We start from the raw sequence: 55,735 nt of genomic DNA, 5'->3' as shown, positions 1-55,735 counted from the left end.
CTGGCCCGGCAATCCGCCGGGCAGGCGCAAGACCCACCATCCCTGCTATCGAACGGGCCCTCGCCGCCGACCTCCGTCCAGCCGCTGAACATGTGCTGGCCGCGCCGCCCAGTGAGGGCCAGCACGTTCAGTCCCTCGACGACTTCGGGAAGACGGATACGTTCCTCTTTGCGGCGACTGACACGCCGCAGTACCGCTCGACCGATGGGTCCGGCGCGCCCGCGGCCACGGTGAGCTTGGTGGTAAACACGGCGGCTGGGGCGAGGATCGCAGCCCGACACGACCTTCCACGAAAGCCGCCTGTGGACACCACCACCTTCGCCGAGGGTTTGCCCGGACAGGCCGTGCCCGTCACCCCTTCATCGCCGTCTTCGATGCGGTCACCTGCACCGCAACGGCACTGCCCAATGGCGTCATGGAAGTCAGCAACAGGTCAGCATCAACTCGACCAGACCCTGTTACAGCCACCCACACATGAGAATCCGGGGATCTCCAATTGAGTCCCGATGCTTCCCCCCGCGCATCACTCGAGTGCCGACACGTATCGCCCTCCAGCAGCCCGCGGCAGGCCGGGGTGCGGCTTGCCTGCGGAGTGCCCATCCGCCCACATCTCCGCTGGTCAGCGCTCTCGACCCCGGACCTTCAGCGGGATGTCGGGGAGCTCCGGGGCCGGCAGTCTGGCCCCGTCAAAGCCGTGCACTTCACCGAAGCGTGAACCCTTCTCCCAGTCGCTTCGTGCCTGTACGATCTCGTCACCGGATCGGCCGATGAAGTTCCACCACATCACCAGGCGTTCCTCGAAGGGCTCGCCACCCAGCAGCAGCACGGCAGCGTCGGTGCGGGCCCGGACGGAGAGTTCGCGGCGCCCGCACCCCAGGTACAGGATCGACCCCGGCTCGACCGGCACGCCGTCGATCTCGGCGCTGCCGGACATCGCGAGGACGGCGTACTCGAAGCCCTCCTCGACGGGCAGGCGGTGGGCGGCGCCCTCGCGCAGCGTCAGGTCGGCGCCGGTGATCGGGGTGTACGTGGTGCCGGGCGAGGTCGCGTCGTCGAGGGTGCCGAGGATCAGGTGGGCCGCGAGGCCGTCCGCGGTGACGACGGGAAGCTCGGGGTGGTGTTCGAACGAGGGGGCGGTGTGCCGGTAGGCGTCCGGCAGGGCCACCCAGAGCTGGGCGCCGTGCAGGAGGCGGGCGTGGTCGCGCGGCGACTCCTCGGAGTGCGCGATGGCCCGTCCGGAGGTCATCAGGCCCAGCTCGCGCGGGCGGACGGTCTGCAGGCTGCCAAGGCTGTCGCGGTGCAGGATGCTCCCCTCGTGCAGCCAACTGACGGTCTGCAGGCCCATGTGCGGGTGCGGAGGCACTTGCATGCCGGGCTCGTCGGCGATGTCGTCGGGGCCGTAGTGGTCGACGAAGCACCAGGCGCCGACCATCCGCCGGCCGAGGTTCGGCAGCAGGCGGCGCACCACGGTGGACTCCCCCAGCGGCACCTGGCGGCCGGTCAGCAACTCCTGGACGGGGCCGGTCACGGCCTGCTGCCCGCACACCGCGGGGGCGGGCTTGAGATCGAGGTTGCTCATGGCGGCCAGTATCGGCCGCCGTCCCCGCCGCCCTCCGCAGCGACTCGTCAGCGAGCCCCGAGCAGCGCCATCGCGTCCGGCATGACGCGTCGCCAGAACCCATCGGTGTGCTCGCCGCGCGGGAAGTGCGCCTGGACGCCCCGCACGCCGGTGAGCTTGCGGGCGGCGGGGCAGAACGGGTCCTCGGTGCCGCACCAGACTCCGGTCCGGTCGACTTCGCCGAGCTCACCGAGGTGCTGCAACGGCTCGTGCTCCCGCCAGTCGGCCTCGTCCCGGTACGCGCCGACGGTCCGGGCGTCGCCCCAACCCCGGAACAGCGCCGGGCCGAGCAGCGCGACCGCCGACAACCCGCCCCGACGGGCGCGCGCGTACTGGAGCGCGCCGGAACCACCCATCGATATACCCAACACCCGTGTGGGCTCAGGTAGTTGACGGCTCGCCAACCAGCCGGGCAACTCCCCGGTGAGCATCGCCATCGGATCGTCGCCGGGACTGCGCGCATGCCAGTAACTGTCGCCACCGTCCACCGCCACCACCCGGAACGGCGGGACACCGGCCGCGACCGCAGCCGCCAGGAACTGCGGCACCCCGAGATCGACGAACGACGCCGCACCGCTCCCGTGCCCGTGCAACGCCAAACAGACCGGCAGATCGGCCTGGTCCGCCCCCGGCGGGTCCATCACGACGATCCGCACCTCGCGGCCCCGGGCCCGCGAAACCTCGCTCTCGCTGCGCACCCGCCCACCCGCGACCCCGGGCACCACCCCGTCCCGCCCGGTCATCCCGAGCGCCCGCCGAACCCGGGCACCCCCGGGCAGCACATCCTCGACCATCCCCCCACCAACCGCACCCGCCCCGACCACCGCAACAGCCAGCGCCCCCAACAACCGCCGCCGCCCCAAACTCGGCACCGCCGTCACCCCATCAACTTCCGCCGCCACCCGCACCCTTGCTCCGCCCCACCATCGACCTGACACCCGCCAATTGACCGGACGCCGCATCACGGGACGCCGGACAACCGCGGTCCGGTTTCACGGGATCGGCCGCAGCGGGGCGAGTGCCGGCAGTGCGCTGCGCCTGCGATGCGCGGACCGGAAAGCTGCGCATGGTGGATGCTGCGTTGACCGCCTCGGCAACCACCGCCGGAACTCGCGTGGCGCAGGCGTCAGTCACGGACGCCTGCGCCGGTCTCCGCGACCGGGTCCGCCGTCTCGGCCCCGGCCCCGGCCCTGGCCACGGCCCACCGGCCCGAACACCGGGCATCGGCAGGCCGACCCACCCACCACCGTCGCCGTCCGACCCCAACGGCCACCGCCGGCAGGGCCGCCCGCCCCTCAGCCCGTGCCATGCCCGTCCGTGCCGTCAGTACCGTCAGTGCCGTCAGTACCGTCCGTGCCGTCAGTGCAGTCAGTGCCGGCAGCCCCACCCGGCCGCCGCCGTCGCCGTCTCGGCCTGGGCCCGCAGGGCGCTGATGGCGGCGGCCGGGTCCGCCGCGCCGTACACCGCCGAGCCCGCGACGAAGACGTCCGCACCCGCCTCCGCGCAGGCCTCGATGGTGGCGGGGGCGACGCCGCCGTCCACCTGGAGCCACAGGTCGAGGCCGTGCTTGTCGATGAGCTGCCGGGTGCGGCGGATCTTGGGCAGCATGATGTCGAGGAAGGCCTGGCCGCCGAAGCCGGGTTCCACCGTCATGATCAGCAGCATGTCGAGTTCGGGGAGCAGGTCCTCGTAGGGCTCGATCGGGGTGGCGGGCTTGAGCGCCATCGAGGCCCGGGCGCCCTTGGCGCGGATCTCGCGGGCGAGGCGGACGGGTGCGGCGGCGGCCTCCACGTGGAAGGTGACGGAGCCGGCGCCGGCCTCCACGTACTGCGGGGCCCAGCGGTCGGGTTGTTCGATCATCAGGTGGCAGTCGAGCGGGATGTCGGTGGCCCGGGCCAGGGATTCGACGATCGGCACGCCCAGCGTGAGGTTGGGGACGAAGTGGTTGTCCATCACGTCGACGTGCAGCCAGTCCGCGCCGCGCACCGCCTCGGCTTCCTCGGCGAGGCGGGCAAAGTCCGCGGACAGGATGCTGGGGCTGATCTGGGCCATGATCGACCACCTTCGTGCGGGGGCTGGAACGCCGCGGGAAACGGGTACTTCGGCCCCATCATCCCGCGCCCCGTCACCCGCAACCGCACACCGCAACCCCCGGGTGACCGTCATCACACCCCGGCCGAGGTTACCGTGGCGGCCACCGCGGCCATCAGCCCCCTGTACCAACCCCCAGCCCCACCCCACCCGTCAATACCCATCAATACCCATCAATCCGACAGAGCCCGAGGAAGGTCTCCCCCATGTCCGCTACCGCCGCCGCCCACCCAGCCCGCGCACTGTGGCGGCTCTACGAGCCGGTGTACGCCGTCACCTTCCTCCAGCCCGAGAGCCGCGCGGCCTTCGAGGCGGTGGGGCTGGACGGCAGCTGGCGCGGCTACTTCGCCGGCCGCGCGGCCCCGTTGGGTGTGGTGGACGCGCCACAGGTGATCGCCGCGTTCTTCAGCTTCTCCCCGACGATGGTCGAGCAGGCCGTACCGGACGTGTGGACGCACGCGAGCCCCGAACAGGCCCTGGCCGCCCGGCTCCAGAGCTCGGAGGCGGTGCTGGCCCGGCTGCTGGAGCCGGTGAAACCGGAACAGATCGACGCGGCGGCGACCGCGCTGGACGAGGCGGTGGCCCAACTCGACTGTGCGGGCCGGGTGTTGGCAGCCGCCAACGCCGCACTCCCCCGGCCGACGAACGTCTACGGGCGACTGTGGCAGGCCGCGACCGTGCTGCGCGAGCACCGCGGCGACAGCCATGTGGCGGCACTGGTCGCGGCGGGGCTGGACGGCTGCGAGGCCCCGGTGCTGCACTGCGCGCTGGACGCCAGCCGCGAGGTGCTCCAGCCGATGCGCGGGTGGACGGACACCGAGTGGGAGGCGGCAGCGGCGCGACTGGTCGAACGGGGCTGGCTGACGGCGCAGGGGACGGTCACCGAGCTCGGCCGCATCCAGCACCGGTCCATCGAGGCCGCCACCGACCTCGCCGCCGGCCGCGTCTGGGAGAGCATGCCGCAGGACGAACTCGACCGCCTGAAAGCCGACTTGAAGCCGATCGCGGCGATCTGTCGCGATCGGATGCCGATCAACCCGCTCGCGATGCCACCGGCGGACCACTGACCCGACCGAACACCGGCACCCCGCCCCGACCGAACACCGGCGGACCACTGCCCCGACCGAACACCGGCGCCCCGGCACCCAGACCACCCGGCCGCGGCACACAGAAGTTCACACGGCGGCAACACATGCCCTTCCCGCCGCCGACCCGCTCTGGCAGGCTCAGGAAGCAGCTGGACCCGCACAGCTCGACCCTCACCGAAAGGCGTCCGATGACTCAGGTCGTCCACCCCGCACGTGCCCTGTGGTGGCTGTTCGAACCCGTTCACGCGCTCACGTACTTCTCGCCGGAGGCCCGCGCCGCGTACGAGGCGGCGGGGCTGCGGGGGTACTGGCGCGGATACTTCGGTGGGCGGTCGGCGCCGCTCGGTGCGGTGGAGGCGGCGCCGGTGGTGGCCGCGTTCTTCAACTTCGCGCCGCAGATGGTGGAGCGGGCACTGCCGGAGATCTGGGGGCGGGCGACGCCCGAGCGGGCGCTGGAGGCCCGGGTGGAGGGTGCGACCGGTGCGCTCGGGCGGGTGCTGGCGGAGGTGAAGCCGGATCTGATCGACCGTTCGGTGGAGCTGCTGGAGCGTGCCGTCGAGGGCCTGGACTGCGCGGGGCGGGTGCTGGCCGCCGCGAACGCCGCGCTCCCGGCGCAGGACGGGCGGCTGGCCCGGCTGTGGCAGGCCACCACGGTGCTGCGCGAGCACCGCGGCGACGGACACGTGGCGGCGCTGGTCGCCGAGGGGCTGGACGGCTGCGAGGCGCTGGTGGTGCGCTGCGCGCTGGACACCCGCCGGGAGACCATGCAGCCGCACCGCGGTTGGACGGACGCCGAGTGGGACGAGGCGACGGAGCGCCTGATCGGACGTCAGTGGCTGGCTGCGGACGGTTCGCTGACCACCGAGGGCCGCCGCCGCCACCTCGCGCTGGAGGCCGCCACCGACCTGGCCGCGTCCCGGGTCTGGGCGCACTTCCACCGCACCGAGCTCGACGAACTCGCCGACGCTCTCCGCCCGATCTCCACCGCGTGTCGCGCCGACCTGCCGCCGACCACCCCGATCGGCCTGCCGAACGCCTCCTGACCACCCGTCTCGGGCCGCCGCCGTGTCAGTACGGCGGCGGCCCGAGCAGAACGCCGCGGCCCGCGTAGAACCGGTCGAAGTCGGCCCAGGGCACCCGGGCGGCGCGCTGGGATTCGTCGGGGAAGCCGGACGGGTTGTGGATGTACAGCGCGTCGTCGTCGGCGCCGACGGCCAGCACCAGGTGGCCGCCGGGGCGGGGGACCTCGGGGGCGAGGGTCCGGATGGCGGGGTGGACGGAGATCATCGGGAGGACGCCCCGGGCGAGTTCCTCCGGCAGCCGGTCGACGGGCAGCGGGCTGATCGCCTGCGCGTCCAGGCCCCAGCGGGTGCGGACGTAGTCGGCGAAGGGCGAGTGGATCAGCCCGTCGAGCCGCCCGTCGGGGTGCCGGATGTACGCGCCGGCCAGTTCGCACTCCTCGGCCAGCCGCACGGACGCGGGGGCGACGCCCCACCAGTGGTCGAGGACCATCCGCAGGCAGGCCATTCCGCACAGCCGCCAGGACCAGTACTCGTACTCGCCCTCGTCGGCCGCACCCGAGCGTTCCCACAGCGGGTCGTCGGCGGCCCGCAGTGTGCCGTCCAGGATGTCGGGCACGAGTTCGGGCGACTCCCACTGGGAGTAGTAGGGCACGGCATGGATGATCGGCTTCACCCGGTCATCCTGACGTACTTTCATCCCGATCCGGCGCACCCTCGCCCGCGACACCTCAGAACCCCTCCACCACCCGAACAGCGGCACCCCGCACCTGCTCACCCGCACCCAGCCGACTCACCGCCCACTCAACTCCCTGCCGTGCGATGATCGTTGCTCCCCACCGGACGGAGCCGGCAGTGAACGAAGCCCCACCGAACCTCGAACTCGGGCCCCCGGCGCCGGTTCGAGAAGGCGCTGTGACCGGGCCCGTCGTCAGCCTGTGGCGGGCGGGGCTCACCGCCGTGCCGGACCACGTGTGGCAGCGCACCGATGCTGAGGTGCTGATCCTCGCCGAGAACGCGCTGACCGAACTCCCGGACACCATCGGCGACTTCACCGCGCTGCGCACGCTCGACCTGGGCCACAACGCGTTCACCGCCGTCCCCGAGCGGCTCGGCGACCTCACCGGCCTGCACGGGTTCCTCTACCTGCACGACAACCGGCTCACCCGGCTGCCGGCCACTCTCGGCCGGCTCCACCGCCTGCGCTACCTGAACGTCGGCGACAACCCGCTCACCGAACTCCCGGACACCATCGGCGACTTGGCCGAGCTCATCGAACTCCGGGCGCAGCGCTGCCAGTTGACCAAGCTCCCGGAGACCCTCGGCGCACTCTCCCGACTCCGCGAGCTGCGCCTGGAGGCCAACTCCCTGACCACGCTCCCGGATTCGCTTGCCTCACTCCTCCAGCTGCGCTGCCTCGAACTGCGCGGCAACGCCCTGACCAGCCTCCCCCGCGCCCTCGCCGCCCTGCCGCTGCTGCGCGAACTCGACCTGCGCGGCAACCCGTTGGGGCCGCTGCCCGACTGGCTGGCCGAGCTGCCCGCCCTGGAGAAGCTCGACCTGCGGTGGACGCCGTCCGCACCGGGCCCGCGACTGGTGGAGCGGCTCGAACGGCGCGGCTGCACGGTCTGGTACTGACCCCCGGGAGCGCAGAACCGCCCCCGGGGGCCCGGGATCACCAGGCGTAGTGCTCGGGGGCGGTGCGGTGGCCGGGGAAGATCTCGTCCAGTCGCTCCAGCGTCTTGGCGTCCAGCTCGACGTCCAACGAGCGTACGGCGGCGGTCAGTTGCTCCTCGGTGCGGGGGCCGATGATCGGCGCGGTGACGGCGGGGCGGCTGTGCAGCCAGGCGAGCGCGACGTCGCCGGGCTGGTGGCCGAGTTCGTCGCACAGGTCCTCGTACGCCTGGATCTGCTCGCGCCGCTCGTTGAGGGTGTCAACGGCCCGGCCCTGGGTGCGGCGCACGCCCTCGCGTTCCTTGCGCAGCACGCCGCCGAGCAGGCCGCCGTGCAGCGGCGACCAGGCGATCAGGCCGAGGCCGTAGTGCTGGGCGGCGGGGACGACCTCCAGTTCGACGCTGCGCTCGATCAGGTTGTACAGCGACTGCTCACTCGTCAGGCCGAGGAAGTGCCGGGCCCGGGCGGCTTCTTGTGCCTGGGCGAGGTGCCAGCCGGCGAAGTTGGAGGAACCGACGTAGATGATCTTGCCCTGGAGGGTGAGCACCTCCATCGCCTGCCAGATCTCGTCCCAGGGGGTGGCCCGGTCGATGTGGTGCATCTGGTACAGGTCGATGTGGTCGGTCTGCAGGCGGCGCAGGCTGGCGTCCACGGCGCGGCGGATGTTGAGCGCGGAGAGCCGGCCTTCGTTGGGCCAGTTGCCCATGTCGCCGTAGAGCTTGGTGGCGATCACGGTCTTCTCGCGCCGGCCGCCGCCCTTGGCGAACCAGTTGCCGATGATCGTCTCGGTGAGGCCCTTGTTCTCGCCCCAGCCGTAGACGTTGGCGGTGTCGAAGAAGTTGATGCCGTGCCCGTGCGCGGCGTCCATGATCCGGTGCGCGTCGGCCTCTTCGGTGTGCACGCCGAAGTTCATGGTGCCGAGGCACAGCGGGGAGACGGACAGGCCGGTGCGGCCGAGGTGGGTGTACTCCATGACCCCAACCCTCTGCCGCCCCGGCCCGGTTGTCCAGTGCGCAACGCCCTTACCAGGATTGACGCATCCTCAGCGCCCGGCGCGGGCGAAGTTCCGCACGGCGAGCGGCACCGCGATCGCCAGCAGCAGCGCGCACCAGCCGAGCGCGGCGGCCACCGGGTGCTGTGCGGGCCAGGCGTCGCCGGGCGCGGACGGGTTGCCGAACAGTTGCCGGCCGGCCTCCACCACGGAGCTGACCGGGTTCCACTCGGCGATCGCGGCCAGCCAGCCGGGCATCCCGCCGGTGGGCACGAACGCGCTGGTCAACATCGACAACGGGATGGCAAGGACGGCGAGTTGACCGGCCGTCTCCTCCTTGCCGACGGCCAGGCCGAGCGCGGTGCCCAGCCAGCCGCAGGCGAACCGGAACAGCAGCAGCAGGCCGAACCCGCCGAGCGCCGGGCCCAGTCCGTGCCGGATCCGCCAGCCGGCGGCCAGGCCGACCAGCGCGGTCGGCACCAGGACGACGGCGGCCACCAGCAGGTCGGCCAGCGCCTGCCCGGTGAGCAGGCCGAGCCGGGACACCGACATCGACCGCAGCCGGTCGGTGACGCCCCGTCCGGCGTCCCGCGCGCCGCCGACCATGGCGGGCATCACGGCGTTCACCGCGACCATCGCGAACAGGCCGGGCATCAGGTACTCGCGGTAACCGCCGCCCGGCACGTTCATCGCACTGCCGAACACGTACCCGAACACCCCGACCATCGCGACCGGCACCATCAGCGAGGACAGCAGCAGACCGGGCGAGTGCCGGTAGATCAGCAGGATCCGCCGGGCGGACGCAGCGGCGTCCACGGGCATCGTCAGCGCACTCATGCGGCCATCTCCGTCTCCGTCACGGCGCCCGCGCCGGTCAGCGCGAGGAACACGTCGTCCAGCGAGGGGGTGCGCAGCGCGACGTCCCGCGCGACCACCCCGGCGGCGTCCAACTCCCTTACCAGGTACGGCAGGACGAGCGGCCGGGCCGGGTCGGAGACGGCACTGACGCGGTACTGCGCCGCGTCCACCTCCGGTGCGCCACCGGTGAGCACGGCCAGCACGGCGCGGGCCCGTTCCAGGTCGGCGCCCTCGGGCAGGGTGAGTTCGACCAGGGTCCCGATCGCGGCCTTGAGCCGCTGCGGGGTGTCGTCGGCGACGGCCCGCCCGCGGTCCAGCACGGTGATCCGGTCGGCCAGCCGGTCCGCCTCGTCCAGGTACTGGGTGGTCAGCAGGACGGTGGAACCCTGTGCGGCCAACTCCCGTACCGCAGACCAGATTTCCCGTCGGCTACGCGGGTCGAGCCCGGTGGTCGGCTCGTCCAGGAACAGCACCCGCGGCCGGGTGATCAGGCTCGCCGCCAGGTCCAGCCGGCGGCGCATCCCGCCCGAATAGCCGCGCACCAGCCGATCGGCGGCCTCCTCCAGCGCAAACTCCGCGAGCAGCTCCGCCGCCCGCGCCCGGGCCTTCGCCGCTCCCAAGTGGTGCAGCCTGCCCAGCAGTTCGAGGTTCTCCCGGCCGGTGATCCCCTCCTCGACCGCCGCATACTGCCCGGCCAGCCCGATCACCCGCCGCACCGCCGCGGCCTCCCGCCGCACCTCGTGCCCGCACACCCGGGCCTCCCCCCGATCCGGCCGCACCAGGGTGGCCAGGATCCGCACCAACGTGGTCTTCCCCGCCCCGTTGGGCCCGAGCAGACCGCACACCGCCCCTTCCGGGACGTCGAGTTCGAGTCCGTCCAGCGCGCGCGTGGCGCCGAAGGTCTTGCCCAGGCCGCGAACGGCAATGACCGGGTCGCTCATGGCAGGCCCTTTCTAGGTACAACGTACGTAGTGTTGCTGCGCAGGAGATTACTGGGTACGACGTACGGAGTAAAGCGTTCGGGTCGGCAGACACACCGGCGGATGCCACGCAGCGACAGCGAGTTGGACCGTGCGGACCTCGGGCGGCGTCCGCACCGACTCGGGTGGGGCGCGCGCGACGATCCCGACTACGGGCGGAGCAACGGCGTCCTCGGCCGGCGCCCCTCACCGAGGCCCCGATGGCGACGGGCCCCGACCCGCTGCGCGCCGCCCCGGTACGTGCCCGGGCGGGCGGCGTCCAGCAGGTCCGCCAGTGCGGTCATGTGCCGGGTGAGAGGGTTGCTGTACCGCTTCCCGCCGAGCCCGGCCCGCTTCCCGCCGAGCCCGCCGAACCCGGCCGGTTCGGACCAGTTCCGCAGCCGCCCCAGCAGCGCGTCCCGGCCGTGGAGCGGGACGATCCGGCGGGTGGCGTCCAGCAGCGCCGCGGGCGAACGCGCCGGCGCGCCGTACCGCTCGGGAAGGGCCGCCTGGTGCGCCAGTTCGTGCAGTTCCGCGGCCTCCAGACCGGCGACCAGGAGGCCGCGGGCGGCCAGCGCGGCCCCGAACGCCGGAACATGGTGCAGCGCCTACGCGGGCGACAGCACCAGCCGACCGTTGCCGGTGTACGCGCGCTCGGCCGTCACCACGCCGGTCAGCAGCGGCCCGCAGAACACCGCGCCGCCCGACATCCCGCCCCACACCGGCACCGGCCGGTCCCAGCCCGGCGCACTCTCACGCACCGTCATCACGTACCGATCGGCGACGTACCCGCTGCCCGGGTTCAGCCACCCGGACGACTGCTCCACCTGCGCCGCCCACCCCTCGCGCTGCGCGTGCTCCGGCAGGCCCCACGCCTGGCAGTCCACCCCGGTCCGGTCGGTGACCAGCCGCCCCCAGCGCACCGGCCGCGGCTCGGCCCAGCCCGGGCCGTCGTCCACCCGCAGCAGCGCCGCGTCGTCCCGGCCGCACCACACCACGACCGCCCCGAACGTCCCCGCCTACCCCAGCCGAAATACCCGCACCCGCACCCCGACGGCCGCCGCGCCCCCACCCGACGGCCCGGCCACCGCGTGCGCCGACGTCAGCACCAGCCGCCCGCCGATCGCACAGCCGGACGCCGGCCCGGCCGGCGCGTCCACCCCCACCACCCGTCACCGATCCACCCGGCCCCTCCCCTCGCCCTCCGTGTGCCGCCGGCCCCGGACGGACCGGCGAACGCAGCCCGACGGCCCGTTACTCCGGGATGCGGTCCGAGGAGTCACCCGGACCCGACGGACGGGTCGGGTCGCCGTGCACCAGCAGGTCACCACCGTTCGCGGCGCGCGGGGTGAGCGTGAACGAAACCCGGTGCGTCCGGCCGCGCGAAGCGCCCGCCTCGACCTCCGCGCCGACCGCGAATATCTTGAACCCGCCCTTCGCCTTGGTGTCGGCCCGCAGTTCGACCTCGAACTCCATCTCCACCGGCCCCACCGCGAACACCAGATCCGGGTGCTCACCCCCGACCCGGGCCGCCGCCAACAACTCGTCCCGCACCGCCGCCACCGCATCCACCAGCGGAATGTCCATGCCCAACCCCTTCTCACGTCCTGCCACTTCGGCGGGCACCACGGTAGGCCGCCGCCGCCCACGCCCGCAGCGGAATACGTCCGTCACTTGCGTAGACTGACCGCCGAGGTGATCCAACAATGTCGTCCGGCGAGGAACCCGAGCTGATCTGGCTGCGCCCGGAACACTCCGGCCGCGGCCCCCGCCCGGCACACAGCCGGACGTCGATCGCCCGGGCAGCGGTCGACCTCGCCGACCGCGAGGGCCTGGACGCGGTGACGATGCGCCGGATCGCCGCCGAACTCGGCGCCGGCACCATGTCGTTGTACAACTACGTGCCGAAAAAGGAGCACCTCTTCGACCTGATGGTCGACGTGCTCGCCGGCGAATACGACCTACCTGAACACCCCACCGGCGACTGGCGAACCGATCTCACCCTGCTCGCCCACCAGTTGCGCACCGTCCTCACCCGGCACACCTGGGCCACCACCCTGATCGCCCACCGCCCCGGCCTCGGCCCGAACGGCCTCCGCGTCACCGAGTACCACCTCGCCGCACTCGCCGGAACCCCCCTCGACGGCACCGCCAAAATGGAAGCCTTCTCCCAACTGACCGGCTACGTCTGCCAATTCACCGACTGGCAACACCGCTCCACCGCCGCCGGTCACCGCTGGCTCACCGACCTGGTCCGCTACCTCCAGACCGCCACCGCCACCGGCCAGTACCCCCACCTCGCCGCCACCCTCGCCGAGAGCGCCACCCCACCCGACACCGACACCACCTTCGAACGCGGCCTCCAACGCCTCCTCACGGCCCTGGTCGAGGGGTAAGGACAGCGCAGGTGGGCGCGAAACCAGGGGCGCTGGGGGTACCCCCAGCGAAGCGAGGGGGCGGAACTGCGCGAAGGGGAACGCACCCCACCGCAAGATCGCGACGCACGACAATCACTTGCACGTGCGCGCGACCTCACGGACCGGTGAGCGCTCGCGCAGCCCCGCCCCTCAGGCAGTCCGCCGCAGCAACGCCAGATACATCGCGTCCGTCCCATGCAGGTGCGGCCACAGCTGAACGTCCGGCCCGTCCCCCAGCTCCGGCACGCCCGGCAGCAGCGGCCGGGCGTCGACCCACTCCACGTCCTCGCGGCCGCGCAGCACGTCGTCCACCACGGCGCGCGTCTCGGCCAGGTGCGGCGAGCACGTCGCGTAGCCGACCACGCCGCCGACCCGCGCCGCGTCCAGCGCGTTCCGCAGCAACTCCCGCTGCAGCGGCCCGAATCCGGCAATGTCCTCCGGCCGACGACGCCACCGCGCCTCCGGCCGACGTCGCAGCGCACCAAGGCCCGAGCACGGCACGTCGACCAGCACCCGGTCGAACGCCCCTTCCTGCCAAGCCCCTTGCGTACCGTCCGCCGTGATGACCGCGTACGGCCCGGGATTCCCGTTCAACGCACGCGCCACCAGCCGGGCGCGGTGCGGCTGCTTCTCGGAGGCGACCAGGGCCGCCCCGCGCGAAGCGGCGATCGCACCGAGCAGCGCGGCCTTGCCGCCGGGGCCGGCGCAGCCGTCCAGCCAGAGCCGGTCGGGGCCGTCCACGGGGGCGTTGGCGAGTGCGAGCGCGACCAGCTGGCTGCCCTCGTCCTGCACGCCGGCCCGGTTCTCGCGGACGGCGTCCAGCCCGGCGGGGTCGCCGCCCTCGGCGAGCCGCAGCGCGTACGGGGACCAGCGGCCGTCCTCGGCCTCCGGCAGCGCCGCGCGCAGTTCTGCGACGTCGGAGCGGCCGGGGCGGGCGACCAGCGTCACCTCGGGGCGGGCGTTGTCGGCCTCCAGCAGGCGCTCCATCGCGGCGCGGCCGGCGTCCTCGGGCTGCCAGCGGCCGAGCGCGTCCCACAGCGAGGAGACCACCCAGCGCGGGTGCGAGTGCACGACGGCGAGGTGGTCCTCGGCGTCGTCCTCGTACGGCGGGGCGACCTGGGCGACCCAGCCTTCCAGGTCCTGCGCGCTGATCTTGCGCAGCACGGCGTTGACGAACTTGGCGCGGCCGTCGCCCAGCACCACGCGGGCGAGTTCGACGGTCGCGGAGACGGCGGCGTGGCTGGGGATGCGGGTGCCGAGCAGCTGGTGCGCGCCGAGCGAGAGGACGTCCAGCACCGGCGGGTCGACCTCGCGCAGCGGGCGGTCCACGCAGGCGGCGATGATCGCGTCGTAGGTGCCCTGGCCGCGCAGCGTGCCGTAGACCAGCTCGGTGGCGAGCGCGGCGTCGCGGCGCTCCATGCCCTTGCGCTCGGCCTCGCGGAGCAGCGACGGCAGGATCAGGTTGGCGTACGCGTCGCGCTCGTCGACGGCGCGCAGCGCGCGGAACGCGACGATCCGGGCCGGGTCCTTCTTGGGGCGACGGTGCGGACGGGGGGCGCGCTTGGCGCCGGCGGGGGTGCTCAACGGGTGCCTCGAAACAAAGTGCTGCGGATCAGGTCCGACCCGGCAGCGCGGCCGGGCCTCACCCCGAAGTCTAGGGCGCGACCCGGCCGAACCGGACATCAACCGGCGTCAGCCCTCGAAGCGCTCGCCGGACTCGATCCGCGCGCCGCGCGCCCAGTCGGCGGCCGGCATCGCCTTCTTGCCCTGCGGGCGGACCTCGCCGAGCTCCACCTCGTGGCTGCCGGTGCCGACCCGCACACTGTTCTTGCTGACGGCCAATTCCCCTGCCGCCAGGCCGACTTCACCGGGCAGCAGCCGCACGGGGCCGGTCACCTTGAGCCGCTCGCCGCGGAACGTGGTCCACGCGCCGGGCGCGGGCGCGCAGCCGCGCACCACCCGGTCGACCCGCAGCGCGGGGTGGGTCCACTCGATCCGGGCGTCCTCGACGGTGATCTTCGGCGCCAGCGACACCCCGTCCACGGGCTGCGGCTCGGGGCGGGCCTGGCCGTCCTCGATCGCGTCCATGGTGCGCACCAGCAGGTCCGCGCCCGCGTGCGCGAGCCGGCCGAGCAGGTCGCCGCTGGTGTCGGTGGGCTTGACCGTCTCGGTCAGGACGCCGAACACGGGGCCGTCGTCCAGGCCCTCCTGGATCCGGAAGGTGGACGCGCCGGTCACCTCGTCGCCCGCCATGATCGAGTGCTGGACGGGGGCCGCGCCGCGCCACGCGGGCAGCAGCGAGAAGTGCAGGTTCACCCAGCCGTGCACCGGGATCTCCAGCGCGCCGGGACGGATCAGCGCGCCGTAAGCCACCACCGGGCAGCAGTCGGGGGCGATCTCGGCCAGCCGGGCCATGAACTCCGGCTCACTGGGCCGGGCCGGCTTGAGCACCTCGATGCCCGCCTCCTCGGCGCGCTGCGCGACGGGGCTGGCCACCAGCTTGCGCCCGCGCCCGGCCGGCGCGTCGGGGCGGGTCACCACGGCGACCACCTCGTGCCGGGAGGCCAGCAGGGCGTCCAGGGCGGGAACGGCTACCTCGGGGGTGCCGGCGAAGACGAGACGCACGGGCATGGGCCTTTCTTGAAGTCACACCGACCAGCAGGAAGTCCCACTGGTCAGAACATCGGATTGCCGGAAAATGATCGTCACTTGATCGGGCCTCCGGCTCATCGGGCCTTCGACTCATCGACCCCTGCGACAATCCCGCAATCCCGTCGAAACACGTCGAAACACGTGGAAATCCGTCGAAACGCGGGGCAGCAACGGGCGCTCGGCGCCGAACCCGTCAGCGAATGACGCCGAACGTGGAATGCGGCGAGATCTTCACCGTCGGCGCCGGAGCCCCGCCCCAGTCCGCCTCCCGGATCGCCTTCATCGCCGCCTTCCGGGTCTCCCGGTCCAGCCGGTCGATGAAGATGATCCCGTCCAGGTGGTCGGTCTCGTGCTGGATGCACCGCGACAGCAGCTCGGTGCCCTCCACCGTCACCGGGTCCCCGTACATGTTGAAGCCCTTCGCCACCACGCCGAACGCCCGCTTGGTGTCGAACCGCAGCCCGGGCAGCGACAGGCAGCCCTCGGGGCCGTCCTGCTCCTCCTCGGTCAACGAAAGGTCGGGGTTGATCAGATGCCCCACCACACCGTCCACGTTGTACGTGAACACCCGCAACGAGACGCCCAGTTGCGGCGCCGCGAGGCCCGCGCCCGGCGCCTCCAGCATGGTGTCCGTGAGGTCCTTCACCAGCCTCCGCAGCTCCTTGTCGAAGGTGACCACCGGCTTCGCGGCGGACCGCAGCACGGGGTCACCGAAGATCCGGATCGGCTGAACTGCCAAGACTGCGACTCCCTCTGCACCCGGAACGGGATGTGAACAACGACCTACCGGGAAGTCTATGCAATCCCCGTCACCTGTTCGGAGCGGTCACCGACAAATCCCGACTCGCACTCCGGGCGTGACCCAACGACCCGACGTGCGTTGGTCAATGCGAATTGACCGGGACGCGCGAGCGCCCCGAGCACGCGACCCGACCGAGAGGTGGCAACCAGGCCATGGCCGAGCAGATCAACCACGACGCCCGGGCCAGGGCGTCCCTTCACCTTCTGGTGCGGGACATCGAACGGGTCCGTCGCCAGGTCGACGCCCTCCGCACGCTCACCGCCCAGCTGGGCAACGTCTACCGCCCGCGCCGCCCCAGCACCTCCGCCGGCTTCGTGGTCTACGGCCGGGCCCCCGCCCCCACCGTCCGGCTCGCCCAGGAACTGCGCGAAAGCGTCGAAACCCTGGTCGCCGCCGCCGTCGAGTTCGACCGCGCCCTCGGCTTCTCCTGGGACTCCGTCGGCTCCGCCCTCGGCGTCACCAAGCAGGCCGTCCACCGCCGCTACGGCGTCCGCCGCCCCACCAGCGAACTCCTCCCCGCCCCCCGCGAAACCGAGCCGGAGCCCCCGGCACCCCCCACCCCCCGCACCCCGATCCCCCAGGCCCGCCAGGCCAGCCCCTTGTTGCCCCAACGCACCCGGTAAGGAAGCAGCGGCGCGGGGAACTGCGCGAAGGGGAACGCACCCGCCGGCAAGATCGCGACGCACGACAATGACTTGCACGTGCTCGCGACCTCACGGACCGGCTTGCGCTTGTCGCCCAGCTCTCCCCGCGCCCAAAAATTTCGTACCCATTCCCCCCACCCCGGTGGTCCCCCTCCCCCTCCCGTCCAAGAATCGATCTCGCACGCCATCCTGCGCCGACGAGAGGGATCGATCCCATGGCCGTGGCCAATACCCCGATGAACCTGACCCGTGCCGCCCATGTCGGCATCTCCGTCTCCGACCTGGACACCTCGATCGAGTTCTACCGCGCCCTGACCGGCCGGGAGCCGGTCGTCGCCGACGAGACCATGCACAGCGTCGCGTTCGGCCACTCCCAGGGCCTGCCTTCGGCGAAGCTCCGCTACGCCACCATCAACCTGGACAACAGCCTCGGCATCGACCTGATCGAGTTCCAGCAGCCGATCGGCTACCGCACCAACGGCGCGGCCAACCGCCCGGGCTCGATGCACCTGTGCTTCCGGGTCGACGACTTCGACGCCGTCCTCGGCCGGATGAAGGAGGCGGGGTACGGCTTCCTCGGCGACGACTACACCTTCCTGGCCGGCGAGGTCACCCCGGAGTCGGCGCTGGGCACCAAGGTCGCGTACTTCAACGACCCGGACGGCACCAACCTGGAGATCATCCAGCCCAAGGGCGGCTTCGCGAGCTGACGTCGACACCCCGCGAGCCACGGACCCGACTCAACCGATGTCTGTCGGGTCCACCCGAATACGCACCGTCTCCGCCCCTCGCAGCGCCAGCCGGGCGATCTGCGCCGCCTTCAGTGCCGAAGCCAGCGCGGCGCCCTGCCCGGGCGCGACCCGCACCAGCGCCCGCTCGGCGGTCTCGCCCTTGGGCCCGCCGTACACCGGCACCGGCCCGAGCACGTCCGCGCCCTCGGGCAGCCGCACCAGCCCCAGCAGGTCCTCCACGGCCTGTGGGGGTCCCGTCACCGCGGCCATCCGGGACACCGGTGGGAACCGGAGTTCCTCCCGCTCGTCGAGTTCCATCCCGGCGTGCCCGGCGGGATCCCATCGCACCAGCGCCTGCACGGGCCTCGCGGCCGCCTCGGCGACCACCACCACCGTCCCGCCGTCCCCGGCCGGACGGACCAGCGAGGCGGCCGTCAGCCACCGCCGCACCGTCTCCTCGCCGGCCCGCAGGTCGGGCCGGTTCAGCAGCGCCCACCCGTCCAGCAGCAGCGCCGCCGCGTAACCGGGCCCCTCCGCCACCGGCTCCGCGCCCGGCGTCGAGATCACCAGCGCCGGGGACGAAGGGACGGAAGCAAGGATCGCGTCCCGCCCGGACGTCCGCACCGGCACCCGCGGGAACGCTTTCCCGAGCTCCTCCGCCGTCCGCCGCACGCCCACCACCTGCGCCCGCAGCCGGAACGACCCGCACTCCAGGCAGTGCCAGTCACTCTCCTCCGTCCCGCACCACGCGCACACCAGCGCCGCGTCCGCCGCCGGAGACTCCAGCGGCCCCCCGCACGCGCGACACCGCACCGGCTCGCGGCAGCGCCCGCACGCCAGCCGGGGCGCGTAACCCCGCCGCGGGACCTGAATCAGCACCGGGCCGCGCGAAAGCGCCTCGCGCGCCGTCTCCCACGCCACCGAGGGCAGCCGCGCGGCCTGCGCCGCCGCGTCCCGGCCCTGGTCGTGCTCGGTCACCGTCCGCACCCGCGGCGCGACCTGCCGGACGACCTCGCGCGGAGCGGCCAGCGGCCGCGCCCACCCACTGCGCAGCAGCTGCGCGGCCTCGACGGTCATCGAGACGCCGCCGAGCAGCATCGCGGCGCCCTCCTCGGCGGCCCGCAACAGCGCCACCTCCCGCACGTGCGGGTACGGCGCGTTGGGATCGCTGTGGCTGCTGTCGCCGTCCGACCACACCACCACCAGCCCCAGGTCACGGACCGGCGCGAACACCGCCGCGCGGGTCCCGATCGCGGCGTGTACCGAGCCCCGGCTGACGGCCAGCCACCGCCGGTACCGTTCCTGCGGGCCCGCCTCGGCGGCCAGCACCGCGTGCCGGCCCTCCCCGAGCACGCCCCGCAGCGCGGCGTCGACCCGGGCGACCGAGCGCCCGTCGGGCAGCACCACCAGCGCACCGCGCCCGGAGGCGAGCGTCGCCGCCACCGCCCGCGCGATCTCGAACGGCCACTCGGGGCCGGGCAGCGCCGTCCACACCGCACGCGGCGCGTGGCCACCCGCCAGCGAGGCCAGGAAGTCCGGCCCGTGCGCGTACCGCTCCCAACTGCCCACCGCCGGAGTGCCGGGCGGCGGCAGCGGCCGCGGCGAGTCCTCGCCCTCGGCCCCGGCGTGCCGCGGCGGGATCGCCAGCTGCAGCACATCGGCAAGGGTGCCCGCGTACCGGTCGGCGACGGCCCGGCACAGCCGCAGCAGCCCGGGCATCAGCACCACCTCGGGCGAGAGCACCCGGGCCAGCGGCGCCAGCGGGCCCGCGTAGTCGGAGTCGTCCCGCCGCTCGACGATGAACCCGTCGTGCAGCGCCCCGCCCTCGCGCCGCCCGTGCGCGCCGACCCGCCCCCCGAAGCGGACCCGGACCCGGACGCCGGGCCGGGCGTCCTCGGACATCGCTTCGGGCACCGCGTAGTCGAAGTACTGGTCGAGGCTCAGCACGCCCTTGTCGACCAGCACCCGGGCCACCGGCTTCCGCTCCGCCAGGACGACGCCGCGCGCGGCCCGAGGCTTCGCCCGGCGCACTGTCTCCCGGATGAACGCCAACTGCTCCCCGGCCCCGTCCGCGCTGCTCACGCCCCCAAACCTAGCGGACCGCACCGACATGACGACAAAGCCGCCCGCCGAGGAGAATCCCTCGACGGGCGGCAGCGTCAACAGCGAGCTCAGGCGGCGACAGCGGCCTTCAGCGCGTCCACGCGGTCGGTGCGCTCCCAGGTGAAGTCCGGCAGCTCACGGCCGAAGTGGCCGTACGCGGCGGTCTGGGCGTAGATCGGCCGCAGCAGGTCCAGGTCGCGGATGATCGCGGCCGGGCGGAGGTCGAAGACCTTGCTGACGGCTTCCTGGATCTTCTGCACCGGAACGGTCTCGGTGCCGAAGGTCTCCACGAACAGGCCGACCGGCTCGGCCTTGCCGATCGCGTACGCGACCTGCACCTCTGCGCGGCCGGCGAGGCCGGCGGCGACGATGTTCTTCGCCACCCAGCGCATCGCGTACGCGGCGGAGCGGTCGACCTTGGACGGGTCCTTGCCGGAGAACGCGCCGCCACCGTGGCGGGCCATGCCGCCGTAGGTGTCGATGATGATCTTGCGACCGGTGAGGCCGGCGTCGCCCATCGGGCCGCCGATCTCGAAGCGGCCGGTCGGGTTGACCAGCAGGCGGTAGCCCTCGGTGGTGAGCTTGATGCCCTCGTCGGCGAGCGCCTTGAGCTCCGGCTCGACCACGAACTCGCGGATGTCCGGGGTGAGCAGCGACTCCAGGTCGATGTCCGAGGCGTGCTGCGAGGAGACCACGACGGTGTCCAGGCGCACGGCGCGGTCGCCGTCGTACTCGATGGTGACCTGGGTCTTGCCGTCGGGGCGCAGGTACGGGATGGTCCCGTTCTTGCGGACCTCGGTCAGGCGGCGGGAGAGCCGGTGCGCCAGGGTGATCGGCAGCGGCATCAGCTCGGGGGTGTCGTCGCAGGCGTAGCCGAACATCAGGCCCTGGTCGCCGGCGCCCTGCCGGTCCAGCTCGTCCTCGACATCGCCCTCGACCCGGTGCTCGTGGGCGGTGTCGACGCCCTGCGCGATGTCCGGGGACTGCGAGCCGATGGACACCGACACGCCGCAGGAGGCGCCGTCGAAGCCCTTCTTCGACGAGTCGTAGCCGATCTCCAGGATCTTCTCGCGGACGAGCTGGGCGATCGGCGCGTACGCCTTGGTGGTGACCTCACCGGCGATGTGCACCAGGCCGGTGGTGATCAGGGTCTCCACGGCGACGCGGGAGGTCGGGTCGTCCTTGAGGAGGGCGTCCAGAATCGTGTCGCTGATCTGGTCAGCGATCTTGTCGGGGTGGCCCTCGGTGACGGACTCCGAGGTGAACAGGCGGCGAGACACAGCGCTCCCTGGGGTTGCAGCGGCTGCTGACTGAATGCGCTCGGAAGTCCCGAGGCATCCGGAAAGACTTGATTCCTGCTGTGGAGTGTAACGGTCGGCTACCGATCACGGACACTCTCTGTGCGCCCCGAACATGCCCGCGACGTGAATCACATTCCGGTGAAACCGGCGGAAACACTCCCGGAACACCCCGGGCCGATCCCCAACTGCCCGGGCCGCTCGGGGTTTTGCGGAAGTCAGTCGGCGAGCCGGACGGCGACCTGGTCCCAGATCGCGTCGGCCAGCATCTCCTTCGGACCATCCGCGATGTGGACCTCCGAACCGTCCGCGCCGAGCAGCACCGCGCTGTTGGTGTCCTGGCCGAACGCCTTGCCGTCGCCGACCTCGTTGACCACCAGCAGATCGCAGCCCTTGCGGGCGAGCTTGGCGCGGCCGTTGGCGAGCACGTCGTCGGTCTCGGCGGCGAAGCCGACCACCAGCTGTCCGGGGCGGGCCCGGTCGGCGGAGATCTCGGCCAGGATGTCGGGGTTGCGGACCAGCACGATCGGCGCGGGCTCGACCCCGTCCACCTTCTTGATCTTGCCGGTGACGTACTCGGCGGGCCGGAAGTCCGCGACCGCGGCGGCCATCACCACGGCGTCGGCCCCGGCGGCGGCCTTCAGCACGGCGTCGCGCAGCTGCAGCGCGGTGCCGGCCCGGACCACGTCCACCCCCGCCGGGTCGGGCAGCGCGGTGTTCGCGGCGATCAGGGTGACCCGGGCGCCGCGGGCGGCGGCGGTGGCGGCCAGCGCGTAACCCTGTTTGCCGGACGAGCGGTTGCCGAGGAAGCGCACCGGGTCCAGCGGCTCCCGGGTGCCGCCGGCGGAGACCACCACGTGCCGGCCGGCCAGGTCCTGCTCCAGCGAACCGCGGGCCAGCACCCGCCGGCAGGCGGCGAAGATCTCGCCCGGGTCGGGCAGCCGGCCCTTGCCGGTGTCCACGCCGGTCAGCCGGCCCACGGCGGGCTCGATGACGATCGCGCCGCGGCGGCGCAGCGTGGCCACGTTCTCCTGGGTGGCCGGGTGCTCCCACATCTCGGTGTGCATGGCGGGCGCGAACACCACCGGGCAGCGGGCGGTCAGCAGGGTGTTGGTGAGCAGGTCGTCGGCGAGGCCGTGGGCGGCCTTGGCGAGCAGGTCGGCGGTGGCCGGGGCGACCACCACCAGGTCGGCCTGCTGCCCGATCCGTACGTGCGGGACCTCGTGCACCCGCTCCCAGGTCTCGGTGGCGGCGGGCCGCCCGGACAGCGCCGCCCAGGTCGCCTCGCCGACGAAGTGCAGCGCGGCGGCGGTCGGCACCACCTGCACCTGGTGCCCGGACTCGGTGAACCGGCGCAGCAGTTCGCAGGCCTTGTACGCGGCGATCCCGCCGCTGACACCGAGGACGACACGGGGCGCGGTCATGGCGGTCGATTCTCCTAACGACGGGTCAACCAGCCCACCTTACGACCCGCCGCCGGACCGCTGCGACGTGTCTCCGCGCACACCACCGGCCCACCCGCGCACACCCCGGGGGAGGTGGCGGATGTTCGCAAGTGATCGCACCCGGTCATAAGTGATCACGCGGCGGAGATTATCTATGCGGAGATTATCTGCGCATAGACCAACTCCGCCCCGGCCACCCAGACACCACCGGCCCGCCCGCGCACATGCCGAGGGCCCGCCCGACGCACATGGCGTCGGACGGGCCCTCGAAGGAAATGCTGGGGGCTCAGGCGCCCTCGATCGCCTCGGCGGTGAGCAGGCCGGCGTTGATCTCGCGGAGCGCGATCGACAGCGGCTTCTCGTGCACGTGGGTGTCGACCAGGGGGCCGACGTACTCCAGCAGGCCCTCGCCGAGCTGGGAGTAGTACGCGTTGATCTGGCGGGCACGCTTGGCCGCGTAGATCACCAGGCTGTACTTGGAGTCGGTGGCCTCGAGCAGCTCGTCGATCGGCGGGTTGATGATGCCCTCGGGCGCGGTCATCGAAGAGGACACGCTGAACCTTCCGAAGTGGTTTTCATGGATTGGCTGGATGCAGCCGATCCGGTCAGGCTACACCGAGCAAGGCTAGCAGTTCGGCCGCTACCTGCTCGACGGAGGTATTGACAAGCGTCGTGTCGAACTCCGCCTCGGCGGCGAGCTCGATCCGGGCCGCTGCCAGCCGCTCGTCGATGACGGCCTGCGACTCGGTGCCGCGGCCGGTGAGCCGGCGCACCAGCTCGTCCCAGCTCGGCGGGGCCAGGAAGACCAACTGGGCCTCGGGCATCGACTCCTTGACCTGCCGGGCGCCCTGGAGGTCGATCTCCAGCAGCACCGGCTCGCCCTTGTCGAGCTTGTCGGTGACGGCCTGCCGGGGGGTCCCGTACCGGTTGCCGGCGAACACTGCCCACTCCAGCAGTTCGCCGTTGGCGACCAGCTTGTCGAACTGCTCGTTGTCGACGAAGTGGTACTGCACTCCGTCGCGCTCACCCGGGCGCGGGTGGCGGGTCGTCGCCGACACCGACAGCCAGACCTCGGGGAACTGCTTCCTCATATGAGCGACGACCGTGCTCTTGCCGACCCCGGAGGGGCCGGAGAGCACGGTCAGCCGCGGACGCTCACTCATGTACCGATTATCCCGGATCGCGGAGGTTCCGCCGACACCGGCCTCCGTTCAGGAGGCGGCCCCGCCGAACTCCCGCTCCAGGGACGCGATCTGGTTCGTACCGAGGCCCCGCACACGACGGCTCTCGGAGATGCCGAGGCGCTCCATGATCTGCTTGGCGCGGACCTTGCCGACACCCGGCAGGGACTCCAGCAGAGCGGAGACCTTCATCTTGCCGATGACCTCGTCGTCGGACTTGCCGGCCTTGATGACGTCGTGCAGCGAGGCGCCCGAGTGCTTCAGCCGGTTCTTGACGTCGGCACGCTTCCGGCGAGCCTCGGCGGCCTTGGCGAGCGCGGCGGTGCGCTGTTCGGGAGTAAGGGGCGGAAGAGCCACGCCGTTCACCTCAGGTGTGGATGGAAGGGATGTTCCATGACTGGGTTGTGCCCGGACGCCACAGGCTCTGACCTGCGACGGTGGCCGGAACCACCGCCAACTGGCGTCCTACCGCCGGACACTACCCAACTTGGGCCGCCACGTCAGGAAAAGAACACGAAAAGTCCAGGTCAGCAGGGGCCGACCCGGGACTTTTCCGGGCAAATCAGCCGAGTTGGCCACCTCCGGGTCACGCGTTTGTGACGGCCCTCACATCATCGACGAACACCTGCGCGGCCTGTCGCAGTGCGGCGACCGACGGTCCGTGCTTCAGCACATCGCGGCTCACACTGGGCACCACGTTGCGCACCTGGTCGCCGAACACCCGCGGCAGGTCCTGCGCGGTGGCGCCCTGCGCACCCACGCCGGGGGCCAGCAGCGGGCCGTTGATCGCCAGGTCCACGCCCGCGTCGGCGAGCGTCGCGCCGACCACCGCACCGAACGAACCCAGCGGCGCCGCACCGGAGTTCTCCGCCGCGAGCCGCCGCAGCACGGCCTGCGCGACGCTCTCGCCGTCCGCACCGATCGCCCGCTGCACCTCGTGGCCCTCGGGGTTGGAGGTCAGCGCCAGCGCGAACAGACCGCAGCCGTTGGCGTGCGCCAGGTCGACGGCCGGCTGCAGCGAACCGAAGCCCAGGTACGGGCTGACGGTGAGCGCGTCGGAGAACAGCGGGCTGTCCGGCGACAGGAAGGTCTCCGCGTAGGCGGCCATGGTGGAGCCGATGTCGCCGCGCTTGGCGTCCATCAGCACCAGCGCGCCCGCCTCCCGGGCCTCGGTGACGGTGCGCTCCAGCACCGCGATGCCGCGGCTGCCGAAGCGCTCGAAGAACGCCGACTGCGGCTTCAGCACGGCGACCCGGTCGGCCAGCGCCTCCACCACGGTGCGCGAGAAGCTCTCCAGGCCCGCGAGGTCGTCGTTCAGGCCCCAGGCGGTGAGCAGCGAGCCGTGCGGGTCGATGCCGACGCAGAGCTGGCCGCGGGTGTCCAGGGCGGTCCGCAGGCGGGTGCCGAACGGCGTGATGTCAGTCATCGGTGTCTTTCCTCAGTCTCAAGAATGTGGTCGGCTGCCCGTTTCGAGGAACGGGGCTCAGCGGATGCCCTTGCCGACCGCCTCGCCGATGGACGCGTAGCCGGCGGCGCGCAGGCGCGCGGACAGGCCCTTGTGGACCTTGCGCATCCAGAACGGGCCTTCGTAGATGAACGCGGAGTAGCCCTGGACCAGGTCGGCGCCGGCCAGGATGCGCTGCCAGGCGTCCTCGGCGGTCTCGATGCCGCCGACCGAGATGATCGCGAGCCGGCCCTCGGTGCGCTTGCGCAGCCGCTCCAGCACCTCCAGCGAGCGGGCCTTCAGCGGGGCGCCGGACAGGCCGCCCATGCCGATCTCCTCGATCCGCGCGGCGGGGGTCTTCAGGCCTTCGCGGCCGATGGTGGTGTTGGTGGCGATGATGCCGTCCAGGCCGAGGTGCAGCGCCATGTCGGCGATCTCGTCGATGTCCTCGTCGGCGAGGTCGGGGGCGATCTTCACCAGCAGCGGCACGTGGTGGGTGGTGACCTCGTCGGCGGCCTTGCGGACGTCCCACAGCAGCGGGCCGAGGATCTGCACGGCCTGCAGGTTGCGCAGCCCGGGGGTGTTCGGCGAGGAGACGTTGACGACCAGGTAGTCGGCGTAGGGCGCCAGGGCCTTGGCGCTCTTCAGGTAGTCGGGCGTCGCCTGGTCCTCGGGGACGACCTTGGTCTTGCCGATGTTGATGCCGACCACGGGGGTGCTGCTGGTGCGCGCGCGGCCGGCCAGGCGGGCGGCGACCCGGGCGGAGCCCTGGTTGTTGAAGCCCATCCGGTTGATCAGCGCGCGGTCCTCGATCAGGCGGAACAGGCGCGGCGCGGGGTTGCCGGGCTGGGGCTCGCCGGTGATGGTGCCGATCTCGACGTAGTCGAAGCCGAGCATCGACAGGCCGTCGATGCCGATGCCGTTCTTGTCGAAGCCGGCGCCGAGGCCGAACGGGCCGGGCAGGTCCAGGCCGAGGGCGGTGGTGCGCAGCTTGGGGTCGCGCGGGGCGAGCACGGCCCGCACCAGCGAGCGCAGGCCGGGCACCGAGCTGGCCAGCCGGATCCAGAAGAACGCCAGGTGGTGGGCCTTCTCCGGGTCCATCTTCTTGAACAGCAGGTTGAACAGCAGCTTGTACACGTGGGCCTCCGACGGCTGGCTGGGCTCGGGCATGGACGTGGGGGGCACCCGGCGTGCGGTGTGCCCCCCACGGTTGTCGACCTACTGGCGGCCGGAGTTGATCAGCGCCGCGTGTTCCTGCAGCGACATCACGCCGACCTCGCCGCGGTGCAGCGCGTCGATGCCCTGCACGGCCGCGCCCATCGCCTGCACGGTGGTCAGGCAGGGGACGGCGCGGGAGACCGCGGCGGTGCGGATCTCGTAGCCGTCCATCCGGCCGCCGGTGCCGTACGGGGTGTTGATGATGAGGTCGATGCCGCCCTCGTGGATCAGCTGGACGATGGTCTTCTCGCCGTTCGGGCCCTCGCCCTCGGAGTGCTTGCGCACCACGGTGGCGGGGATGCCGGCCCGCTGCAGGACCTCGGCGGTGCCGGTGGTGGCGAGCAGTTCGAAGCCGAGCTCGACCAGCGCGCGGGCCGGGAAGACCAGGTTGCGCTTGTCGCGGTTGGCGACCGAGACGAACACCTTGCCGCTGGTGGGCAGGGCGCCGTACGCGCCGGTCTGGGACTTCGCGTAGGCGGTGCCGAAGACCCGGTCGATGCCCATGACCTCGCCGGTGGAGCGCATCTCCGGGCCGAGCACGGTGTCCACGCCGCGGCCGTGCACGTCGCGGAAGCGCGACCACGGCATCACGGCCTCCTTGACGGAGATCGGCGCGTCGGCGGGCAGCGTGCCGCCGTCGCCCTCGCGCGGCAGCAGGCCCTCGGCGCGCAGTTCGGCGATGGTGGCGCCGAGCGAGATCCGGGCGGCGGCCTTGGCCAGCGGCACGGCGGTCGCCTTGGAGGTGAACGGCACGGTGCGGGAGGCGCGCGGGTTGGCCTCCAGCACGTACAGGATGTCGCCGGACAGCGCGAACTGGATGTTGATCAGTCCGCGGACGCCAACTCCCTTGGCGATGCCCTCGGTTGCGGAGCGCAGCCGCTTGATGTCGTACCCGCCGAGGGTGATCGGCGGCAGCGCGCACGCCGAGTCACCGGAGTGGATGCCGGCCTCCTCGATGTGCTCCATGACGCCGCCGAGGTACAGCTCCTCGCCGTCGTACAGGGCGTCCACGTCGATCTCGACGGCGTCGTCGAGGAAGCGGTCGATCAGCACGGGGTGCTCGGAGATCAGGCCGGCGTGCCGCTCCAGGTAGGAGGCGAGCGAGGCCTCGTCGTAGACGATCTCCATGCCGCGGCCGCCGAGCACGTAGGACGGGCGGGCGAGGACGGGGTAGCCGATCTCGTCGGCGATGGCCTTGGCCTCGTCGAAGGAGAAGGCGGTGCCGTGCTTGGGGGCGGGCAGGCCCGCGTCCTTCAGCACCCGGCCGAACGCGCCGCGCTCCTCGGCGAGGTGGATCGCCTCGGGCGAGGTGCCGACGACCGGCACGCCGTTGTCCTTGAGCGCCTGCGCCAGGCCCAGCGGGGTCTGGCCGCCGAGCTGCACGATGACGCCGGCCAGCGGGCCGGCCTGCTGCTCGGCGTGGACGATCTCGAGCACGTCCTCCAGGGTGAGCGGCTCGAAGTACAGCCGGTCGGAGGTGTCGTAGTCGGTGGAGACGGTCTCCGGGTTGCAGTTGACCATCACGGTCTCGTACCCGGCGTCGGCGAGCGCGAAGGACGCGTGCACGCAGGAGTAGTCGAACTCGATGCCCTGACCGATCCGGTTCGGGCCGGAGCCCAGGATGATCACGCCGGGCTTGGTGCGCGGCGCGACCTCGTTCTCCTCGTCGTAGGACGAGTAGAAGTACGGGGTCTTGGCCGCGAACTCGGCGGCGCAGGTGTCGACGGTCTTGAACACCGGGCGGATGCCGAGCGCGTGCCGCACCTCGCGGACCACGTCGGTCTTCAGGCCGCGGATCTCGCCGATCTGCTGGTCGGAGAAGCCGTGCTGCTTGGCGTGGCGCAGCAGCTCCGGGTCGAGCTTGTCGCCCTCGGCGAGCTCGACGGCGATCTCGTGGATCAGGAAGAGCTGGTCGACGAACCACGGGTCGATCTTGGTGGCCTCGAACACCTCCTCGGGGGTGGCGCCGGCCCGGATCGCCTCCATGACAGTGTTGATCCGGCCGTCGGTGGGGATCCGAGCCTTCTCCAGCAGCTCGTCCTTCTCCCCCAGCTCGCCGACGAAGCTGAACTGCGAGCCCTTCTTCTCCAGCGAGCGCAGCGCCTTGTTCAGCGCCTCGGGGAAGTTGCGGCCCATCGCCATGGCCTCGCCGACCGACTTCATGGTGGTGGTCAGCGTGGCGTCGGCGGACGGGAACTTCTCGAACGCGAACCGCGGCACCTTGACGACCACGTAGTCCAGGGTCGGCTCGAAGGAGGCCGGGGTCTGCTCGGTGATGTCGTTGGGGATCTCGTCCAGCGTGTAGCCGACGGCCAGCTTGGCGGCGATCTTGGCGATCGGGAAGCCGGTGGCCTTCGACGCCAGCGCCGACGACCTCGACACACGCGGGTTCATCTCGATGACGATGACCCGGCCGTCGACGGGGTTGACGGCGAACTGGATGTTGCAGCCGCCGGTGTCGACGCCGACCTCGCGGATCACGGCGATGCCGATGTCGCGCAGGATCTGGTACTCGCGGTCGGTGAGGGTCATCGCCGGGGCGACGGTGATCGAGTCACCGGTGTGCACGCCCATCGGGTCGAAGTTCTCGATCGAGCAGACGACCACGACGTTGTCGTTCTTGTCGCGCATCAGCTCGAGCTCGTACTCCTTCCAGCCGAGGATGGACTCCTCCAGGAGCACCTCGGTGGTCGGCGAGAGGGTCAGGCCCTGGCCGGCGATGCGGCGCAGGTCCTCCTCGTCGTGCGCGAAGCCGGAGCCGGCGCCGCCCATGGTGAAGGACGGACGGACCACGACCGGGTAGCCGCCGAGGGTGTCGACGCCGGCGAGCACGTCCTCCATGGAGTGGCAGATCACCGAGCGGGCGGACTCGCCGTGGCCGATCTTGGCGTTGACGGCCTCGACCACGCCCTTGAACAGCTCGCGGTCCTCGCCCTTGTTGATCGCCTCGACGTCGGCGCCGATCAGCTCGACGTCGTACTTGTCGAGGGTGCCGGCGCTGTGCAGGGAGATCGCGGTGTTCAGCGCGGTCTGTCCGCCGAGGGTCGGCAGCAGCGCGTCGGGGCGCTCCTTGGCGATGATCTTCTCGACGAACTCCGGGGTGATCGGCTCGACGTAGGTGGCGTCGGCGATCTCCGGGTCGGTCATGATGGTCGCCGGGTTGGAGTTGACCAGGATGACCCGCAGGCCCTCGGCCTTGAGCACCCGGCAGGCCTGCGTACCCGAGTAGTCGAACTCCGCCGCCTGGCCGATGACGATGGGGCCGGAGCCGATCACCAGGACGGACTTGATGTCGGTGCGCTTAGGCACGCTGGGCCTCCATGAGCTGAACGAAGCGGTCGAAGAGGTAGGCGGCGTCGTGCGGGCCGGCTGCCGCTTCGGGGTGGTACTGCACGCTGAAGGCGGGGATGTCGAGTGCCTGCAGGCCCTCGACCACGTCGTCGTTGAGGCAGACGTGGGAGACCTCGACCCGCCCGAAGGGGGTGTCGCTCACCTTGTCCAGCGGCGCGTTCACGGCGAAGCCGTGGTTGTGGGCGGTCACCTCGACCTTGCCGGTGGTGCGGTCCTGCACCGGCTGGTTGATGCCGCGGTGGCCGTACTTGAGCTTGTAGGTGCCGAACCCGAGGGCCCGGCCGAGGATCTGGTTGCCGAAGCAGATGCCGAAGAACGGGGTCTTCTTGGCCAGCACCTCGCGCAGCACCTCGACCTGCCGGTCGGCGGTGGCCGGGTCGCCCGGGCCGTTGGAGAAGAACACGCCGTCGGGCTGCACCGCGTAGATGTCCTCGGCGGTGGAGTTGGCCGGCAGCACGTGCACCTCGATGCCGCGCTCGGCCATCCGCTGCGGGGTCATGCCCTTGATGCCGAGGTCGAGGGCGGCGACGGTGAACTTCTTCTCACCGATCGCGGGGACGACGTAGGTCTCCTTGGTGGCGACCTCGGCGCACAGGTCGGCGCCCTTCATCTCCGGGGCCTGCTGCACCTTGGCGAGCAGCGCCGCCTGGTCCTCGACGGCCGGGCCGGAGAAGATGCCGACCCGCATCGCGCCGCGCTCGCGCAGGTGGCGGGTGAGCGCGCGGGTGTCGATGCCGCTGATGCCGACGACGCCCTGGCGCTCCAGCTCCTCGTCCAGCGAGCGCTTGGCGCGCCAGTTGGAGGCGACCCGGGAGGGGTCGCGGACCACGTAGCCGGCCACCCAGATCTGCTGCGACTCGTCGTCCTCGTCGTTCCAGCCGGTGTTGCCGATCTGCGGGGCCGTCATGACGACCACCTGGCGGTGGTACGACGGGTCGGTCAGGGTCTCCTGGTAGCCGGACATGCCGGTGTTGAAGACCGCCTCGCCGAAGGTCTCGCCGACCGCGCCGTAGGCCTGGCCGCGGAACGTCCGGCCGTCCTCCAGGACGAGCACGGCAGGCACTCGCTCCCGCCTGGTGCGCGTGGTGGTGGGGGCAGGTGCGGTCATGTCGCGGCCTCTTCCGTCTTCTTCGTGCTCGTACGTGTTACCAGTGCCTCGACGGCCTCGACCCAGGCGTCGTGCTCGGCGGCGGCGTCCAGCCGGAAGCCGCTTTCCAACTCCCGCTCCCCGATCGTCCAGCCGACCACCAGCAGGCCCGAGGGGACCACCTTGCCGGCGATGCCGGAGTCGGTGCGGGCGCCGGTGAGGGCTTCGGCGGGGATCCACAGGTCGTCCGCGCCGGGGCGGCGGGCCAGCAGGCCGTGCTCGGTGAGGGTGAGCTCGGCCAGGCTGCGGGTGCCCAGGCCGTGCGCGACGACCCGGTCCAGCCAGTTCCCGGCGGTGGTGGAGCCGTGGTACCGGCCGGGGGCGGCCAGCAGGGTCTCACCCGGCTGCGCGGGCACCGCGGGCAGTTCCGGCAGGTCGGACTGCAGGGTCCGGCGCCAGTTCCAGCCCTGGCGCATCAGCCAGTAGACCAGCGCGACCAGGATCAGCAGGCCGACCGTCGCACCGATGTACCCGGGCCAGTTGGTCACATGGCCCTTCTCGGTGGCGAGCAACATCAGCGCTCGACCAGTTCGCCCGCGAGGACGGTGGCCTCGCCGCGCAGGAAGGTGGCGTGCACCCGTCCGGGCAGGTCCATGCCCTTGAAGGGGCTGTTGCGGGAACGGGTGGCGAAGGTGTCGGGGTTCACGACACCACGGTACGCGGGATCGAAGAGCACCAGGTTCGCGGGCTCACCCACCGAGACCGGACGTCCGTGGCCGGTCAGCCGCCCGATCCGGGCCGGGCGGTGCGACATCCGGTCCGCGACGCCCTCCCAGTTCAGCAGGCCGGTCTCGACCATGGTCTGCTGCACGACCGACAGCGCGGTCTCCAGGCCGACCATGCCCATCGCGGCGACCGCCCACTCGCAGTCCTTGTCCTCCGCCGGGTGCGGGGCGTGGTCGGTGGCGACGGCGTCGATGGTGCCGTCGGCCAGCGCGCCGCGCAGCGCCTCGACGTCCGCGGCGGTGCGCAGCGGCGGGTTGACCTTGTACACCGGGTCGTAGCTGCGGACGAGTTCGTCGGTGAGCAGCAGGTGGTGCGGGGTGACCTCGGCGGTGACGTTCCAGCCCTTGCCCTTGGCCCAGCGGACGATCTCCACCGAGCCGGCCGTGGACAGGTGGCAGATGTGCACCCGGGAGCCGACGTGCGCGGCCAGCAGCACGTCCCGGGCGATGATCGACTCCTCGGCGACGGCGGGCCAGCCGCCGAGGCCGAGCTCGCCGGAGACCAGGCCCTCGTTCATCTGGGCGCCGGCGGTCAGCCGCGGCTCCTGGGCGTGCTGGGCGACGACGCCGTCGAAGGCCTTCACGTACTCCAGCGCGCGGCGCATGATGACCGCGTCGTCCACGCACTTGCCGTCGTCGGAGAACACCCGCACCCCGGCGGCGGAGTCGTGCATCGCGCCGAGCTCGGCGAGCTGCTTGCCCTCCAGGCCGACGGTGACGGCGCCGACCGGCTGCACGTCGCAGTAGCCGTACTCCTGGCCGAGCCGCCAGACCTGCTCGACGACGCCGGCGGTGTCGGCGACCGGGAAGGTGTTGGCCATCGCGTGCACCGCGGTGTAGCCACCCATGGCGGCGGACTGGGTGCCGGTCAGCACGGTCTCGGCGTCCTCGCGGCCGGGCTCGCGCAGGTGGGTGTGCAGGTCGACCAGGCCGGGCAGGGCGATCAGGCCGGTGGCGTCGATCTCGATGTCTGCCTGCACGTCGAGGTGCTCGCCGATGGCGGCGAAGACGCCGTCCACGAGGTGGATGTCCTGGGGGGCGCCGCCGAGGATCTGGGCGTTGCGGATCAGGTAGGTGGTCACTGGGCGGCCTCCGGGGTTTCGGTGGTGCGGGCTGCGTCGGCTGGGCCATCGGCGAAAACGGCGCCGCCGAGCAGCAGGTAAAGGACGGCCATCCGGACCGAGACGCCGTTGGCGACCTGCTCGACCACGGTGCAGCGCGGCGAGTCGGCGACGTCGGCGGTGATCTCCATGCCGCGGACCATCGGGCCGGGGTGCATCACGATGGCGTGCTCCGGCATGGTGGCGAGGCGCAGCCCGTCCAGGCCGTAGCGGCGCGAGTACTCGCGCTCGGTGGGGAAGAACGCGGCGTTCATCCGCTCGCGCTGCACCCGCAGCATCATCACGGCGTCGACCTTCGGCAGCACGGCGTCCAGGTCGTAGGAGACCTGGCAGGGCCAGGTCTCGATGCCGATCGGCAGCAGCGTCGGCGGGGCGACGAAGGTGACCTCGGCGCCGAGCGTGGTCAGCAGGTGCACGTTGGAGCGGGCGACCCGGCTGTGCAGGATGTCGCCGACGATGGCGATCTTCCGGCCGGCCAGGTCGCGGCCGGGGCCGGGGTTGAGGTGGCGGCGCATGGTGAACGCGTCGAGCAGCGCCTGGGTGGGGTGCTCGTGGGTGCCGTCACCGGCGTTGATGACGCTGCCGTGCAGCCAGTCGGAGCCGGCCAGCCGGGCGGCGGCGCCGGAGGCGTGGTGGCGGATCACCACGGCGTCGGCGCCCATCGCCTGCAGGGTCAGCGCGGTGTCCTTGAGGCTCTCGCCCTTGGAGACCGAGGAGCCCTTGGCGGAGAAGTTGATGACGTCGGCGGACAGCCGCTTCTCGGCGACCTCGAAGGAGGTCTTGGTGCGGGTGGAGTCCTCGAAGAACAGGTTGACGACGGTGCGGCCGCGCAGCGTGGGGAGCTTCTTGACGGCCCGTCCGGAGAGCTGGGCGAGCTCCTCGGCGGTGTCCAGGATCAGCAGCGCGTCGTCGCGGCTGAGGTCGGCGGCGGAGACGAGGTGGCGCTTCACGCGGTTTTACTCCGGGAGCTGGGGATCGGCGGCAAGAGCCTGGGAACTGCGGGCGGCGTAGTCGCGGTCGCCGAGCAGGACGGCGTCGCGGCCGTCGGTCTCGGAGAGCTGGACCTGCACGGCCTCGCGCAGCGAGGTGGGCAGGTTCTTGCCCACGTAGTCGGCGCGGATCGGGAGTTCGCGGTGTCCGCGGTCGACCATGACGGCCAGCTGCACGGCGCGCGGGCGGCCGATGTCGCCGAGCGCGTCGAGGGCGGCCCGGATGGTGCGGCCGGAGAACAGCACGTCGTCGACCAGGATCACCAGCTTGCCGTCGATGCCGTCGGCGGGGATCTCGGTGTGTTCCAGGGCCCGGGCGGGCTTCAGCCGCAGGTCGTCCCGGTACATGGTGATGTCCAGCGTGCCGAACGGGATCTCCCGGCCGGTGATCTGGGTGAGCTTGGCGCGCAGCCGGCGGGCCAGGTGGACGCCGCGGGTGTGGATGCCGAGGAGTACGACGTCCTCGGCGCCCTTGGCGCGTTCCACGATCTCGTGGGCGATCCGGGTGACGACCCGGGCGACGTCGGTGGCGTCCAGCACCTGGTGCGGGGCGCGGGGAGCAGAACTGGGTGTGGTCATGCCGAAGCGGACCTCCTTCCCCGCCTCACTGGACGGGTCTTAAAGGATGTCGGGAAGGGTTTCCGGCCGCAGCCAGAACCTTGCTCATCGTAGCAGTGCGCTGATCTCGGCCCGTTCGGCACGCGTTCGCACGAGTGCCCCATTCGGCTTGACGCGCCACCCTCACTCTACGTAACCTCACAGTGAGTTACGAACGTGCTCCACTGCGGGCCTCGTGGCTCCCATTCAGCGTCCCATTCAGCGCACGCGAAGCAATCTCGTCCGGGGAGATCCATGTCCAGCGACTATGCAAAGCAGCTCGGGGCCAAGCTCCGGGCGATCCGCACTCAGCAGAATCTCTCCCTGCACGGTGTGGAGGAGAAGTCCACGGGCCGCTGGAAGGCCGTCGTGGTCGGCTCCTACGAGCGCGGCGACCGCGCCGTGACGGTGCAGCGCCTCGCCGAGCTGGCCGATTTCTACGGCGTCCCGGTGCAGGAGCTGCTGCCCGGCGGCACCCCGGGCGGCGCGGCCGAGCCGCCGCCGCGTCTGGTGCTCGACCTCGAGCGGCTGACTCAGGTCCCGTCCGAGAAGGCCGGCCCGCTGCAGCGCTACGCCGCGACCATCCAGTCGCAGCGCGGCGACTACAACGGCAAGATCCTCTCGATCCGCCAGGACGACCTGCGCACCCTCGCGGTCATCTACGACCAGTCCCCCTCGATCCTCACCGAGCAGCTGATCAGCTGGGGCGTGCTGAACCCGGACGCGCGGCGCGCCGTCCGCGAGGACGACGCGAGCTGATCTCCGCTCCCTGAGCGTTCGCACTGAAGAAACGTCACAGCGGGGCGGGTGGCCGGTTCTCCGGCCGCCCGCCCCGCTGTCGCACGCTCAGACCACGGTGCCCAGGCTGAAGCCCGGACCGGCCGGGACACCGTGCATCGCCACCTCCGCCGGCGTCCAGTCGAAGCCGGTGCTGCGCCAGGCCCAGGCGACCTGCCGGTACTCGCCGCACAGCGAGCCGGAGCCCTGCGTCCCGTGCAGCACCGCGACGCCGGGCAGTTCGCCGTACAGGCCCGCGCAGAGCACCGCCGTGATCAGGTCGAGGTCCTCGTCGTTGATCCGGACGGCGCCGTCCTCCCAGTGCAGCACCCGGGCGTGCGCCTCCAGCGCCCCGCCGGGGGCGTCCACCGCGACCCGGAACTCGTACGCCCCGCAGCCGGCGCCGACCATCACCCGGCGGAACACCTCGGACGCCTGCTGATACGTCCAGCGCACCCGCGGATCGGCGGCCGCCTTCCCCCAGCCCAGGGGGCTGGGAGGCACCCCAACGGCGGCGCACAGCGCGCCGTCCATCACCAGGTCCGCGTGCCGCAGCGTCAGCCCGCCCTCGCGGGCCCGGACCAGCCGGGGCACGAAGTCGGCGAGCTCCTCGCCGCGGTAGGTGACCAGCTGGGTCTGCAGCGGCGGGTTGACCAGGTAACCGTCCCGGGCGGCCTGCTCGCCCGGGTCGACGCCGTGCAGCAGGCAGTAGTCCGCGAAGTCCGCGGGGTGGAACATCCGGGCCCGGACCGTCCCGTAGCACTCCACGGCCTCGGCCAGCAGGTCGGCGGTCTCGCGCAGGTAGGTCTCGTAGTCCGGCGCGTCGGTGAGCTGCCACTCCCGCGCCCGGGCGAAGTCGGCCTCGTCGGTCAGGATCCCGGTGACGAACGCCTCGTCGCTGCGGCGCGAGGACTCGGCACCGCAACGGCGCGGCCGACGGCTGTTCCTGGACATCGGTGGCTCCCGGGGATCTCGGTCGAGCAACTGCTGACCGACTTCTCCCCTCCCACACTCGTCCCACACACACGGGCTGTCACAACTCTGCAACTGACCGTCAAGTCCGGCGCGCGCCCCGCCGAGATGGGACCGGCGGGCGCGGGGCGGCCCGGGAGGCCGATCCGGGCCCGATGGCGCAAGGTTTTGACTATTGACCGCATGGGGCCGCGCTGCGGGCGGGCCCCGGCTCACGGCCAGACGCGAGACCGCGGCAGTGAGCCGAAACCAGCCGAAGGAGCGGTTTCAAGTGAAGGCTGCACGCTACTACGACCGCGGCGACATCCGGATCGAGGACATCGCGGAGCCCGCCGTCCGGCCGGGCACGGTGGGCATCGACGTCGCCTACTGCGGGATCTGCGGCACCGACCTGCACGAATACCTCGACGGACCGATCTTCGTCCCGCCCGCCGGCCACCCGCACCCGATCTCGGGCGAGAGCGCCCCCGTGACGCTCGGCCATGAGATGTCCGGCGTCGTGTACGCGGTGGGCGAGGGCGTCGACGACCTGAAACCGGGCGACCGCGTGGTCGTCGAGCCCTACATCCTGCGCCCCGAGGTCGACACCGGCGAGAACAACCCGGTCTACCACCTGTCGCCCGACATGAACTTCATCGGCCTCGCGGGGCGCGGTGGCGGACTCGCCGAGAAGATCGTCGTCGAACGCCGGTGGGTGCACCCCGTCGGCGACCTCCCGCTCGACCAAGCGGCCCTGATCGAGCCGCTGTCGGTCGGGTACCACGCGTTCCAGCGCTCGGGCGCGAAGGCCGGAGACTTCGCCCTGGTCGGCGGCGCCGGACCGATCGGGCTGCTCACCTGCGCGGTGCTCAAGGCGATGGGCGTCGAGGTCGCGGTCTCCGAACTCAGCTCGCTGCGGCGGCAGAAGGCGCTGGATTCCAAGGCCGCCGACCACGTCATCGACCCGGCCGCCACCGACGTCGTCGAGGAGGTCCGCCGCCTCACCGCCGGCCGGGGCGCGGACGTCGCGTTCGAGGCGACGTCCGTCAACGCCGTCCTCGACACGCTGTTCGACGCGATCAAGCCGGGCGGGGTGATCACCGTCATCTCGATCTGGGGCAAGCCGGCGTCGCTCGACATGCAGAAGCTCGTCCTCAAGGAGGTCGATCTGCGCGGCACCATCGCCTACGTCAACTCCCACCCGCAGACCATCAAGCTGGTGCAGGAGGGACGGATCGACCTGGCGCCGTTCATCACGAAGACGATCGGGCTGGACCACCTCGTCACCGAAGGCTTCGAGACCCTCATCCACCACAACGAGACGGCCGTCAAGATCCTGGTCGACCCGCGCCGCTGACCTGCCCGGGCGATCCGGGGCCGGGTCAGCGCGGGGTCTTGGCGAGCTGACGGGACTGGGCGACCAGCCGGCCGTCCTCGTCCCAGATCTCGCAGTCCTCCTCGAAGTAGCCGCCGGCCAGGTTGCGGGTGGCGTGCGAGACCCGCAGCCAGCCGTCGGCGGGCAGGGCGCGCAGGTGGACGGTCAGTTCGATGGTGGGGGCCCAGCCGGGGCGGCCCAGGTCGAAAGTGACGGGGGGCAGCGCGTCGGCGGTGAGCAGCAGCGAGAGCGGGTCGGCGGGGCGGCCGTCGGCAAGCCGGAACCAGCCCTGGATGCGGCCCTCCTTGGACGGCTGGCCGAGCGCCCAGCCGACGGTGGCCGGGTCCAGGCGCAGGTCGAGGCGCTCCAACAGGGCGGCCTGGGCGATGAGTTCCTTGGGCGCGAGCTCGATGCCGACGCACTGATCGGGGGCGGGCAGCACGGGCGGCAGCGCGGTGGTGGCGACCTCGTCGTCGAGCGCGCCGAGGTCGGTGAACGCGGCGGTGACCCGCAGCCGCTCCTCGCCGTCCTGGGAGAGGATCGCGCTGCCGGTGGCCAGAGTGCGGCCGCGGCGCATGATCTCGGTGCGGACGGTGGCCGGCCCGGGGCGGGACGGCGAGACGTAGGTGCCGCTGACGGTCAGCGGGTGCGGGTGGCCGGGCCCGACCTCCAGGGTGAGGGCGTGTGCGGCGAAGGCGAGCAGCAGCCCGCCGTTGACGCCGCCGCCGATCTGCCAGCCGTCGCCGAGTTCGCCGTCGTAGCGGCCGGGTTCGTCCGGGTGCGGGGTGAGCGCGATGCCCCGGTCGAACTCGCTGGTGGTCTCCGGCATGGCTGAGGCCCTTCTGCGCAGACGCCAAAACACATTACTTGCCGGTAGCTTACGCGCGAAGGCCGCCGGACCAACAGGTCCGACGGCCTTCGAACAGGCAGTGCGAGCTCAGCGACGAATGGTCGGCTTGAGCTCCAGGAAGCGGGCGAGCAGGCCGTTCACGAAGGCCGGCGACTCGTCCGTGGAGTACTCCTTGGCGATCTCGACGGCCTCGTCCAGGACGACCGCGTCGGGGGTGCCGTCTTCCCAGATCAGCTCGTACGCACCGAGCCGGAGCACGTTGCGGTCCGCGATCGGCATCCGGTCGAGCGTCCAGCCCACCGCGTAGGTGGAGATCAGGTCGTCGATGGTGCGCGCGTGCTGCGAGTAGCCCTCGACCAGCTGCATGGTGTACTCCGCGACCTGCGGAATGCCCTCGTCCGGACGGGGGTCGCGCGAGCGCGCGACCCAGTCGGCGAGCACCCGCTCGGGGGCCACGCCGCGGTGGTCCGCCTCGAACAGGATCTGAAAGGCCCGGGTGCGGGCCTTGGTGCGAGCAGAGGCCACGATTACTTGACCCGGCCGAGGTAGCTGCCGTCGCGGGTGTCGACCTTGACCTTCTCGCCGGTGGTGACGAACAGCGGCACCTGGATCTCGGCACCGGTCTCCAGGGTGGCGGGCTTGGTGCCACCGGTGGAGCGGTCGCCCTGCAGGCCCGGCTCGGTCTCGGAGATGACCAGCTCGACCGCGGCGGGGAGCTCGATGTACAGCGGGACGCCCTCGTTCTGCGCGACCAGGGCCTCGAAGCCCTCGAGCAGGTACTTGGCGGCGTCGCCGACGGTGGCGGCGTCGACCGGGACCTGGTCGTAGGTGTCCATGTCCATGAAGATGAAGGTCTCGCCGTCGCGGTACGAGTACTGCATCGTCCGCTTGTCGACGTTGGCGGTCTCGACCTTGATGCCCGCGTTGAAGGTCTTCTCGACGACCTTGCCGGTGAGGACCTCCTTCAGCTTGGTGCGAACGAAGGCCGGGCCCTTGCCGGGCTTGACGTGCTGGAACTCGACGACGGACCAGAGCTTGCCGCCGTCCAGCTTGAGGACCATGCCGTTCTTGAGATCATTCGTGGAAGCCACGGGCGCACTTACTCCTGATATGTCCGCTGTCAAAGAACACCAAGCAGTGCGCCGCCACGGCCCGTTGGGCTACAGCGCGAGGAGCTCCTTGGTGGTGATGGTGAGCAGCTCGGGCCCGCCCTCCTCGGGAGGCCGCACCACGAGCGTGTCCTCGATCCGGACGCCGCCCCGGCCCGGGAAATGCACTCCTGGACCGACGGTGACCGGCACGCGATTGTCCAGTTTACCCATGTCGGCGGACCCGAGGCGCGGCGCCTCCCTGATCTCCAGGCCGATGCCGTGCCCGAGCGGGTGGACGGCGTGCTCGGCGTGGCCCGCGGCCTGCAGGATCGAGCGGGCCGCGTCGTCCGGGACGTGCTGCTCGACGCCCGGCCCGAGCGCCTCCCGGCCGGCCCGCTGGGCGCGGAACACCAGGCGGTGCAGCTCGACCTGCCAGGCGGCGGGGGCGGCCCCGATCACGAAGGTGCGGGCGGTGGAGATGCCGTAGCCGCGGTACTGCGCGCCCAGCGCGACGGTGAGGAAGTCGCCCTCCTCGACCCGGCGGTCGGTGGGCTGGTGGCGCTCCAGGCCGGAGTGGCTGCCGGTGCCGACGGAGACCGGGAAGGCGGCCCGGTCGGCGCCGTGGTCGATCATCCGGCGCTCCAGCTCCATCGCCAGGTGGCGTTCGGTGCGGCCGACCAGGATCGATTCGAGCAACTCGCCGAGCGCCTGGTCGGCGATCTCGGCGGCGATCCGCAGGTCGGCGAGCTCGTGCTCGTCCTTGACCACCCGCAGCCGCTCCACCGCCCGGTCCAGGTCGAGCAGCCGGGCCGGCTCGACCTGCTCGGCGACGGCGCGGTGCCGGGCGACCGTCAGGTCGTGCTCCTCGACGGCGAGGTCCCGCACCCGCAGCCGGGCGGCGGCCTCGGCGGCGGCCACCGCGGCGTCCGTCTCGGCGGGCACCGTCAGCCGGATGACCTCCTCGTCCACCTCGCGCTCCACCGACTCCTCGGGCGGCACGTCCTGCGGCAGCGCCAGCACCGCGCGTTCGCGGGTGAGCAGCAGCGCGGCGCCGCACGGCGGGCAGCCGGTGAGGTAGCGGACGTTGGCGGCGCGCGTGATCAGCGCGGCGTCGGCTCCGGAGGCGCTGCAGTACTCGCGGAGGCGTTCGCGTCGGGCGGCGTACGCGTCGGACATGTCTCCGAGCCTACGAACGGGGCCCGGGGGCCGCCCGTCGGAACGGGCCCGATCGGGGCGGGAATGCGGCGGGGCAGGGGCGTGTTGTGGCCACATGAAAACGGCAATCGTTGCCGAGAGTGGAGTTTCGAGATGGCGCGCAGCGAGCTGCGACCGGTGATCACGCTCCGGTCGGCGGCGGGCACGGGCTTCAGCTACGTGACCCGCAAGAACCGGCGGAACAACCCCGACCGGATCGTCCTGCGGAAGTTCGACCCGGTGGCCGGGCGGCACGTGGAGTTCCGCGAAACCCGCTGACCACAGGGCAGTTGAGGGCGTTCGAAGGCTGTTGAAGGCTTGGCGAAGGAGGAGCAGATGAAGCAGGGAGTGCACCCCGAGTACCGTCCGGTGGTGTTCCGGGACAAGACGGGCGGCCTGTCGTTCCTGACCCGATCCACGGCCACCAGCGGCCGGACGGTCGAGTGGACGGACGGGCGGGCGTACCCGGTGGTGGACGTCGAGACGTCCTCCGCGAGCCACCCGTTCTACACCGGCAAGGCCCGCCTGCTGGACACCGCGGGCCGGGTGGAGCTGTACCGGCGCAGGTACGGCCTCTGACAGACATGCGGCGAAGGGCCCCGGGAGCTTCCCGGGGCCCTTCGCTCACTTGCCGGCCGGGTGCGGGTCCGAGGCGTGGGTCTCGCCGGGGCGCAGGTGCCAGGTCCACAGCTCCAGCGGGCCGGGGGCCTCGATGCCGTTCAGCAGGACGCCACTGCCGCCGTCCGGGCCGCTCCACAGCCGCACGGCGTCCTCGGCGGGGACGATCCGCACCACCGAGGTCTCGTCGTAGTCGAGCAGCCGGGCGATCGGGACGCCGAGGGCGTCGGCGAGCCGGACCACGGTGCCGACACTGGGGTTGGTGCGGGCCTGCTCGATCTGGACCACCGTGCCGCGGCTGACGCCGGAGCGGGCCGCGAGGGCGTCCATGTTCGCGCTCGGCGTCGTGGTCCTCTCGCAGACCGCCGCCGCCCTGGTCCTCGTCCTGGCCGTCACCGCCACCGGCGGCTGGGCCGACGCGGGCCCCGCGCTCCGGTACGCCGTCGCGGCCGGCGTGATCGGGCCGGTCGCGCTGTTCGCCTTCTCCACGGCACTGGCGCTCGGGCCGATGGGCGTGGTCTCACCGCTGGCCACCGTCGGCGTGCTGGTGCCGATCGGCGTCGGCCTGTTCCTCGGCGAACGGCCGGGCGCCGTCCAGGGGTTGGGAATCCTGGTGGCGATCGCCGGGGCCGCGCTGGCCGGCGGCCCGCAGCGCGGCGGACCGGCCGTGAGCCGCCGGGTCCTCGCCCTCACCCTCTCCGCCGCGCTCACGTTCGGCGCGGTGCTCGCCCTGATCGCGCACGCCGGCGCCGGCGGCGGACTGCTGCTGACGCTGTGCGTGCAAGGACTGACCAACGCGGTGGTCGGCATCGGCATGCCGGCCGCCGCCGCCCGCCGGGAGCCGGTCGAACTGCGCGGCGCGGCCCGCTCGTTGCCCTCACCGACCGCCGTCGGCGTCGCCGACGTGGACGCGAACGGCCTGTACGCCGCCGCCACCCACCTGGGCTCGGTCGCGGTGGCGGCGGTGCCGGCCTCGCTCCACCCCGTGGTGACGGCGCTGATGGCGCGCGGCCTGCTCAAGGAACGGCTGCTGCGGGTCCAGGTGGTCGGCGCCGGACTGGCCGTCACCGGAACGCTGATCCTTGCCGCAGGTTGACTTCCCGTCAGGCCGCGCGTTCTCAGGCCCCTGCCCCCGCGAAGGCCTTGGACCGCCGGGCGATCCGCCAGTAGCCGATCGCCGCCGCCCAGACCACCACGAACAGGCCGACGATCACGAAGCCGACGTTGTCCAGGCTGAGTCCGGCGATCCAGTCGGACACCGGATCGTCCAGGCCGAACTTGTCGTGCAGCACCGCGACCAGCTCGATGGTGCCGATCACGAAGGCCACCGCGATCGACAGCCCCGTGATGGTCAGGTTGTAGTACACCTTGCGGACCGGGTTGGAGAACGCCCACTGGTAGGCGAAGTTCATGAACGTGCCGTCCAGCGTGTCGAACAGGCTCATCCCGGCCGCGAACAGCAGCGGCAGGCAGACGATCGCGTACCAGGGCAGGCCGGACGCCGCACCCGAACCCGCCATCACCATCAGGGTCACCTCGGTCGCGGTGTCGAAGCCCAGGCCCAGCACCATGCCCACCGGGAACATCTGCCCGGGCCGGGTGATCGAACGGGTCGCCCGGCCCAGGATCCGGGCCAGGAAGCCCCGCGAGTCCAGGTGCTTCTCCAGCTCGGCCTCGTCGTACTCACCGGCCCGCATCGCCCGGAACACCCGCAGGATGCCCAGCAGCGCCACCAGGTTGAGCGCCGCGATCAGGTACAGGAACGCCCCCGACGCGGTGGTGCCGATGGTGCCCAGCACCTGATGGGTCGTCGAACCCTCGTCCATCAGGGTGCCCGCCAGCGCCGCCCCGCCGGCCACCAGCGCGGCCATCAGCACCACCATCGAGGAGTGCCCGAGCGCGAACCAGAAGCCCACCGAGACCGGCCGGCGGCCGTCCGCCATCAGCTTGCGGGTGGTGTTGTCGATCACCGCGATGTGGTCGGCGTCGAAGGCGTGCCGCATGCCCAGCGTGTAGGCCGTGATGCCCAGGCCCACGCCGAACACCTGGGTACCCACCTGGTACTTCTCCGGCACCACCAGGAACAGCAGTGTCCCGAACGCCGCCACGTGCAGGGCCAGGATCACCGCCATCAGGCCGGCGGTGCGCAAGGTGTCCTCGCGCCGCCAGCGGAAAGCAGGAAGAGGGGAGCCCGGGACGTTTCCGGGCATGGTCGAATCGGACGCGGTCATCCGCGCATCACGCTCCAGCACCTCGTGGATCACTTCGTGAGATGCCGTGGCCGGTCTCCTGGCTGACGGGGTGTTCGGCGTCGGCGCCCGGCCTTCCCGGCCGCGAGCGGCCAGTGGCACGAGGTGGGAGCCGACGACTCCCCGATCACAGTGGCGAGGGCCGCTCCGGACTCCTGTGACGAGCACAGTGCACCGGCTTCCCGAACACCACGGCCCGCCCACCGTAGATCCGGCCACCACCCGGCGGCAAGAGCGTCACACCGCGCAGGTGTCGAAGATCACGCCCGCCCGGCGGGCTGACGGCGCGTCACGCCATCCAGAAGAACACGCAGGTCATCCGCTTCTCGTCCAGGGTGGAGCCGTAGTACTCGGTCGCGGTGTGCATCAGGTTGGCGGTGTACAGCAGCAGCCGGTTGTAGCGGTGCGGAACGGCCAGATCCTCGGTGAACGAGTCCGGCGGGACGAAACGGGTGCCCAGCGCGTCCACCAGATTGTTGTGCGGGGCGACCACGGTGTTCCCGCCGAGCCGGCCCCCCGGCAGGCTCTGCCGGTAGAAGCTCGTCCCGCACCGCTTCGGCACGTTCGGGTTGAGGTACAGCACGGCGGCGTACCGGCACAGCGACCGCGAATCGGTGTGCGGCCGCGGCTCGCACTCCCCCTCCCCCACCACCTGCACGCAGTTGTGGTTGAACGTGCCGCCCTCGGCCTCGCTCAGCGCCCAGATCCGCGGCACCTGCACGGTCTCCCGCACCAGCTTCTCGACGTGCGCCAACTCCTCCGGCTCCAGCCCGGGCATCGCCCGCAACCCCGGCCAGGGCTCCGGCCTGTGCGGATACCCCTCGTCCCAGTCGGTACGCGCCAGATGCCGGGCCCGCACCGCATCCGGGTCCGGCAGGACATCGTCCAGCACCCAGTAGTCACGCCCCTTGGTGGGCTTGCGGTACGGCAGGACCGGAAGGGCGGGAGTCGGGCGCGGGCCCTGAAACGGTTGCACGGGCATGGACCCGACAATAGGAGCGCGCCCCGAACCCCTCGCCCAAGGGCCGGTCAACCTTCCGTCAAGGCTTCCCCACTACCCTCCGTGATGACGGCCCGTCAGGCCTGCTGGCAGCGCGGGCACCAGAACAGGTTCCGGGCCGCCAACTCCTGGGTCCGCACCGGGGTTTCACACACCAGACACGGCTGGTCCTGCCGCCGGTACACGTACACCTCACCACCGTGGTCGTCCACCCGCGGCGGACGCCCCATCGCCTCCGGCGTGTGCTCCGGCCGCACGGTGTCGATCCGCCCCGCCGCGACACCGTCGTGCATCAGCGCCACCAGATCCGCCCAGATCGCGTCCCACTCGGCCCGGCTCAGATCCCGCCCCGCCCGGTGCGGACTGATCCCCAACCGGAACAGCACCTCCGCGCGGTACACGTTGCCGACACCCGCCAGCACCTTCTGATCCATCAGCAACGCGGCCACCGTCGTCCCGCTCCGCGAGATCCGCTGCCACGCCGCATCCCCCACCTCCCCCGGCCGCAACGGATCCGGCCCCAGCCTGCGGTGCACCGCCGCCTTCTCCCCCGGCGTCAGCAACTCGCACGCCGTCGGCCCCCGCAGATCCGCGTACCCACTCCCGTTCTCCATCCGCAACCGCACCTGCCCGACCGGCTCCGGAGCCTCCCCCACCCCGAACTCGTACTTCCCGTACAACCCGAGATGCACATGCAGCCAGTCGTCGCCGAACCCCAGGAACAGATGCTTCCCGTGCGCCTCCGCACCATCCAGCACCCGCCCGTCCAGCAGCCCCGCCCCCTCCACGAAGCGCCCCTGCGGCGACGAAACCCGCACCACCCGCCCCCCGAACAGCTCCCCGTTCAACCCGGCCAACCGATGCACCACATGCCCCTCGGGCACCCGCGCCACCTCCACATTCGTTCCCGTCCAACACCCCCATTCTCCCCGCCCCCACCGACACCCCGGCAGAGCCAAAGGTCCACCCCCACCACGGGCCAGAACGACACCAAGTCTGCGGCGGACGCCCGCACAAGGCGAACCTGCGCAGCGAAAGCCCGTACAGCGAAACCCCACCCAGCGGAGACCCGCGCCACAAAAACCCGCACCGCGAAGGCGGCCCAGCGGAACCTCCCTGCGCAGCCCCGCCCGGCGAAGGCCCGCGCCGCCGACGCCCGCGCAGCTAGGGCCTGTCCGGCCGATCTTGCCGGGCGCCCGACGCCGGATCATCCCTCCCCCAGCCCCAAGGGGGCTGGGAGGTGCCCCCACGGAAGCACCGGCAAACCGCCCAAGTACACCCAGTACGAGGACGGTTCGCCGGCACTCCCAGCCGGGCGCGAAATGGGGGCACCTCCCAGCCCGCAAGGGCTGGGGGAGCCGCGCGCTGATCCGACAAGATCGACCGGACAGACCCTAGAGCCCCCCGCCGCCGAAGCTCCGCGCAGCGGAAACTCCTCACACCCAAGCCCCGCGCAGCGGGTTCCCCGGCCTGCGCGCAGCGCTCGTCGCGGGTCGGGTTGCGCGGCGCGGGTGGAGGGAGCTCCCCGCAGGGGGTCAGCGTTGGTGGAGGCGGGAGAGGATCGCCTGGTCGAGCGCGGCGGCCGTCTCGGGGACGGTGAGGTTGGAGTTGTCGATGATGGGGAGGCCGGAGGTGCGCCAGCCGGCCATGCGGCCGTGGATGCGGGCCACTTCGTCGTCGGAGAGGCGGCGGTTGCCGGAGCGTTCGGCGTTGCGGGCGAGGACGCGGTCGAGGCCGGGGAGGAGGACGACGGGGATCATGCCGGGGCCGATGTGGCGCTTCCAGCCGCCGAGGCCGATCGCGGGGCGGTCGGGGAAGACGGCGTCGTCGATGATGCAGGAGATGCCGTTGGCGAGGTAGTTGCGGCAGGCGAAGCCGCAGGTGCGCCGGGCGAGGCGGTACTGGGCCTCGGAGGCGGTGTTCCAGCCGGACTGCGGGTTGGCGAAGCCGGCCTGGACCCATTCGCGGACGTCGTCGAGGCTGATGTGCGCGGTGGGGGTGGGTCGGCGTTCGGCCCAGTAGCGGGCGACGGTGGTTTTGCCGGCGCCGGCCGCGCCGATCAGCAGGACGGCGATCGGTCCGACGGGCAGCGGGGCGGCCGGTGCGGGCATCGGCGGTGGCGCGGCAGGGAGTTGGACGGTGCCGCCGCTGGGGAGCAGGAAGTGCCCGGTACCGCCGGGCGCGACGGCCTTGAGCGGGACGGTCGGCCGGTCGGGGCGGGTCGCGATCGGCCCGAGGGTGGGTATGGCCTGGGTGGTGGAGGGCAGTACCGGTGCGGGGTACGGCTGTTGAGGGGCCGTCGGATACGGGGGCGTCCCCGGGCGGGGCGGCACCTGGCCCCCCGGATGGTGGCTCTGCGCGTACTGGCTCACCGTCACCTCCCTGCGCCGAATGTACACGTCGGCCCGGTGGCGGGCACAAGTCCGCCACCGGGCCGCGCGGTGCTCAGCGGGTGGTCAGCTGTTCGGCGAGCGCCCGCAGGGCGAGTTCGTACGAGCCGAGACCGAAGCCCGCGATGGTGCCGGAGGCGACCGCGGCGATGACCGAGGTGTGCCGGAAGGTCTCGCGGGTGTACGGGTTGGAGATGTGCACCTCGATGAGCGGGGCGGTGCGCTGTGCGGCGGCGTCCCGCATCGCGTACGAGTAGTGGGTGAACGCGCCGGGGTTGATCACCACGGGGGTCTTGGCGTCCGCCGCTTCGTGCAGCCAACCGACCATCTCGGCCTCGGAGTTGGTCTCCCGGACCTCGACCGAGAGCCCGAGCTCCGCGCCCAGGGCGGCACAGCGCGCAACGAGCCCCGCGTACGACGTGGAGCCGTACACGTCGGGCTCGCGGGAGCCCAGCCGGCCCAGGTTGGGGCCGTTCAGGACGAGCACCGGAAGGGCGGTCATCCGGAGACCTCCGCGTACGCGGCGACCAGCAGCGACGGGTCGGGGCCTTCGAGGACGGAGGTCTTGGCGAGGCCGTCGAGGACGATGAAGCGCAGCAGGTCGCCACGCGACTTCTTGTCGATCTTCATGGCGTCCAGCAGCTTCGGCCAGGCGTCCGCCCGGTAGCTGAGCGGCAGGCCGACCGAGGCCAGTACGGTGCGGTGCCGGTCGGCGGTGGCGTCGTCCAACCGCCCGGCCAGGCGGCCGAGTTCGGCGGCGAAGACCATGCCGATGGAGATCGCCGCGCCGTGCCGCCACTTGTAACGCTCGTTGCGTTCGATGGCGTGGCCGAGGGTGTGGCCGTAGTTGAGGATCTCCCGGCGGCCGGATTCCTTGAGGTCGCCGGAGACCACGTCGGCCTTGACCTGGATGGCCCGCCGGATGAGTTCCAGGGTGTGCGGGCCGGCGGGGGTGGTGGCGGCCGCGGGGTCCTGCTCGATCAGGTCGAGGATCACCGGGTCGGCGATGAAACCGGCCTTGATCACCTCGGCCAGGCCGGAGACGTAGTCGTGCTTGCCGAGGGTCTCCAGGGTGCCGAGGTCGGCCAGCACGCCCGCGGGCGGGTGGAAGGCGCCGACCATGTTCTTGCCTTCGGCGATGTTGATGCCGGTCTTGCCGCCGACCGCGGCGTCCACCATGCCGAGCAGCGTGGTGGGCACCGAGATCCAGCGCACCCCGCGCAGCCAGGTGGCGGCGACGAAGCCCGCCAGGTCGGTGGTCGAGCCGCCGCCCAGGCCGATGATGACGTCGCTGCGGGTGAAGCCGGTCTGGCCGAGCACCGACCAGCAGTACGCGGCGACCTCGGCGCTCTTGGCGTCCTCGGCGTTCGGGACCTGCAGGACGATCGCCTCGTAGCCCTGGTCGACCAGGTCCTCGCGGATCGCCTCGCCGGTGGCCTCCAGCGCCTCCGGGTGGATGATCGCCACCCGCTTGGCCTTCGGGCCGATCAGCGGGGCGAGTTCGCCGAGCAGCTGGTGCCCGATCAGCACCTCGTACGGGGCGTGGCCGTCACTACCAGCAACGGCAATCCGAACGATGTCACTCATGAGGGTTCTTCAGCTCCAGTGCTTCAAGTACGGCGTCGGCGACCTGCTCAGGCGTGCGGCCCTCGGTGTCGACCACGGCGGTGGCGACCTCCAGGTACAGCGGGCGGCGGGCCTCCATCAGTTCGCGCCAACGGGCCCGGGGGTTGACCGCGAGCAGCGGGCGGGGGGCGTCCAGGCCGACCCGCTTGACCGCGTCGCCCAGCGCGACCTCCAGGAACACCACGGGCAGCGGGGCGAGCACTTCGCGCGTGGAAGGGGCCATCACGGCGCCCCCGCCGAGCGCGAGCACGCCCGCGAAGTCCGCACAGGCTGCCTCGACGGCTTCGCGCTCCAGCTGCCGGAAGTGCGGCTCGCCCTCGTCGACGAAGATCTCCGGGATGGGCTTGCCGGCCGTCCGCTCGATGTCCTCGTCGGTGTCGCGGAACGGCAGGCCGAGGCGCTCCGCGAGGACCCGCCCGACGGTGGACTTGCCACTGCCGGGCGGGCCGACCAGCACAACTACCGGGGCGCTCATCGGACGATCAGGTTGTCGAGGTACGACTGCACGTTGCGACGGGTCTCGGAGACGTTGTCGCCACCGAACTTCTCCGCCACCGCGTCGGCCAGCACCAGCGCCACCATCGCCTCGGCGACGATGCCGGCGGCCGGCACGGCGCACACGTCGGAGCGCTGGTGGTGCGCCTTCGCGGGCTCGCCGGTGCGCACGTCCAGCGTCTGCAGGGCGCGCGGGACGGTCGCGATCGGCTTCATCGCGGCCCGGACGCGCAGCAGCTCGCCGGTGGACAGTCCGCCCTCGGTGCCGCCGGAGCGGCCGGTGGCGCGCTTGACGCCCTCGGGGGTCGGCAGGATCTCGTCGTGCGCCTGGGAGCCGGGGATCCGGGCCAGTTCGAAGCCGTCGCCGACCTCGACGCCCTTGATCGCCTGGATGCCCATCAGCGCGGCGGCCAGCCGGGCGTCCAGGCGGCGGTCCCAGTGCACGTGCGAGCCGAGGCCGACCGGCACGCCGTACGCCAGCACCTCGACGACGCCGCCCAGGGTGTCGCCGTCCTTGTGAGCCTGGTCGATCTCGGCGACCATCGCCTTCGACGCGTCGGCGTCCAGGCAGCGCACCGGGTCCTCGTCCAGCCGGGCCTCGTCGGCGGGCAGCGGCAGCACCCCGGCCGGGGCCTTGGCGGCGGCCAGCTCGACCACGTGGCTGACGATCTCGATGCCGCAGGTCTCCTTCAGGTAGGAGCGGGCGACCACGCCGAGCGCGACCCGGGCGGCGGTCTCCCGGGCGCTGGCGCGCTCCAGGATCGGCCGGGCCTCGTCGATCGAGTACTTCTGCATGCCGGCCAGGTCGGCGTGGCCCGGGCGGGGGCGGGTCAGCGGCTCGTTGCGGGCCAGGCCCGCGAGCACCTCGGGGTCGACCGGGTCGGCCGACATGACCTGCTCCCACTTCGGCCACTCGGTGTTGCCGACCATGATCGCCACCGGCGATCCCATGGTCTCGCCGTGCCGGACACCGCCGAGGAACGTCACCTCGTCCTGCTCGAACTTCATCCGCGCGCCGCGACCATAACCGAGCCGCCGGCGGGCCAGCGCGTCGGCCACCATGGCGGTGGTGACCGGCACTCCGGCCGGCAGGCCCTCCAGCGTCGCGACCAGAGCGGGGCCGTGCGACTCCCCCGCCGTCAGCCAGCGCAAGCTACCCACCGAAAAGCTCCTTCGTCAGCGGCCCGCTCGCCGCGAACGGCGGCCGGTCCGGCGTCTCGTGCTGCCCGGCCGCAGAACGCGGCGGGGCAAGCACCGATCCTTTCACGTCCGGGCGGCCGCCGGGGGCACGGTCCGCGTGGCGGACAGTGAACGTCCGCAATCGCCGTGCCGAAGCCGCAGCTCAGGACGCCAGCGCCGCCTCGCCCGCGGCCCGCATCTCAGCCAGCGGGCCCCGTTCGACGCCCGTGAACCGCTCGAACTGGAGCACCGCCTGGTGCACCAGCAGGTCCAGCCCGCCGAGCACCGTCCCGCCCCGCTCCTGGCAGGCCGCGGCCAGCGCGGTCGGCCACGGGTGGTACAGCACGTCGAACAGCACCCCGGGAGTACCGGTCAGCTGCGCGGCGAAGCCGTCGGTGGCCCCGACCGGGGTGGTGGAGACGGTGAGCGGGCCGGCCAGTGCCTGCGCGCCGTCCGCCCAGTCGGCGATGCGTACCGCGACGCCGAGCTTCTCCCCCAACTCCCGCATCTCGGCGGCCCGTTCGGCACTGCGCACATACACGGTGACGTCGCCGTCGCTGATCTGCCCGAGCGCCGCCAGCGCGGACGAGGCGGTCGCCCCGGCCCCCAGCACCGCCGCCGATTCCACCCGTTCGACGCCACGCTCGCGCAGCGCGTTGACCAGGCCGGGGACGTCGGTGTTGTCGCCGTGCCGCCGCCCGTCCGGGCCGAACACCACGGTGTTGACGGCGTCCACGGCCCGCGCGGTGTCGCTGACGGTGTCCAGCAGCGGCAGGATCGCCCGCTTCAGCGGCATGGTCAGCGACAGCCCCGCCCAGTTGGCGTCCAGTCCGGTGACGAACGCCTCCAGCCCGGCCTCGTCGATCTCGTACCGGTCGTAGCGCCACCCGTCCAGGCCGAGCGCGGCGTAGCCGGCCCGGTGCAGGACGGGCGAGAGCGAGTGGGCGATCGGCGAGCCGAGCACGGCGGCCCGGTGCGGGTTGGTCACGACACGATCCTTCGGGGAGTTCGGTACAGGTGGACGTCGATCGGGTCCTCGGACGCAAGCGCGAAACCGTGCCGCTCGTACAGCCGCCGGGCGGGACTGCCCTGCAGCACGGTCAGCCGAACGGCCAGACCGTCAACCGTATCCAGCACGGAGCGCAGCATGGCGGTGCCGAGGCCGCGGCCGTGCAGCGCCGGGTCGAGGTAGAAGTGCTCCAGCACCAGCGTGCCGGGCCGCTCGCGTCCGGACGGAGCGTCAGGCAGCCCGCCGGCAGTGGAAACCCGGGCACCTCCAGCACCGAGGTGTGCGCGGGCCGGTACCCGTCACGCATCCGCTGCCGGACCCGGTGCTCGTCAAAGCGGCCGAGCCGTTCCAGGTCGGGACGCATCGCCACCGCCCGCAGCTCGACCAGCGCCTCCAGGTCTCCGTCCGTCGCGGGGCGCAGCGCCCATTCGGTCACACGGCGCCCCGGCGGGTGCGGGCGGTCCAGCGGCCCTCGCTGTGCCCGATCCGGATCGGGTGTCCGAAGCAGTCGGAGACCAGCTCGGTGGTGAGCACCTCCGCGGCCGGGCCCGCAGCGGTGACCAGTCCGTCGCGCAACAGCAGCGCGTGGCTGGTGGTCTCCGGCAGCTCCTCCAGGTGGTGGGTGACCAGCACCGAGGCCACCTCGGGAAAGCGGCGGCGCAGCTCGTCCAGGCTCTCCAGCAACTGCTCACGCGCCGTCAGATCGAGCCCGGTCGCGGGCTCGTCGAGCAGCAGCAGCCGGGGCTCGGGCATCAGCGCCCGGGCGATCAGGGCCCGGCCGCGCTCGCCCTGGGAGAGGGTGGTCCAGGGGTTCTCTGCGCGGTGCGCGATGCCCAGGGTATCGATCAACTCCTCGGCGTGGTCAAGCTGTTCGGCGGTGGGCTTGTGCCACAGGTCAGGCTCGATGGTCTGCGTGGTGCCGGTCAGCACCACCTGGCGCACGGTCAGCGGGGAGCGCAGCGGGTGCCGCGGGTTGACGTGCCCCAGATGCGCCCGCAGCTCGCGGACGTCGACCCGGCCGAGCTGCTGACCGAGCACCTTCACGGTGCCCGCGGTGGGGTGCTCGACCGCGCCCAGCAGCGACAGCAGGGTGCTCTTGCCGGCGCCGTTGGCACCGAGCACCACCCAGTGCTCCCCGGCCCGAACGGTCAGCGAGACGTCCCGCAGCAGGTACTGCCCGCCGCGCACCACGTCGACGTTCGCGGCCTCCAGCAGCGCGGGGTCCGAGTTCTGCAAGATCTCCATCCGGATCACGCTACTCGCACCCCCCACCGGCCCCGCAAAGCCGTTCCGCCCACCGGACACCCCTGATTCCGGGGACTCCGGTGGGCTGCACGCGGTCAGGACGTGCAGACGACGTGCTTGGCGTCGTACTTCATCCCGCGGGAGATGCACCAGTCCTTGGTGTTCTTGGCGTGCTCCTCGTCCGTCACCGCGAACTTGGTCTCCCTCGGCGAGACGGCCAGCCAGTACGCCCAGTCGCCCGGGGTCGGGTTGAGGACGGCCCGGAGCGCCTCGTCACCGGGGTTGCCGATCGGGGTCGGCGGCAGGCCGGTGTTGACGTACGTGTTGTACTTGTGCGAGCCGTCGTTGATCTCCTGGTCGGTCAGCCTGGTCCGGCCCAGCTCGTACTGCAAGGTCGTGTCCACTCCGAGCTTGTGCCCGGTGACGGTGGTGGTCAGACGGTTGTACATGGCCCGGGCCATCTTGCCGAAGTCCTCCGAGTTGTTGCCCTCGGCCTGCAGGATGCTGGCCTCGGTCACCACGTCGTACGCGTTCTTCAGGCCGATCTTCTGCGCCGCCTCGTCCAGCTTGAGCTCGTCGTACTTCTGGACGGCGTTCGTCACCATCTGCTTCAGCAGTTCCTCGGGCTTCATGCCGTCGGCGACCGAGTAGCGGGCCGGCCAGAGGAAGCCCTCCGGGTTGTTGTTGGCGTACGCGGGCAGGCCCAGGTTGCCGGCCTGGTCCTTGGCGACCTTGGCGGTGGTGCCCTTGTCGAGCTTCAGCTTCTCGTCGATCTTGGCGTAGATGTCTACGGACTTCAGGCCCTCGGGGATGATCAGCGCGTTGCCGCCGTTGGACTCCATCAGCTGCTGGAGGGCCACCGACGCGGACATCTCGTGCTTCATGGTGTAGATGCCGGGCTGGATCCCGCGGGCCTTGTCGTTCTTGTCGTACGCGACGGTGAACGCCTTGATGCTCTTCACCACGCCGGCGTCCTTCAGCACCTTGGCGATGTCAATGCCGCCCGCGCCCTTGGCGACGGTGATGTTGACCGAGCCGGTGCCGTCGCCCTTGAAGTCCGGCGGCGGGCCGAACTTGGACTGGTATACGCCGTAGCCCCACCAGCCCGCCCCACCGGTCGCACCGAGCAGCACCAGGGCGACCACCAGGCAGGCGCCGCTGTTGCGGCGGCCCGACTTCTTGCCCTTCTCCTTGCGCTTGCGCTCGGCCTCGCGGGAGTTGTCCTGCTCGGAGAGGAACGAACCGCCCCTCTCCTCCTCGGCGTACTCGTCCTCGGCCCACTGCTCAGGCTCGCCCGCACGCTCGTCGAACGCGTCCGGCTCGGCCACAGCAGGCGCCGCCGGGTTGTCGAGCGCCGCGGCCTCCGCCTCCCAGTCGATACCGTCCGGACCGGGCCCCCCGGCCGGCTCGGCCCGCCGGGCCTGCGGCTGAGCGCCCTGGGCCTGCACCGGCTGCGCCATGCCCTGCTGGGACATGCCCGGCTGCTGAACGACCTGCTGCTGCACACCCTGCTGGGGCATGCCCTGCTGTATCGGCTGCTGCATGCCCTGCTGGACGAACTGCTGCTGACCGCCCTGGGTCCCCCCGCGCTGCTGCGGGTAGCCCTGACTGCCCATCTGCATCTGCTGCTGAGGCACACCCTGCTGAGGCATCTGCTGTTGCGGAACGCCCTGCTGCGGCATCGCCTGCCCGGGCACGAAGCCCTGCTCCTGGCCGAACTGCTGCTGCACGAACTGCTGCTGACCGCCCTGCGTCATCCCCTGCTGGGGCATGACCTGCTGCGGATACCCCTGCGGCTGCTGCTGGACGAAGCCCTGCTGCTGCGGGTAGCCCTGGCCCCCCATCGACGCCTGCTGCTGCGGTACCTGCTGCATCTGCTGCTGAGGCATCTGCTGCTGCGGGAACCCCTGCTGCGGCACGCCTTGTTGCGGCACACCCTGCTGCTGCGCATACCCCTGCGGATACTGCTGCCCGAAATCCTGCTGACCGTACTGCGGGGGCTGCTGCTGTTCTCCGGGGAACCATGCCTGGTCGCCCTGGGCACCGTAGCGCCCGCTCTGATCAGTCATTGATCCCCTTACCGCGTCCAGGGTGTCCGTCGAACGGGCGCGCTAGTAAACGCCCGTGCTGGGAGACGTTACCGTACCGCAGCGTAGCCAAGGGGCGTCGCTCCCTGTTGATCAGGGGACGGAAGGTGCGGGGGCGGAGTCGGTCGGGGACGGGTTCTGTGCGCGGTGTGCGTTGAACTCGTCAACGTTCTTTCGGTGTTGGTCGGCGCTGTCGGTGAAGCGAGTGTCGCCGGGTTGGACGGTCACGAAGTACAGCCAGTCACCGTCGGCGGGGTGGATCGCGGCGCGCAGCGCGTCCCGGCCGGGATTGCCGATGGGGGTGGGCGGCAGGCCGGAGTGGGCGTAGGTGTTGAACGGGGAGTCGAGCCTGGTGTCGTCGACGGTGGTGGTGAGGGTGGAGCGGCCGAGCGCGTAGTTGATGGTGGAGTCGAGCTGCAGCGGCATGTTCTTCGCCAGCCGGTTGTAGACGACCCGGGCGACCTTGGCCATGTCCTCGGGGTTGTCGGCCTCGGCCTGGGCGAGGCTGGCGACGGCGAGCACGCCGTAGGGGGAGATGTTGTTCGCGGCGGCGGCGTCGGCGATCGCGCCGCCGCCGAGCTCGGTGTCGGCTTCCTTCACCATTTCCTGGAGCAGGCTGAGTGCCGTGCTGTCGCCGGTGACGGGGTAGGTCGCGGGGAACAGGTAGCCCTCGGGGTGGCCGGTCGCGTCGGCGGGCAGGCCGAGGTCGGCGAGGTGCTGTTCGGCAGTGGCCTTGGTGGTGCCCGGCTCCAGGCCGAGGCGGGTGTCGATGGCGGCGTAGATCTGGGTGGAGCGCCAGCCTTCGGGGATGGTCAGGGCGTTGGCGTTGGCGGGGTCGAGCAGCACGTTGAGTGCCGCGGTGGCCGACATCTTCTCCTTGAGGGTGTAGGTGCCGGGTTGGATCCGGTTGCTGGCCGGACTCTTGGCGGCGGCCTCGGTGAACGCTCTGGTGGAGGCGATGACGTGTTTGGCTGTCAGGGTCTTGCCGATCAGGGTGATGCTGGCGCCCTGGGCCACCGACACCTGTACCCGTCCGGTGCCGGCGCCGACGAAGTCGGGGGCGGGTTTCTTGCCCTCGGGCCAGGCCAGGAACAGCGCGACGGCGCCGGCGGTCGCCACCCCGAGCAGGCCGGCCACGCTGAGGCAGCAGGCGGCGCCGGTGCGCAGTCGGCCGGGTTCTGGCGGCTCGACGCCGTACGGCAGGCCGGGCGGGGCACCCTCGGGTTCGAGGACGGGGGCGCCGAGGTGACCGGGGGTCAGTCCGGGGGCGGTGTACGGGTCGGTCACGGTGGGGCCTCCCGGCGGCGGGCAAACGATCGGGGCCCGTGCGGACGCGCGTCCGCACGGGCCCCGATCGGGAACCTAGACCAGGCCGGGGAGGCCCCCGGCGCGACACGCTCGCCGGGGGGGCGGCCGCGGACCCGGTCGGGCTCCAG

General features: G+C 72.0%; 55 protein-coding genes, 2 pseudogenes and 1 riboswitch. Of the genes and pseudogenes, 12 read left to right on the top strand and 45 right to left on the bottom strand.

Features of this window, described 5'->3' with window-relative positions:
* Window positions 1-619: 619 nt before the first annotated feature.
* The 3 genes from ACIHEI_RS18540 to rpe all read right to left on the bottom strand — a co-directional run bounded on the left by ACIHEI_RS18540 (window position 620) and on the right by rpe (window position 3,673).
* Window positions 620-1,579, bottom strand: coding sequence for a pirin family protein (locus ACIHEI_RS18540; protein WP_396607347.1), 960 nt, complete (start codon window positions 1,577-1,579; stop codon window positions 620-622).
* Between the two features lie 47 nt (window positions 1,580-1,626).
* Entirely contained in the window at window positions 1,627-2,412 is a 786-nt protein-coding gene (locus ACIHEI_RS18535) for an alpha/beta hydrolase (protein WP_396607346.1), read from the bottom strand.
* A gap of 574 nt (window positions 2,413-2,986) precedes the next feature.
* Window positions 2,987-3,673, bottom strand: coding sequence for a ribulose-phosphate 3-epimerase (rpe, locus tag ACIHEI_RS18530; RefSeq protein WP_387861936.1), 687 nt, complete (start codon window positions 3,671-3,673; stop codon window positions 2,987-2,989).
* 242 nt (window positions 3,674-3,915) lie between these two features.
* On the opposite strand from rpe, the gene ACIHEI_RS18525 reads away from it, so the two are divergent.
* A complete protein-coding gene (locus ACIHEI_RS18525) occupies window positions 3,916-4,776 on the top strand; it encodes a hypothetical protein (RefSeq protein ID WP_396607345.1) in 861 nt (286 codons plus the stop codon).
* Between the two features lie 209 nt (window positions 4,777-4,985).
* Window positions 4,986-5,840: a hypothetical protein gene (locus ACIHEI_RS18520; RefSeq protein ID WP_387642866.1), complete on the top strand. Its 855-nt coding sequence runs from the start codon at window positions 4,986-4,988 to the stop codon at window positions 5,838-5,840.
* Window positions 5,841-5,865: 25 nt separating this feature from the next.
* Here ACIHEI_RS18520 and ACIHEI_RS18515 read toward each other — a convergent pair whose 3' ends face one another.
* Window positions 5,866-6,516 carry a C39 family peptidase gene (locus ACIHEI_RS18515; RefSeq protein ID WP_392956219.1) on the bottom strand — a complete coding sequence of 217 codons (651 nt, stop codon included), beginning with the start codon at window positions 6,514-6,516 and terminating at the stop codon, window positions 5,866-5,868.
* A gap of 215 nt (window positions 6,517-6,731) precedes the next feature.
* Here ACIHEI_RS18515 and ACIHEI_RS18510 point away from each other — a divergent pair, with 215 nt between their 5' ends.
* Entirely contained in the window at window positions 6,732-7,454 is a 723-nt protein-coding gene (locus ACIHEI_RS18510; protein WP_396607344.1) for a leucine-rich repeat domain-containing protein, read from the top strand.
* A 37-nt stretch (window positions 7,455-7,491) separates the two neighbouring features.
* Here the strand turns inward: ACIHEI_RS18510 and ACIHEI_RS18505 are convergent, their stop codons facing one another.
* The 5 genes from ACIHEI_RS18505 to ACIHEI_RS18485 form a co-directional block, all read right to left on the bottom strand.
* Window positions 7,492-8,463, bottom strand: a complete 972-nt coding sequence (locus tag ACIHEI_RS18505; protein WP_396607343.1) for an aldo/keto reductase — start codon at window positions 8,461-8,463, stop codon at window positions 7,492-7,494.
* A gap of 69 nt (window positions 8,464-8,532) precedes the next feature.
* The gene (locus ACIHEI_RS18500; protein ID WP_396607342.1) at window positions 8,533-9,318 is read right to left on the bottom strand and encodes an ABC transporter permease; all 786 of its coding nucleotides are present in this window, start codon (window positions 9,316-9,318) and stop codon (window positions 8,533-8,535) included.
* On the bottom strand, window positions 9,315-10,280 hold the full coding sequence (locus ACIHEI_RS18495) for an ATP-binding cassette domain-containing protein (protein WP_387642871.1): 966 nt from the start codon (window positions 10,278-10,280) through the stop codon (window positions 9,315-9,317). Before ACIHEI_RS18495 ends, ACIHEI_RS18500 begins: the two co-directional genes overlap by 4 nt.
* A 626-nt stretch (window positions 10,281-10,906) precedes the next feature.
* Window positions 10,907-11,296 (bottom strand): hypothetical protein, encoded by a 390-nt coding sequence (locus tag ACIHEI_RS18490; protein ID WP_396607341.1) that lies wholly within the window; start codon window positions 11,294-11,296, stop codon window positions 10,907-10,909.
* 256 nt (window positions 11,297-11,552) lie between these two features.
* Window positions 11,553-11,885 carry a trypco2 family protein gene (locus ACIHEI_RS18485; protein ID WP_396607340.1) on the bottom strand — a complete coding sequence of 111 codons (333 nt, stop codon included), beginning with the start codon at window positions 11,883-11,885 and terminating at the stop codon, window positions 11,553-11,555.
* Between the two features lie 119 nt (window positions 11,886-12,004).
* On the opposite strand from ACIHEI_RS18485, the gene ACIHEI_RS18480 reads away from it, so the two are divergent.
* Window positions 12,005-12,694, top strand: a complete 690-nt coding sequence (locus ACIHEI_RS18480) for a TetR/AcrR family transcriptional regulator (RefSeq protein WP_387861666.1) — start codon at window positions 12,005-12,007, stop codon at window positions 12,692-12,694.
* 171 nt (window positions 12,695-12,865) lie between these two features.
* Here the strand turns inward: ACIHEI_RS18480 and ACIHEI_RS18475 are convergent, their stop codons facing one another.
* The 3 genes from ACIHEI_RS18475 to def form a co-directional block, all read right to left on the bottom strand.
* Entirely contained in the window at window positions 12,866-14,299 is a 1,434-nt protein-coding gene (locus ACIHEI_RS18475) for an RsmB/NOP family class I SAM-dependent RNA methyltransferase (protein WP_396607339.1), read from the bottom strand.
* A 108-nt stretch (window positions 14,300-14,407) separates the two neighbouring features.
* Window positions 14,408-15,340, bottom strand: coding sequence for a methionyl-tRNA formyltransferase (gene fmt, locus ACIHEI_RS18470; protein ID WP_387643037.1), 933 nt, complete (start codon window positions 15,338-15,340; stop codon window positions 14,408-14,410).
* A gap of 220 nt (window positions 15,341-15,560) precedes the next feature.
* Complete coding sequence (def, locus tag ACIHEI_RS18465; protein WP_387642877.1) at window positions 15,561-16,106, bottom strand: peptide deformylase; 546 nt, start codon at window positions 16,104-16,106, stop codon at window positions 15,561-15,563.
* A gap of 215 nt (window positions 16,107-16,321) precedes the next feature.
* On the opposite strand from def, the gene ACIHEI_RS18460 reads away from it, so the two are divergent.
* Both ACIHEI_RS18460 and ACIHEI_RS18455 read left to right on the top strand, forming a co-directional pair.
* Window positions 16,322-16,792 carry a hypothetical protein gene (locus ACIHEI_RS18460; RefSeq protein ID WP_396607338.1) on the top strand — a complete coding sequence of 157 codons (471 nt, stop codon included), beginning with the start codon at window positions 16,322-16,324 and terminating at the stop codon, window positions 16,790-16,792.
* Between the two features lie 236 nt (window positions 16,793-17,028).
* A complete protein-coding gene (locus ACIHEI_RS18455) occupies window positions 17,029-17,523 on the top strand; it encodes a VOC family protein (protein WP_396607337.1) in 495 nt (164 codons plus the stop codon).
* Between the two features lie 30 nt (window positions 17,524-17,553).
* Here the strand turns inward: ACIHEI_RS18455 and ACIHEI_RS18450 are convergent, their stop codons facing one another.
* The 14 genes from ACIHEI_RS18450 to pyrR form a co-directional block, all read right to left on the bottom strand.
* On the bottom strand, window positions 17,554-19,656 hold the full coding sequence (locus tag ACIHEI_RS18450) for a primosomal protein N' (protein WP_396607446.1): 2,103 nt from the start codon (window positions 19,654-19,656) through the stop codon (window positions 17,554-17,556).
* Window positions 19,657-19,715: 59 nt separating this feature from the next.
* Complete coding sequence (gene metK, locus ACIHEI_RS18445; RefSeq protein ID WP_387642880.1) at window positions 19,716-20,927, bottom strand: methionine adenosyltransferase; 1,212 nt, start codon at window positions 20,925-20,927, stop codon at window positions 19,716-19,718.
* Between the two features lie 236 nt (window positions 20,928-21,163).
* On the bottom strand, window positions 21,164-22,369 hold the full coding sequence (coaBC, locus tag ACIHEI_RS18440; RefSeq protein ID WP_387642881.1) for a bifunctional phosphopantothenoylcysteine decarboxylase/phosphopantothenate--cysteine ligase CoaBC: 1,206 nt from the start codon (window positions 22,367-22,369) through the stop codon (window positions 21,164-21,166).
* A gap of 307 nt (window positions 22,370-22,676) precedes the next feature.
* Window positions 22,677-22,943, bottom strand: coding sequence for a DNA-directed RNA polymerase subunit omega (gene rpoZ / locus ACIHEI_RS18435; RefSeq protein WP_100835243.1), 267 nt, complete (start codon window positions 22,941-22,943; stop codon window positions 22,677-22,679).
* Window positions 22,944-22,995: 52 nt separating this feature from the next.
* The gene (gene gmk, locus ACIHEI_RS18430) at window positions 22,996-23,553 is read right to left on the bottom strand and encodes a guanylate kinase (protein ID WP_396607336.1); all 558 of its coding nucleotides are present in this window, start codon (window positions 23,551-23,553) and stop codon (window positions 22,996-22,998) included.
* Between the two features lie 48 nt (window positions 23,554-23,601).
* Window positions 23,602-23,928, bottom strand: a complete 327-nt coding sequence (mihF, locus tag ACIHEI_RS18425; RefSeq protein ID WP_030459182.1) for an integration host factor, actinobacterial type — start codon at window positions 23,926-23,928, stop codon at window positions 23,602-23,604.
* 229 nt (window positions 23,929-24,157) lie between these two features.
* Window positions 24,158-24,997, bottom strand: a complete 840-nt coding sequence (pyrF, locus tag ACIHEI_RS18420) for an orotidine-5'-phosphate decarboxylase (RefSeq protein ID WP_392956249.1) — start codon at window positions 24,995-24,997, stop codon at window positions 24,158-24,160.
* A gap of 57 nt (window positions 24,998-25,054) precedes the next feature.
* Window positions 25,055-26,152 carry a quinone-dependent dihydroorotate dehydrogenase gene (locus tag ACIHEI_RS18415; protein WP_387642884.1) on the bottom strand — a complete coding sequence of 366 codons (1,098 nt, stop codon included), beginning with the start codon at window positions 26,150-26,152 and terminating at the stop codon, window positions 25,055-25,057.
* A gap of 81 nt (window positions 26,153-26,233) precedes the next feature.
* On the bottom strand, window positions 26,234-29,542 hold the full coding sequence (carB, locus tag ACIHEI_RS18410; RefSeq protein WP_396607335.1) for a carbamoyl-phosphate synthase large subunit: 3,309 nt from the start codon (window positions 29,540-29,542) through the stop codon (window positions 26,234-26,236).
* The gene (gene carA, locus ACIHEI_RS18405; protein ID WP_396607334.1) at window positions 29,535-30,692 is read right to left on the bottom strand and encodes a glutamine-hydrolyzing carbamoyl-phosphate synthase small subunit; all 1,158 of its coding nucleotides are present in this window, start codon (window positions 30,690-30,692) and stop codon (window positions 29,535-29,537) included. Before carA ends, carB begins: the two co-directional genes overlap by 8 nt.
* Window positions 30,689-31,246, bottom strand: a complete 558-nt coding sequence (locus ACIHEI_RS18400) for a hypothetical protein (protein ID WP_396607333.1) — start codon at window positions 31,244-31,246, stop codon at window positions 30,689-30,691. Before ACIHEI_RS18400 ends, carA begins: the two co-directional genes overlap by 4 nt.
* Window positions 31,246-32,538, bottom strand: coding sequence for a dihydroorotase (locus ACIHEI_RS18395; protein WP_387642888.1), 1,293 nt, complete (start codon window positions 32,536-32,538; stop codon window positions 31,246-31,248). The genes ACIHEI_RS18400 and ACIHEI_RS18395 overlap by 1 nt, the downstream gene beginning before the upstream one ends.
* Window positions 32,535-33,527, bottom strand: a complete 993-nt coding sequence (locus tag ACIHEI_RS18390; RefSeq protein WP_392956261.1) for an aspartate carbamoyltransferase catalytic subunit — start codon at window positions 33,525-33,527, stop codon at window positions 32,535-32,537. The genes ACIHEI_RS18395 and ACIHEI_RS18390 overlap by 4 nt, the downstream gene beginning before the upstream one ends.
* A 6-nt stretch (window positions 33,528-33,533) precedes the next feature.
* Window positions 33,534-34,145, bottom strand: a complete 612-nt coding sequence (pyrR, locus tag ACIHEI_RS18385; protein ID WP_387861641.1) for a bifunctional pyr operon transcriptional regulator/uracil phosphoribosyltransferase PyrR — start codon at window positions 34,143-34,145, stop codon at window positions 33,534-33,536.
* Window positions 34,146-34,418: 273 nt separating this feature from the next.
* Between pyrR and ACIHEI_RS18380 the strand changes: the two genes are divergently transcribed.
* Window positions 34,419-34,922, top strand: coding sequence for a transcriptional regulator (locus tag ACIHEI_RS18380; RefSeq protein WP_380488108.1), 504 nt, complete (start codon window positions 34,419-34,421; stop codon window positions 34,920-34,922).
* A gap of 87 nt (window positions 34,923-35,009) precedes the next feature.
* Here the strand turns inward: ACIHEI_RS18380 and ACIHEI_RS18375 are convergent, their stop codons facing one another.
* Complete coding sequence (locus ACIHEI_RS18375) at window positions 35,010-35,894, bottom strand: hypothetical protein (protein WP_396607332.1); 885 nt, start codon at window positions 35,892-35,894, stop codon at window positions 35,010-35,012.
* Between the two features lie 289 nt (window positions 35,895-36,183).
* Here ACIHEI_RS18375 and ACIHEI_RS18370 point away from each other — a divergent pair, with 289 nt between their 5' ends.
* Complete coding sequence (locus tag ACIHEI_RS18370; protein ID WP_387642891.1) at window positions 36,184-37,248, top strand: 2,3-butanediol dehydrogenase; 1,065 nt, start codon at window positions 36,184-36,186, stop codon at window positions 37,246-37,248.
* A 25-nt stretch (window positions 37,249-37,273) separates the two neighbouring features.
* Here ACIHEI_RS18370 and ACIHEI_RS18365 read toward each other — a convergent pair whose 3' ends face one another.
* The 4 genes from ACIHEI_RS18365 to ACIHEI_RS18350 all read right to left on the bottom strand — a co-directional run bounded on the left by ACIHEI_RS18365 (window position 37,274) and on the right by ACIHEI_RS18350 (window position 40,383).
* Window positions 37,274-38,095, bottom strand: a complete 822-nt coding sequence (locus ACIHEI_RS18365; protein WP_396607331.1) for a thioesterase family protein — start codon at window positions 38,093-38,095, stop codon at window positions 37,274-37,276.
* Between the two features lie 108 nt (window positions 38,096-38,203).
* Window positions 38,204-38,641, bottom strand: a complete 438-nt coding sequence (nusB, locus tag ACIHEI_RS18360) for a transcription antitermination factor NusB (protein WP_387642893.1) — start codon at window positions 38,639-38,641, stop codon at window positions 38,204-38,206.
* Between the two features lie 2 nt (window positions 38,642-38,643).
* A complete protein-coding gene (efp, locus tag ACIHEI_RS18355; protein WP_396607330.1) occupies window positions 38,644-39,207 on the bottom strand; it encodes an elongation factor P in 564 nt (187 codons plus the stop codon).
* 69 nt (window positions 39,208-39,276) lie between these two features.
* Window positions 39,277-40,383: a M24 family metallopeptidase gene (locus tag ACIHEI_RS18350; RefSeq protein ID WP_396607329.1), complete on the bottom strand. Its 1,107-nt coding sequence runs from the start codon at window positions 40,381-40,383 to the stop codon at window positions 39,277-39,279.
* Between the two features lie 132 nt (window positions 40,384-40,515).
* Here ACIHEI_RS18350 and rpmG point away from each other — a divergent pair, with 132 nt between their 5' ends.
* Window positions 40,516-40,680 carry a 50S ribosomal protein L33 gene (gene rpmG / locus ACIHEI_RS18345; RefSeq protein WP_387642896.1) on the top strand — a complete coding sequence of 55 codons (165 nt, stop codon included), beginning with the start codon at window positions 40,516-40,518 and terminating at the stop codon, window positions 40,678-40,680.
* 57 nt (window positions 40,681-40,737) lie between these two features.
* On the top strand, window positions 40,738-40,980 hold the full coding sequence (locus tag ACIHEI_RS18340; RefSeq protein ID WP_387642897.1) for a type B 50S ribosomal protein L31: 243 nt from the start codon (window positions 40,738-40,740) through the stop codon (window positions 40,978-40,980).
* Window positions 40,981-41,031: 51 nt separating this feature from the next.
* On the opposite strand, the pseudogene ACIHEI_RS18335 reads toward ACIHEI_RS18340, so the two are convergent.
* Window positions 41,032-41,421, bottom strand: a pseudogene (locus ACIHEI_RS18335) (helix-turn-helix domain-containing protein); the annotation flags it as partial.
* Here ACIHEI_RS18335 and ACIHEI_RS18330 point away from each other — a divergent pair.
* Window positions 41,348-42,115, top strand: a complete 768-nt coding sequence (locus ACIHEI_RS18330; RefSeq protein WP_396607328.1) for an EamA family transporter — start codon at window positions 41,348-41,350, stop codon at window positions 42,113-42,115. The pseudogene ACIHEI_RS18335 and the gene ACIHEI_RS18330 overlap by 74 nt on opposite strands.
* Window positions 42,116-42,137: 22 nt before the next feature.
* Here the strand turns inward: ACIHEI_RS18330 and ACIHEI_RS18325 are convergent, their stop codons facing one another.
* The 12 genes and pseudogenes from ACIHEI_RS18325 to mltG (ACIHEI_RS18270) all read right to left on the bottom strand — a co-directional run bounded on the left by ACIHEI_RS18325 (window position 42,138) and on the right by mltG (ACIHEI_RS18270) (window position 53,849).
* The gene (locus ACIHEI_RS18325; protein WP_392956282.1) at window positions 42,138-43,250 is read right to left on the bottom strand and encodes a HoxN/HupN/NixA family nickel/cobalt transporter; all 1,113 of its coding nucleotides are present in this window, start codon (window positions 43,248-43,250) and stop codon (window positions 42,138-42,140) included.
* Window positions 43,251-43,280: 30 nt separating this feature from the next.
* A riboswitch (cobalamin riboswitch) is annotated at window positions 43,281-43,477 on the bottom strand.
* 80 nt (window positions 43,478-43,557) lie between these two features.
* The gene (locus ACIHEI_RS18320) at window positions 43,558-44,250 is read right to left on the bottom strand and encodes a DUF6445 family protein (protein WP_387642901.1); all 693 of its coding nucleotides are present in this window, start codon (window positions 44,248-44,250) and stop codon (window positions 43,558-43,560) included.
* Between the two features lie 95 nt (window positions 44,251-44,345).
* Window positions 44,346-45,152, bottom strand: a complete 807-nt coding sequence (locus ACIHEI_RS18315) for an Fpg/Nei family DNA glycosylase (RefSeq protein ID WP_396607327.1) — start codon at window positions 45,150-45,152, stop codon at window positions 44,346-44,348.
* Between the two features lie 651 nt (window positions 45,153-45,803).
* On the bottom strand, window positions 45,804-46,640 hold the full coding sequence (locus tag ACIHEI_RS18310) for an AAA family ATPase (RefSeq protein ID WP_392956290.1): 837 nt from the start codon (window positions 46,638-46,640) through the stop codon (window positions 45,804-45,806).
* Between the two features lie 73 nt (window positions 46,641-46,713).
* Complete coding sequence (aroQ, locus tag ACIHEI_RS18305) at window positions 46,714-47,160, bottom strand: type II 3-dehydroquinate dehydratase (RefSeq protein WP_396607326.1); 447 nt, start codon at window positions 47,158-47,160, stop codon at window positions 46,714-46,716.
* Window positions 47,157-48,245 (bottom strand): 3-dehydroquinate synthase, encoded by a 1,089-nt coding sequence (gene aroB / locus ACIHEI_RS18300; protein WP_396607325.1) that lies wholly within the window; start codon window positions 48,243-48,245, stop codon window positions 47,157-47,159. Before aroB ends, aroQ begins: the two co-directional genes overlap by 4 nt.
* Complete coding sequence (locus ACIHEI_RS18295; RefSeq protein WP_392956295.1) at window positions 48,238-48,759, bottom strand: shikimate kinase; 522 nt, start codon at window positions 48,757-48,759, stop codon at window positions 48,238-48,240. Before ACIHEI_RS18295 ends, aroB begins: the two co-directional genes overlap by 8 nt.
* A complete protein-coding gene (gene aroC / locus ACIHEI_RS18290) occupies window positions 48,756-49,940 on the bottom strand; it encodes a chorismate synthase (RefSeq protein ID WP_387642906.1) in 1,185 nt (394 codons plus the stop codon). Before aroC ends, ACIHEI_RS18295 begins: the two co-directional genes overlap by 4 nt.
* Before the next feature lie 181 nt (window positions 49,941-50,121).
* Entirely contained in the window at window positions 50,122-50,946 is an 825-nt protein-coding gene (locus ACIHEI_RS18285) for a shikimate dehydrogenase (RefSeq protein ID WP_396607324.1), read from the bottom strand.
* Window positions 50,943-51,403, bottom strand: a pseudogene (locus ACIHEI_RS18280) (GNAT family N-acetyltransferase). The gene ACIHEI_RS18285 and the pseudogene ACIHEI_RS18280 overlap by 4 nt, the downstream one beginning before the upstream one ends.
* Window positions 51,400-52,212, bottom strand: a complete 813-nt coding sequence (locus tag ACIHEI_RS18275; RefSeq protein WP_396607323.1) for an ABC transporter ATP-binding protein — start codon at window positions 52,210-52,212, stop codon at window positions 51,400-51,402. The pseudogene ACIHEI_RS18280 and the gene ACIHEI_RS18275 overlap by 4 nt, the downstream one beginning before the upstream one ends.
* Before the next feature lie 95 nt (window positions 52,213-52,307).
* A complete protein-coding gene (mltG, locus tag ACIHEI_RS18270) occupies window positions 52,308-53,849 on the bottom strand; it encodes an endolytic transglycosylase MltG (RefSeq protein ID WP_396607322.1) in 1,542 nt (513 codons plus the stop codon).
* Between the two features lie 21 nt (window positions 53,850-53,870).
* On the opposite strand from mltG (ACIHEI_RS18270), the gene ACIHEI_RS18265 reads away from it, so the two are divergent.
* Window positions 53,871-54,284, top strand: coding sequence for a hypothetical protein (locus ACIHEI_RS18265; RefSeq protein ID WP_396607321.1), 414 nt, complete (start codon window positions 53,871-53,873; stop codon window positions 54,282-54,284).
* Between the two features lie 108 nt (window positions 54,285-54,392).
* On the opposite strand, the gene mltG (ACIHEI_RS18260) is transcribed toward ACIHEI_RS18265, so the two are convergent.
* Window positions 54,393-55,586 carry an endolytic transglycosylase MltG gene (mltG, locus tag ACIHEI_RS18260; protein WP_396607320.1) on the bottom strand — a complete coding sequence of 398 codons (1,194 nt, stop codon included), beginning with the start codon at window positions 55,584-55,586 and terminating at the stop codon, window positions 54,393-54,395.
* Window positions 55,587-55,735 lie beyond the last annotated feature (149 nt).

Source organism: Kitasatospora sp. NPDC051984, from assembly GCF_044593455.1.
Taxonomy (GTDB): domain Bacteria; phylum Actinomycetota; class Actinomycetes; order Streptomycetales; family Streptomycetaceae; genus Kitasatospora.
This window is presented reverse-complemented; position numbering and strand designations above follow the sequence as displayed.

Coding starts and splice junctions, on each gene's coding strand:
- ACIHEI_RS18540 (WP_396607347.1), bottom strand. CDS start 1,579: ATGAGCAACCTCGATCTCAAGCCCGCCCCCGCGGTGTGCGGGCAGCAG.
- ACIHEI_RS18535 (WP_396607346.1), bottom strand. CDS start 2,412: ATGGTCGAGGATGTGCTGCCCGGGGGTGCCCGGGTTCGGCGGGCGCTC.
- ACIHEI_RS18525 (WP_396607345.1), top strand. CDS start 3,916: ATGTCCGCTACCGCCGCCGCCCACCCAGCCCGCGCACTGTGGCGGCTC.
- ACIHEI_RS18520 (WP_387642866.1), top strand. CDS start 4,986: ATGACTCAGGTCGTCCACCCCGCACGTGCCCTGTGGTGGCTGTTCGAA.
- ACIHEI_RS18515 (WP_392956219.1), bottom strand. CDS start 6,516: ATGAAAGTACGTCAGGATGACCGGGTGAAGCCGATCATCCATGCCGTG.
- ACIHEI_RS18505 (WP_396607343.1), bottom strand. CDS start 8,463: ATGGAGTACACCCACCTCGGCCGCACCGGCCTGTCCGTCTCCCCGCTG.
- ACIHEI_RS18500 (WP_396607342.1), bottom strand. CDS start 9,318: ATGAGTGCGCTGACGATGCCCGTGGACGCCGCTGCGTCCGCCCGGCGG.
- ACIHEI_RS18495 (WP_387642871.1), bottom strand. CDS start 10,280: ATGAGCGACCCGGTCATTGCCGTTCGCGGCCTGGGCAAGACCTTCGGC.
- ACIHEI_RS18485 (WP_396607340.1), bottom strand. CDS start 11,885: ATGGACATTCCGCTGGTGGATGCGGTGGCGGCGGTGCGGGACGAGTTG.
- ACIHEI_RS18480 (WP_387861666.1), top strand. CDS start 12,005: ATGTCGTCCGGCGAGGAACCCGAGCTGATCTGGCTGCGCCCGGAACAC.
- ACIHEI_RS18460 (WP_396607338.1), top strand. CDS start 16,322: ATGGCCGAGCAGATCAACCACGACGCCCGGGCCAGGGCGTCCCTTCAC.
- ACIHEI_RS18455 (WP_396607337.1), top strand. CDS start 17,029: ATGGCCGTGGCCAATACCCCGATGAACCTGACCCGTGCCGCCCATGTC.
- ACIHEI_RS18450 (WP_396607446.1), bottom strand. CDS start 19,656: ATGTCGGTGCGGTCCGCTAGGTTTGGGGGCGTGAGCAGCGCGGACGGG.
- coaBC (WP_387642881.1), bottom strand. CDS start 22,369: ATGACCGCGCCCCGTGTCGTCCTCGGTGTCAGCGGCGGGATCGCCGCG.
- gmk (WP_396607336.1), bottom strand. CDS start 23,553: ATGAGTGAGCGTCCGCGGCTGACCGTGCTCTCCGGCCCCTCCGGGGTC.
- pyrF (WP_392956249.1), bottom strand. CDS start 24,997: ATGACTGACATCACGCCGTTCGGCACCCGCCTGCGGACCGCCCTGGAC.
- carA (WP_396607334.1), bottom strand. CDS start 30,692: ATGACCGCACCTGCCCCCACCACCACGCGCACCAGGCGGGAGCGAGTG.
- ACIHEI_RS18400 (WP_396607333.1), bottom strand. CDS start 31,246: ATGTTGCTCGCCACCGAGAAGGGCCATGTGACCAACTGGCCCGGGTAC.
- pyrR (WP_387861641.1), bottom strand. CDS start 34,145: ATGACCACACCCAGTTCTGCTCCCCGCGCCCCGCACCAGGTGCTGGAC.
- ACIHEI_RS18380 (WP_380488108.1), top strand. CDS start 34,419: ATGTCCAGCGACTATGCAAAGCAGCTCGGGGCCAAGCTCCGGGCGATC.
- ACIHEI_RS18375 (WP_396607332.1), bottom strand. CDS start 35,894: ATGTCCAGGAACAGCCGTCGGCCGCGCCGTTGCGGTGCCGAGTCCTCG.
- ACIHEI_RS18365 (WP_396607331.1), bottom strand. CDS start 38,095: ATGCCGGAGACCACCAGCGAGTTCGACCGGGGCATCGCGCTCACCCCG.
- ACIHEI_RS18350 (WP_396607329.1), bottom strand. CDS start 40,383: ATGTCCGACGCGTACGCCGCCCGACGCGAACGCCTCCGCGAGTACTGC.
- rpmG (WP_387642896.1), top strand. CDS start 40,516: ATGGCGCGCAGCGAGCTGCGACCGGTGATCACGCTCCGGTCGGCGGCG.
- ACIHEI_RS18340 (WP_387642897.1), top strand. CDS start 40,738: ATGAAGCAGGGAGTGCACCCCGAGTACCGTCCGGTGGTGTTCCGGGAC.
- ACIHEI_RS18330 (WP_396607328.1), top strand. CDS start 41,348: ATGTTCGCGCTCGGCGTCGTGGTCCTCTCGCAGACCGCCGCCGCCCTG.
- ACIHEI_RS18325 (WP_392956282.1), bottom strand. CDS start 43,250: ATGACCGCGTCCGATTCGACCATGCCCGGAAACGTCCCGGGCTCCCCT.
- ACIHEI_RS18320 (WP_387642901.1), bottom strand. CDS start 44,250: ATGCCCGTGCAACCGTTTCAGGGCCCGCGCCCGACTCCCGCCCTTCCG.
- aroQ (WP_396607326.1), bottom strand. CDS start 47,160: ATGACCGCCCTTCCGGTGCTCGTCCTGAACGGCCCCAACCTGGGCCGG.
- aroB (WP_396607325.1), bottom strand. CDS start 48,245: ATGAGTGACATCGTTCGGATTGCCGTTGCTGGTAGTGACGGCCACGCC.
- ACIHEI_RS18295 (WP_392956295.1), bottom strand. CDS start 48,759: ATGAGCGCCCCGGTAGTTGTGCTGGTCGGCCCGCCCGGCAGTGGCAAG.
- ACIHEI_RS18275 (WP_396607323.1), bottom strand. CDS start 52,212: ATGGAGATCTTGCAGAACTCGGACCCCGCGCTGCTGGAGGCCGCGAAC.